Source organism: Streptomyces sp. NPDC013187, assembly GCF_042899705.1.
GTDB lineage: Bacteria > Actinomycetota > Actinomycetes > Streptomycetales > Streptomycetaceae > Streptomyces > Streptomyces hawaiiensis_A.
On record NZ_JBIBAF010000018.1, the window covers coordinates 57,572 to 113,415 of the forward strand.

The 55,844-nt window shown below is 72.6% G+C and carries 51 protein-coding genes and 2 pseudogenes (1 of these 53 cut by a window edge); 32 read left to right on the forward strand and 21 right to left on the reverse strand.

Going from position 1 to position 55,844, the window contains the following annotated elements; genetic code table 11:
- Positions 1-252: pseudogene (locus tag ACFY5B_RS32370) on the reverse strand (hypothetical protein); the annotation flags it as partial.
- A 213-nt stretch (positions 253-465) separates the two neighbouring features.
- The gene (locus ACFY5B_RS32375) at positions 466-1,047 is read right to left on the reverse strand and encodes a sigma-70 family RNA polymerase sigma factor (protein ID WP_389976415.1); all 582 of its coding nucleotides are present in this window, start codon (positions 1,045-1,047) and stop codon (positions 466-468) included.
- Between the two features lie 365 nt (positions 1,048-1,412).
- On the opposite strand from ACFY5B_RS32375, the gene ACFY5B_RS32380 reads away from it, so the two are divergent.
- Together ACFY5B_RS32380 and ACFY5B_RS32385 are read left to right on the forward strand one after the other, a co-directional pair.
- Positions 1,413-1,793, forward strand: coding sequence for an STAS domain-containing protein (locus ACFY5B_RS32380; RefSeq protein ID WP_344466681.1), 381 nt, complete (start codon positions 1,413-1,415; stop codon positions 1,791-1,793).
- 168 nt (positions 1,794-1,961) lie between these two features.
- Positions 1,962-2,474 carry an EF-hand domain-containing protein gene (locus ACFY5B_RS32385; RefSeq protein ID WP_389976418.1) on the forward strand — a complete coding sequence of 171 codons (513 nt, stop codon included), beginning with the start codon at positions 1,962-1,964 and terminating at the stop codon, positions 2,472-2,474.
- Between the two features lie 106 nt (positions 2,475-2,580).
- Here ACFY5B_RS32385 and ACFY5B_RS32390 read toward each other — a convergent pair whose 3' ends face one another.
- Positions 2,581-4,083, reverse strand: a complete 1,503-nt coding sequence (locus tag ACFY5B_RS32390) for a class I adenylate-forming enzyme family protein (RefSeq protein WP_389976421.1) — start codon at positions 4,081-4,083, stop codon at positions 2,581-2,583.
- Between the two features lie 89 nt (positions 4,084-4,172).
- Between ACFY5B_RS32390 and ACFY5B_RS32395 the strand changes: the two genes are divergently transcribed.
- The 4 genes from ACFY5B_RS32395 (at position 4,173) to ACFY5B_RS32410 (ending at position 8,520) form a co-directional block, all read left to right on the forward strand.
- Positions 4,173-5,369, forward strand: coding sequence for an amidohydrolase family protein (locus ACFY5B_RS32395; RefSeq protein ID WP_389976424.1), 1,197 nt, complete (start codon positions 4,173-4,175; stop codon positions 5,367-5,369).
- Positions 5,369-6,502, forward strand: a complete 1,134-nt coding sequence (locus ACFY5B_RS32400) for an acyl-CoA dehydrogenase family protein (protein ID WP_389976427.1) — start codon at positions 5,369-5,371, stop codon at positions 6,500-6,502. Before ACFY5B_RS32395 ends, ACFY5B_RS32400 begins: the two co-directional genes overlap by 1 nt.
- A 198-nt stretch (positions 6,503-6,700) precedes the next feature.
- On the forward strand, positions 6,701-7,597 hold the full coding sequence (locus ACFY5B_RS32405) for an acyl-CoA dehydrogenase family protein (protein WP_389976746.1): 897 nt from the start codon (positions 6,701-6,703) through the stop codon (positions 7,595-7,597).
- Between the two features lie 443 nt (positions 7,598-8,040).
- A complete protein-coding gene (locus ACFY5B_RS32410; protein WP_389976749.1) occupies positions 8,041-8,520 on the forward strand; it encodes an ATP-binding protein in 480 nt (159 codons plus the stop codon).
- 485 nt (positions 8,521-9,005) lie between these two features.
- Here ACFY5B_RS32410 and ACFY5B_RS32415 read toward each other — a convergent pair whose 3' ends face one another.
- Positions 9,006-9,932 carry a cyclase family protein gene (locus ACFY5B_RS32415; RefSeq protein WP_389976429.1) on the reverse strand — a complete coding sequence of 309 codons (927 nt, stop codon included), beginning with the start codon at positions 9,930-9,932 and terminating at the stop codon, positions 9,006-9,008.
- A 104-nt stretch (positions 9,933-10,036) separates the two neighbouring features.
- On the opposite strand from ACFY5B_RS32415, the gene ACFY5B_RS32420 reads away from it, so the two are divergent.
- The 3 genes from ACFY5B_RS32420 to ACFY5B_RS32430 all read left to right on the forward strand — a co-directional run bounded on the left by ACFY5B_RS32420 (position 10,037) and on the right by ACFY5B_RS32430 (position 13,351).
- Positions 10,037-10,951, forward strand: a complete 915-nt coding sequence (locus tag ACFY5B_RS32420; protein WP_389976432.1) for an SDR family oxidoreductase — start codon at positions 10,037-10,039, stop codon at positions 10,949-10,951.
- 202 nt (positions 10,952-11,153) lie between these two features.
- Positions 11,154-12,302, forward strand: coding sequence for an acyl-CoA dehydrogenase family protein (locus ACFY5B_RS32425; RefSeq protein WP_389976435.1), 1,149 nt, complete (start codon positions 11,154-11,156; stop codon positions 12,300-12,302).
- Positions 12,302-13,351, forward strand: a complete 1,050-nt coding sequence (locus tag ACFY5B_RS32430; RefSeq protein WP_389976438.1) for a Zn-dependent alcohol dehydrogenase — start codon at positions 12,302-12,304, stop codon at positions 13,349-13,351. Before ACFY5B_RS32425 ends, ACFY5B_RS32430 begins: the two co-directional genes overlap by 1 nt.
- A 111-nt stretch (positions 13,352-13,462) precedes the next feature.
- Here ACFY5B_RS32430 and ACFY5B_RS32435 read toward each other — a convergent pair whose 3' ends face one another.
- On the reverse strand, positions 13,463-14,476 hold the full coding sequence (locus tag ACFY5B_RS32435) for a GlxA family transcriptional regulator (protein WP_389976441.1): 1,014 nt from the start codon (positions 14,474-14,476) through the stop codon (positions 13,463-13,465).
- An 84-nt stretch (positions 14,477-14,560) separates the two neighbouring features.
- Between ACFY5B_RS32435 and ACFY5B_RS32440 the strand changes: the two genes are divergently transcribed.
- Positions 14,561-15,862 carry an MFS transporter gene (locus ACFY5B_RS32440; protein WP_389976444.1) on the forward strand — a complete coding sequence of 434 codons (1,302 nt, stop codon included), beginning with the start codon at positions 14,561-14,563 and terminating at the stop codon, positions 15,860-15,862.
- A gap of 27 nt (positions 15,863-15,889) precedes the next feature.
- On the opposite strand, the gene ACFY5B_RS32445 is transcribed toward ACFY5B_RS32440, so the two are convergent.
- Positions 15,890-16,861: a helix-turn-helix transcriptional regulator gene (locus tag ACFY5B_RS32445; protein ID WP_389976447.1), complete on the reverse strand. Its 972-nt coding sequence runs from the start codon at positions 16,859-16,861 to the stop codon at positions 15,890-15,892.
- 75 nt (positions 16,862-16,936) lie between these two features.
- Between ACFY5B_RS32445 and ACFY5B_RS32450 the strand changes: the two genes are divergently transcribed.
- Together ACFY5B_RS32450 and ACFY5B_RS32455 are read left to right on the forward strand one after the other, a co-directional pair.
- On the forward strand, positions 16,937-18,427 hold the full coding sequence (locus ACFY5B_RS32450; RefSeq protein ID WP_389976450.1) for an MFS transporter: 1,491 nt from the start codon (positions 16,937-16,939) through the stop codon (positions 18,425-18,427).
- 209 nt (positions 18,428-18,636) lie between these two features.
- Positions 18,637-19,758 (forward strand): methyltransferase, encoded by a 1,122-nt coding sequence (locus ACFY5B_RS32455; protein WP_389976452.1) that lies wholly within the window; start codon positions 18,637-18,639, stop codon positions 19,756-19,758.
- Positions 19,759-19,831: 73 nt separating this feature from the next.
- On the opposite strand, the gene ACFY5B_RS32460 is transcribed toward ACFY5B_RS32455, so the two are convergent.
- The 4 genes from ACFY5B_RS32460 to ACFY5B_RS32475 form a co-directional block, all read right to left on the reverse strand.
- Entirely contained in the window at positions 19,832-20,452 is a 621-nt protein-coding gene (locus ACFY5B_RS32460) for a flavin reductase family protein (protein WP_389976455.1), read from the reverse strand.
- A 42-nt stretch (positions 20,453-20,494) separates the two neighbouring features.
- Complete coding sequence (locus ACFY5B_RS32465) at positions 20,495-21,286, reverse strand: enoyl-CoA hydratase/isomerase family protein (RefSeq protein ID WP_389976458.1); 792 nt, start codon at positions 21,284-21,286, stop codon at positions 20,495-20,497.
- Positions 21,286-23,511, reverse strand: coding sequence for an acetate--CoA ligase family protein (locus tag ACFY5B_RS32470; RefSeq protein WP_389976461.1), 2,226 nt, complete (start codon positions 23,509-23,511; stop codon positions 21,286-21,288). The genes ACFY5B_RS32465 and ACFY5B_RS32470 overlap by 1 nt, the downstream gene beginning before the upstream one ends.
- A gap of 129 nt (positions 23,512-23,640) precedes the next feature.
- On the reverse strand, positions 23,641-24,846 hold the full coding sequence (locus tag ACFY5B_RS32475; RefSeq protein WP_389976464.1) for a flavin-containing monooxygenase: 1,206 nt from the start codon (positions 24,844-24,846) through the stop codon (positions 23,641-23,643).
- Between the two features lie 222 nt (positions 24,847-25,068).
- Between ACFY5B_RS32475 and ACFY5B_RS32480 the strand changes: the two genes are divergently transcribed.
- The 5 genes and pseudogenes from ACFY5B_RS32480 to ACFY5B_RS32500 all read left to right on the forward strand — a co-directional run bounded on the left by ACFY5B_RS32480 (position 25,069) and on the right by ACFY5B_RS32500 (position 27,726).
- Positions 25,069-25,521, forward strand: coding sequence for a DoxX family protein (locus ACFY5B_RS32480; RefSeq protein ID WP_389976467.1), 453 nt, complete (start codon positions 25,069-25,071; stop codon positions 25,519-25,521).
- Positions 25,518-25,952, forward strand: a complete 435-nt coding sequence (locus ACFY5B_RS32485; protein WP_389976469.1) for a Zn-ribbon domain-containing OB-fold protein — start codon at positions 25,518-25,520, stop codon at positions 25,950-25,952. The genes ACFY5B_RS32480 and ACFY5B_RS32485 overlap by 4 nt, the downstream gene beginning before the upstream one ends.
- Positions 25,953-26,079: 127 nt before the next feature.
- The gene (locus tag ACFY5B_RS32490; protein ID WP_389976472.1) at positions 26,080-26,703 is read left to right on the forward strand and encodes a GNAT family N-acetyltransferase; all 624 of its coding nucleotides are present in this window, start codon (positions 26,080-26,082) and stop codon (positions 26,701-26,703) included.
- Between the two features lie 12 nt (positions 26,704-26,715).
- A pseudogene (locus ACFY5B_RS32495) lies at positions 26,716-26,784 on the forward strand (DUF4287 domain-containing protein); the annotation flags it as partial.
- 60 nt (positions 26,785-26,844) lie between these two features.
- A complete protein-coding gene (locus tag ACFY5B_RS32500) occupies positions 26,845-27,726 on the forward strand; it encodes a GNAT family N-acetyltransferase (protein ID WP_389976475.1) in 882 nt (293 codons plus the stop codon).
- 6 nt (positions 27,727-27,732) lie between these two features.
- Here the strand turns inward: ACFY5B_RS32500 and ACFY5B_RS32505 are convergent, their stop codons facing one another.
- The 3 genes from ACFY5B_RS32505 to ACFY5B_RS32515 all read right to left on the reverse strand — a co-directional run bounded on the left by ACFY5B_RS32505 (position 27,733) and on the right by ACFY5B_RS32515 (position 30,427).
- Complete coding sequence (locus ACFY5B_RS32505) at positions 27,733-28,365, reverse strand: NADPH-dependent F420 reductase (RefSeq protein ID WP_389976478.1); 633 nt, start codon at positions 28,363-28,365, stop codon at positions 27,733-27,735.
- A gap of 114 nt (positions 28,366-28,479) precedes the next feature.
- Complete coding sequence (locus ACFY5B_RS32510; protein WP_389976481.1) at positions 28,480-29,157, reverse strand: pyridoxal 5'-phosphate synthase; 678 nt, start codon at positions 29,155-29,157, stop codon at positions 28,480-28,482.
- Between the two features lie 100 nt (positions 29,158-29,257).
- Positions 29,258-30,427: an acetyl-CoA acetyltransferase gene (locus ACFY5B_RS32515; protein WP_389976483.1), complete on the reverse strand. Its 1,170-nt coding sequence runs from the start codon at positions 30,425-30,427 to the stop codon at positions 29,258-29,260.
- Positions 30,428-30,546: 119 nt separating this feature from the next.
- Between ACFY5B_RS32515 and ACFY5B_RS32520 the strand changes: the two genes are divergently transcribed.
- Together ACFY5B_RS32520 and ACFY5B_RS32525 are read left to right on the forward strand one after the other, a co-directional pair.
- A complete protein-coding gene (locus ACFY5B_RS32520; RefSeq protein ID WP_389976486.1) occupies positions 30,547-31,815 on the forward strand; it encodes an acyl-CoA dehydrogenase in 1,269 nt (422 codons plus the stop codon).
- Positions 31,812-32,282, forward strand: coding sequence for a nitroreductase family deazaflavin-dependent oxidoreductase (locus ACFY5B_RS32525; protein ID WP_389976488.1), 471 nt, complete (start codon positions 31,812-31,814; stop codon positions 32,280-32,282). Before ACFY5B_RS32520 ends, ACFY5B_RS32525 begins: the two co-directional genes overlap by 4 nt.
- Before the next feature lie 94 nt (positions 32,283-32,376).
- Here ACFY5B_RS32525 and ACFY5B_RS32530 read toward each other — a convergent pair whose 3' ends face one another.
- Positions 32,377-33,024, reverse strand: a complete 648-nt coding sequence (locus ACFY5B_RS32530) for a TetR family transcriptional regulator (RefSeq protein ID WP_167345935.1) — start codon at positions 33,022-33,024, stop codon at positions 32,377-32,379.
- 122 nt (positions 33,025-33,146) lie between these two features.
- Between ACFY5B_RS32530 and ACFY5B_RS32535 the strand changes: the two genes are divergently transcribed.
- The 3 genes from ACFY5B_RS32535 (at position 33,147) to ACFY5B_RS32545 (ending at position 37,205) form a co-directional block, all read left to right on the forward strand.
- Positions 33,147-33,869 carry a VOC family protein gene (locus ACFY5B_RS32535; protein ID WP_389976491.1) on the forward strand — a complete coding sequence of 241 codons (723 nt, stop codon included), beginning with the start codon at positions 33,147-33,149 and terminating at the stop codon, positions 33,867-33,869.
- Between the two features lie 193 nt (positions 33,870-34,062).
- On the forward strand, positions 34,063-36,462 hold the full coding sequence (locus tag ACFY5B_RS32540) for a PQQ-binding-like beta-propeller repeat protein (RefSeq protein ID WP_389976494.1): 2,400 nt from the start codon (positions 34,063-34,065) through the stop codon (positions 36,460-36,462).
- Positions 36,463-36,710: 248 nt separating this feature from the next.
- Positions 36,711-37,205 (forward strand): hypothetical protein, encoded by a 495-nt coding sequence (locus ACFY5B_RS32545; RefSeq protein WP_389976496.1) that lies wholly within the window; start codon positions 36,711-36,713, stop codon positions 37,203-37,205.
- Between the two features lie 23 nt (positions 37,206-37,228).
- Here the strand turns inward: ACFY5B_RS32545 and ACFY5B_RS32550 are convergent, their stop codons facing one another.
- The 4 genes from ACFY5B_RS32550 to ACFY5B_RS32565 are packed head-to-tail and all read right to left on the reverse strand — an operon-like array spanning position 37,229 to position 40,584.
- Positions 37,229-38,179, reverse strand: coding sequence for an alpha/beta fold hydrolase (locus tag ACFY5B_RS32550; RefSeq protein ID WP_389976752.1), 951 nt, complete (start codon positions 38,177-38,179; stop codon positions 37,229-37,231).
- 50 nt (positions 38,180-38,229) lie between these two features.
- On the reverse strand, positions 38,230-39,003 hold the full coding sequence (locus tag ACFY5B_RS32555; RefSeq protein WP_389976499.1) for an enoyl-CoA hydratase/isomerase family protein: 774 nt from the start codon (positions 39,001-39,003) through the stop codon (positions 38,230-38,232).
- Positions 39,000-39,413, reverse strand: coding sequence for a Zn-ribbon domain-containing OB-fold protein (locus ACFY5B_RS32560; RefSeq protein WP_389976502.1), 414 nt, complete (start codon positions 39,411-39,413; stop codon positions 39,000-39,002). The genes ACFY5B_RS32555 and ACFY5B_RS32560 overlap by 4 nt, the downstream gene beginning before the upstream one ends.
- 10 nt (positions 39,414-39,423) lie before the next feature.
- The gene (locus tag ACFY5B_RS32565) at positions 39,424-40,584 is read right to left on the reverse strand and encodes a lipid-transfer protein (protein ID WP_389976505.1); all 1,161 of its coding nucleotides are present in this window, start codon (positions 40,582-40,584) and stop codon (positions 39,424-39,426) included.
- Between the two features lie 97 nt (positions 40,585-40,681).
- On the opposite strand from ACFY5B_RS32565, the gene ACFY5B_RS32570 reads away from it, so the two are divergent.
- From ACFY5B_RS32570 to ACFY5B_RS32580, 3 genes are read left to right on the forward strand one after another with little or no spacing between them, the layout of a single operon-like run.
- Positions 40,682-42,313: a FadD3 family acyl-CoA ligase gene (locus ACFY5B_RS32570; protein ID WP_389976508.1), complete on the forward strand. Its 1,632-nt coding sequence runs from the start codon at positions 40,682-40,684 to the stop codon at positions 42,311-42,313.
- 51 nt (positions 42,314-42,364) lie between these two features.
- A complete protein-coding gene (locus tag ACFY5B_RS32575; RefSeq protein WP_389976511.1) occupies positions 42,365-42,730 on the forward strand; it encodes a hypothetical protein in 366 nt (121 codons plus the stop codon).
- Positions 42,727-44,637 (forward strand): caspase family protein, encoded by a 1,911-nt coding sequence (locus ACFY5B_RS32580; protein WP_389976514.1) that lies wholly within the window; start codon positions 42,727-42,729, stop codon positions 44,635-44,637. The genes ACFY5B_RS32575 and ACFY5B_RS32580 overlap by 4 nt, the downstream gene beginning before the upstream one ends.
- A 30-nt stretch (positions 44,638-44,667) precedes the next feature.
- On the opposite strand, the gene ACFY5B_RS32585 is transcribed toward ACFY5B_RS32580, so the two are convergent.
- Positions 44,668-45,594 (reverse strand): SMP-30/gluconolactonase/LRE family protein, encoded by a 927-nt coding sequence (locus tag ACFY5B_RS32585; RefSeq protein ID WP_389976517.1) that lies wholly within the window; start codon positions 45,592-45,594, stop codon positions 44,668-44,670.
- Positions 45,595-45,712: 118 nt separating this feature from the next.
- On the opposite strand from ACFY5B_RS32585, the gene ACFY5B_RS32590 reads away from it, so the two are divergent.
- Positions 45,713-45,994: a hypothetical protein gene (locus ACFY5B_RS32590; protein WP_389976520.1), complete on the forward strand. Its 282-nt coding sequence runs from the start codon at positions 45,713-45,715 to the stop codon at positions 45,992-45,994.
- Between the two features lie 65 nt (positions 45,995-46,059).
- Complete coding sequence (locus ACFY5B_RS32595) at positions 46,060-46,389, forward strand: hypothetical protein (protein WP_389976755.1); 330 nt, start codon at positions 46,060-46,062, stop codon at positions 46,387-46,389.
- Between the two features lie 84 nt (positions 46,390-46,473).
- Here ACFY5B_RS32595 and ACFY5B_RS32600 read toward each other — a convergent pair whose 3' ends face one another.
- Positions 46,474-46,650 carry a hypothetical protein gene (locus ACFY5B_RS32600; RefSeq protein ID WP_389976523.1) on the reverse strand — a complete coding sequence of 59 codons (177 nt, stop codon included), beginning with the start codon at positions 46,648-46,650 and terminating at the stop codon, positions 46,474-46,476.
- Between the two features lie 228 nt (positions 46,651-46,878).
- Positions 46,879-49,959 carry a BTAD domain-containing putative transcriptional regulator gene (locus ACFY5B_RS32605; protein WP_389976526.1) on the reverse strand — a complete coding sequence of 1,027 codons (3,081 nt, stop codon included), beginning with the start codon at positions 49,957-49,959 and terminating at the stop codon, positions 46,879-46,881.
- A 226-nt stretch (positions 49,960-50,185) separates the two neighbouring features.
- Here ACFY5B_RS32605 and ACFY5B_RS32610 point away from each other — a divergent pair, with 226 nt between their 5' ends.
- From ACFY5B_RS32610 to ACFY5B_RS32630, 5 genes are all read left to right on the forward strand, one after another.
- Positions 50,186-51,430 (forward strand): amidohydrolase family protein, encoded by a 1,245-nt coding sequence (locus tag ACFY5B_RS32610; protein ID WP_389976529.1) that lies wholly within the window; start codon positions 50,186-50,188, stop codon positions 51,428-51,430.
- Between the two features lie 14 nt (positions 51,431-51,444).
- A complete protein-coding gene (locus ACFY5B_RS32615; RefSeq protein WP_389976532.1) occupies positions 51,445-52,347 on the forward strand; it encodes a TIGR03619 family F420-dependent LLM class oxidoreductase in 903 nt (300 codons plus the stop codon).
- Positions 52,348-52,356: 9 nt separating this feature from the next.
- On the forward strand, positions 52,357-53,127 hold the full coding sequence (locus tag ACFY5B_RS32620; RefSeq protein WP_389976535.1) for an SDR family NAD(P)-dependent oxidoreductase: 771 nt from the start codon (positions 52,357-52,359) through the stop codon (positions 53,125-53,127).
- A gap of 95 nt (positions 53,128-53,222) precedes the next feature.
- Positions 53,223-54,341 (forward strand): LLM class flavin-dependent oxidoreductase, encoded by a 1,119-nt coding sequence (locus ACFY5B_RS32625; RefSeq protein ID WP_389976538.1) that lies wholly within the window; start codon positions 53,223-53,225, stop codon positions 54,339-54,341.
- A 104-nt stretch (positions 54,342-54,445) separates the two neighbouring features.
- Positions 54,446-55,844 carry the 5' portion of an amidohydrolase family protein gene (locus ACFY5B_RS32630; protein WP_389976541.1) on the forward strand. 332 nt of this gene lie beyond the right edge of the window, so 1,399 of the gene's 1,731 nt are visible here — the first part of the coding sequence; the start codon lies at positions 54,446-54,448; the stop codon falls past the right edge of the window.

A 55,844-nucleotide genomic window follows, 5' to 3' on the forward strand; every position in this document is an offset into this window, starting at 1 on the left:
TCTGCTCGCCCGGTCCACCGCGTCCTGCCGGTCCGCTCGGCTCGCCCGGTCCACCGCGTCCTGCCGGTCCACCCTGTCCCGCCGGTCGGCTCTGCTCGCCCGGTCCACCGCGTCCTGCCGGTCCGCTCGGCTCGCCCGGTCCACCGCGTCCTGCCGGTCCACCCTGTCCCGCCGGTCGGCTCTGCTTGCCCGGTCCACCGCGTCCTGCCGGTCCGCTCGGCTCGCCCGGTCCACCCTGTCCTGCCGGTCCACCCTGTCCCGCCGGTCGGCTCTGCTTGCCCGGTCCCGCCGTTGCCCCCGGTCCGCGCGGCCCGTCGGGCGTGCCGGATCCCGAAGGGGAGGCGAGGCCGCGCCCGCTGTCGCCGCTTTCATGTCGAATGCCGCTCTCGTCCCGGGCGTTGCCCTCTTCCTCGTGGCCGTAGTCCCCTTCGCCGTCCTCGTACGCCTCGAACCGGTCCGGCCCGTTCACACCGCACCCCCGTATCCGGGCGGTGCGCCCGGTGCCTCGGTGTCGTGGGCGGTGGCGAGCAGTTGCAGGCCGAGCCGCAGGCGGCGACGGGCCTCGTCCTCGGTGATGCCGAGGTCGGCTGCCGTCTGGCGGTAGTCGCGGCGCTGGAAGTAGGCCCGCTCCAGGGCCGAGCGCAGCGGGGTCGGCATGGACTGCACGATGTAGTCGGCGCGGGCGGCGACCGAGGCGCGGCGCACCCTGTGCTCCAGTTCCTCCGTGGTGCCGGAGCCGTCGCGGGCCAGGGCGGCGGTTTCGGTGGCGCGCAGTCGCTGCACGGCGAGCCGGTGGGTCAGGGTGGCGACCCAGGTGCGCAGCGGGCCCTGCCTCGGGTCGTAGGAGTCGGGGTGCTCCCACACGTGGATGAAGACCTCGCGGGTGATGCCGTCGGCGGCGCGCTCGTCGCCGAGCACGCGGTGGGCGAGGCCGTGCACGAGGGATGCGAACCGGTCGTAGAGCTCACCGAGGGCTGCCGCTTCGCCGCGGGCGAGCCGCTGCTGCATCTTGCGGTCCCAGCGAGGCGGTACGTCCTTTTTCGCCATGCGGCCCCCTCACCCCCCTGCTCGTGTCCCGCGCCCGTGACTCTGTCCAGCGTGTGCCCGATGTCTCCTCGAATGTAGTCGGCACGTCCGGTGGCGCACGCCCCTTTGTGGCAATGTGCGCCCCCTGAGCGGCTGCAAGTGGTAGAGGACCATCGGCGCTCGCACCGAATGCCTTTGGGCTCGCGCCTACCCCGCCGTCCTCCGATCAGACATGACCGAAAAAGGATCGAACAGGATCGAAGTCGGCTAAATCAAGCCTCTTCCGCGGGGGATCCGTTTTCCGGGTTGCGTTTCAGGGAACCGCCGCTGGGCAGCCGCGCTGCAAGGAAGCGTAGGGTCTGCTTCCGGTTTGGCGATCGAAGGGCTTGGTGGTGACCTTCAAAGTGACCGGCGGCGAGCATGGCGAATGGGCCGTGCTCCAGGTGTCGGGCGAGCTGGATCTGGTGACGTCGCCGGTGCTGCGTCAGCGCGTGCACGACGTGGTGGCCGAGGGGCATCACTGTCTCGTCCTGGATCTGTCCGAGGTGTTCTTCTGCGACTCCAGCGGCGTCGGCGTGCTCATCGCGGCCCGCCGGCTGATCCGTTCCTGCCAGGGCCGGCTGCGCCTCGTGCTGCCCGCCCGGGGTGCGGCCGACGGGTCCCACGTCAACCGGGTCCTCGGCGCGCTGGGCGTACGCAGACTGTTCGACGTGTACGGCGATGTGGACGCCGCCCTCGGCGACGAGGGCGAACCCCTGTCCGCGTGACGGCCCGATGACGCACGGTACGGCGAATGTCGCCGTTCCGACACGCCGTTGTCCCGGAATTCCCCCGGTCTTGGCACAAGTGACGTTTTCGCGCGCCCGAACGGCTCCCTCCGTCGTACGCTCCGACGCAGACGTACCCCACCCGACGTAAGGCGGCCCGAAAGAGACATGGTCAGCAGCGAGTACGAGCGCAGGATCGCCGCCCGGTTCGCCACCTTCGACCAGGACGGCAACGGCTACATCGACCGCGAGGACTTCTACGGGGCGGCCAAGGCGCTGCTCGAGGAGTTCGGCGTGACGGCCCGCTCCGACAAGGGGCAGGCGCTGTACGGTGGCGCCGAGGCCTTCTGGCAGGGCATGGCCGGGATGGCGGACCGCGACGGTGACCAGCGCATCACGCGCCAGGAGTTCGTCAACGGCGCGGTCAAGCGCCTGCGCGACAACCCCGACCGGTTCGCCGAGATCGCCCGCCCCTTCCTGCACGCCGCCCTGGACGTCGCGGACACCGACGGTGACGGGGCGGCGACGATCGAGGAGGCCGGCCGCGTCCTGCAGTGCCTCGGCGTCCCCGAGGACGCCGCCGGACCGGCCGCAGCCACGCTCGACGCGGACGGTGACGGCAAGGTCGGCGAAGCCGAGGTCGTACCCGCCTTCGCCCGCTATTTCACCGTGCCCGAGTAGGGCCACGCGTCCGCGCCGCGGGGGTTGTTCTCGGGCGGGCGGCTGCGGGCCGCCCGTGGTTGTTCGCGCAGTTCCCCAGGCCTCTGGGGGGCCTGCCCGCTGTGGGTCACGTGCCCGAATAGCGCTCGCGAAGTCTGTACTTCAGCACCTTCCGCAGGGTCTCGCCCCGCGGAAGGGCGTCCACCACCTCCAGCCGCTCGGGCAGCTTGTGCACCGACAGCCCCTCGGCGCGCAGGAAGGCGGTCACGCCCGCGAGCGTCAAGGCCTCGGCCCCCGGCGGCTGTTCCACCACCGCGCACACCAGCTCGCCGCGCGCCGCGTCGGGCAACCCGATCACGGCCACGTCCCCGACCGCTGGATGCCGGTGCAGCAGGTCCTCGATCTCCTGGGCCGAGATGTTCTCGCCCTTGCGGATGATCACGTCCTTCAGCCGGCCGGTGAGCACCAGGTGCCCGGTGTCCGTGAGCCGCCCGAGATCGCCGGTGCGCAGGAAGCCCTCGTCGTCGAAGGCCTCAGCCGTCTGCTTCGGATCCAGGTACCCGCGGCACACGGCCTCCCCGCGCAGCCGCACCTCCCCGTCCACGATCCGGATCTCCATCCCCTCCGGCGGCCGTCCCTCGGTCGTCGCCAGCAGTTCGGGACCGTCGTCGGGCGCCCCCATGGTGATCATCGGCACCTCGGTCATGCCGTACCCGTGGGTGAGCTGCACGCCCATCTCGCGCACGACCGCGTGGTAGAGCTCCGGCGGTTTGGGCGCCCCGCCGCCCGCCAGCAGTCGCAGCGACGGCACCACCGGCTCTTCCGGCCGCTTGCGCTGCTCCGCCAGGAACATCGAGTAGAACGCCGTCGACCCGCCCGCCATCGTCACCCCGTGCGCGCGGTACGCCGCCAGCGCGTCCGGCAGCGCGAACTGCTCGAACAGCACCGCCGGGAAGCCGTACAGCAGCAGCATCACCGTGTAGTCGGGGCCGCCGATGTGGGCGTACGGGAAGGCGATCGAGCCGACGTCGTCCGCCGAGGGGCGCAGCGCGTGCGCGAGGCACGAGCCGCCCGCCAGCAGTGAACGGTCCGTGTGCAGCACGCCCTTGGGGTCGGAGGTAGTACCGGACGTCCAGTAGATCCAGCGCACCGCGGTGCCGTCCGGGGGCGGGGGAGGCAGCAGGGACGGATCGCCGTCGGGCAGGTCCTCGTAGGCCTCGAAGACACCCTTCGCGCCCAGCCGCCGGGCCATCTCCGCGTGGTCGAAGCCGCGCCAGGTGCCCGGCACCGCGAAGAACTCCGCCCTGGACTCGCGCAGCGCGAAGCCGACCTCGCGGTCCCGGTGGAAGGGGATCACCGGGGTCTGCACGGCGCCCAGGCGGGCCAGGGCGAAGGACAGGACGGCCGTCTCGATGCGGGTGGGCAGCTGCCAGGCGACCACCGTGCCCGGGCGTACGCCCATGCGGTACAGCCCGGCCGCGACCCGCTCGGCGCGGGCGTGCAGCGCCTCGAAGGTGAGCGTGCGGCCGTCCTGGTGGAACAGCGGCCGGTCGGGGGTGAGGGCCGCGCGGCGGGTGACCAGCTCCCACAGCGTGCCGGACGCACTCAGGGCGTGCGGGGTCTCGTTCACGGATGCCCCCTGCTCCTTGGCTGACGTGCCGTCAGATGCGATGCTATCTGACGCTGCATCAGATAAGTACCGTCCGGCGGAGGGGACCCATGGCGACCGAACTGCCCCGCATCATCAGCGTCGACGACCACGTGATCGAGCCCGCCCACCTCTTCGACACCTGGCTGCCGGCCAAGTACCGCGAGCGCGGCCCCCGGGCGCTGACCGCCGGCATCGGTGAACTCGCCTACATCGGCGGCAAGTACCGGATCACCATGGACCCGGACGGCCAGCCCACCGACTGGTGGATCTACGAGGACCTGAAGTTCCCGTACAAGCGCAACATCGCCGCCGTCGGTTTCGATCGGGACGAGATGACCCTGGAGGGCATCACCCGCGAGGAGATGCGGCCCGGCTGCTGGGACCCCAAGGAGCGCCTGAAGGACATGGATCTCAACCATGTCGAGGCGAGTCTCTGCTTCCCCAGCTTCCCGCGGTTCTGCGGCCAGACCTTCGCCGAGGCGCACGACAAGGAGGTCGCCCTCGCCTGCGTGCGCGCCTACAACGACTGGATGGTCGAGGAGTGGTGCGGCGACAGCGGCGGGCGGCTCATCCCGCTCTGCCTGATCCCGCTGTGGGACGTCGGGCTGGCGGTCGAGGAGATCCGACGCAACGCCGCACGCGGGGTGAAGGCGGTGACCTTCTCCGAGATCCCCACCCACCTCGGGCTGCCGTCCATCCACTCCGGCTACTGGGACCCGTTCTTCGCGGTCTGCCAGGAGACCGGGACGGTCGTCAACATGCACATCGGCTCGTCCTCGCAGATGCCCGCCGCCTCCCCCGACGCCCCGCCCGCCGTCCAGGCCTCCCTCAGCTTCAACAACGCCATGGCCTCGATGATGGACTTCCTCTTCAGCGGGGTCCTGGTGCGCTTTCCACGCCTGAAACTCGCCTACTCCGAGGGCCAGATGGGCTGGGTCCCGTACGCCCTGGAGCGTGCCGACGACGTCTGGGAGGAGCACCGGGCCTGGGGCGGCGTGCGCGACACGATCCCCGAGCCGCCGTCCACGTACTACTACCGGCAGATGTTCTGCTGCTTCTTCCGCGACAAGCACGGCGTGGCGTCCCTGGACGTGGTGGGCCGCGACAACGCCACCTTCGAGACCGACTACCCGCACGTCGACTCGACCTTCCCGCACACCAAGGAGGTCGCCCTCGACCACGTCGGGGGCCTCGACGACGAGACGGTGTACAAGCTGATGCGGGGCAACGCCATCCGGATGCTCGACCTGGACCTCGACCGCTGATGGACCTGTCGGACACGCCCGAGGAGCAGGCCTTCCGGGCCCGGCTGCGGGAGTGGCTCGCGGCGGTGCTCCCCGGTCTCCCGCCCCAGCCGTCCCCCGGCGACTGGCCGGGGCGGCGGGCCTACGACCTCGGCTGGCAGCGCCGGCTCCACGACGCCGGATACGCCGGCGTCCACTGGGACGCCGCCCCGGGCGTCCGCCTGATCTTCCTGGAGGAGACCGAGAAGGCGGGCGCGCCCTATGTGGGCGCCAACTTCGTGGGGCTGCTGCACGCCGGCCCGACCATCGCCGCCGAGGGCACGGCGGCCCAGCGGGAGCGCTGGCTGCCGCCGATCCTGCGCGGCGAGGAGGTCTGGTGCCAGGGCTTCAGCGAACCGGACGCCGGTTCCGACCTGGCGGCCCTGCGCACCCGCGCGAGGCGCGACGGCGACGCCTACGTGGTGACCGGCTCCAAGATCTGGACCTCCCACGCGGAAGTCGCCGACTGGTGCGAGCTGTTGGTCCGCACCGACCCCGACGCCCCCAGGCACCGGGGCATCACCTGGCTCGCCCTGCCCATGGACGCGCCGGGCGTCACCGTACGGCCGCTGCGCACGCTGGCCGGGTCGGCCGAGTTCGCCGAGGTGTTCCTGGACGAGGTGCGGGTTCCGGTGGCCAACCGGGTCGGGGACGAGAACGACGGCTGGCGCGTGACCATGGTGACCCTGTCCTTCGAACGCGGTACGGCGTTCGCGGGCGAGGTCGTGGCCTGCCGGCGCGTGCTGGGCGAACTGGCCGTCGAGGCCCGCAAGAACGGCCGCTGGGACGACCCCGGCCTCCGACGCCGACTGGGCGGGCTGCACGCGGAGTTCCGGGCGCTGTGGCGGCTCACCCAGTGGAACGTCAGCGCGGCGGAGGCGTCGGGCGGGGTGCCGGGCGCCGGCGGCTCGGTCTTCAAGCTCCGCTACTCCCAGGCCCGCCAGGAGCTCTACGACGCCGCCGCCGAGGTGCTCGGCCCCGACTGCCTCGACCTGGACCGGCCGTGGACCCTCGACCGGCTGTCCTCCCTGGCGTACACGATCGCGGCCGGCACGTCGCAGATCCAGCACAACATCATCGCCGAGCGCATCCTCGGCCTGCCGAAGGGACGGTGAGCCGCCGTGCGGTTCCGTCTGACCGACGACCAGCGGGCCCTGCGGGAGGGGGTGCGCGAGGCGCTGGCCCGGTGCTTCGACGGGGAGGCGTTGCGGGCGGCGGCGGAGGGTGCGGGCGGGGGCGGTGCGAGGGGCGCCGGGATCGGTGGTGAGGTGGCGTGGCGTTCCGGGGGTGGCGGTGCGGACGCGGGGCGGCCAGTGGTCGCAGCTGGCGAAACGGGGCGTGGTTCCGAGGGCGGCGGTGCTGCCCCGGGACGTTCAGCGGCGGACGACGGCGGTACGGGGAGTGACGGGTCGGGGTCCGGCGCGGGGCCTGGTGGGGTGGTGCGGCTCGATCGTGGGGTGTGGCGGGCCCTCGGTGACCTCGGGTTCTTCGCGTTGCGGCTGCCGGAGGCGGAGGGCGGGGTCGGACTCGGGCTGCCGGAGGCCGTGTTGGTGTTCGAGGAGGCGGGGCGGGTGCTGCTGCCCGGGCCGCTCGTCGCCACCCACCTCGCGGCCGGGGCCGTACCGGGCGCCGCCACCGGGGAGACGGTGGTCGCGGCGGTGGACGGCGGGCTCGTGGAGTGGCTGGCGGAGGCGGACGTCGTGCACGGGGACGCCACCGGGGCCGTGCCCCTGCGCTCGCTGGACCCGCTGACGCCCCTGCACCGGGTGGCCGCCGGGCGGCGCGCACCCGACCCCGTCGCGATCCTGCTCAGCGCCGCCGAGCAACTCGGCACGGCCGTCCGCGTCGGCGAACTCGCGGCGCAACACGCCCGGGCGCGCGAACAGTTCGGACGGCCCATCGGTGCCTTCCAGGCGGTGGCGCATCTCTGCGCGGGGATCCTGGTCCGGGCGGAGACGGCCCGTGCCGCGGTGTACGCGGCCGCCGTCACCGCCGACCCGGCCGACATCGCCGCGGCCCGGCTCCTCGCCGACGAGGCCGCCGTGCGCGGCGCCCGCGACTGTCTCCAGGTGCACGGCGGCATGGGCTTCACCTGGGAGTCCGAGGTTCATCTGCATCTGAAACGCGCATGGGTTCGAACCCAACGTGCGGGCGGTGTCACGGAGAGTGAGGAGGTGCTCGCGGCGGCTCTGGCGTCCGGGACGGTCTGACGGGCCGTCTGGCTGCGGCGCCGCCCCACAGGTTCCCGGAGATGTCGCGGATCGTGGCATACCGGAATCACGGAGCGTTGATACCGGCTTGTGTCCTCAGCGTGACTCGCTACGGCCTGGAGTCGATTGCCCGCTCCGGTACCTTGTGTCGAATGCGAGTGGCTCCGAGCGCAGTGCGACCCCGTGGCGCCGCCTGTTCGACTGCCCGCGGCGAGCGTCGCACAGTATGCCGCACGGGTACTCCTTCGCGCTGGAATATGCCCGAAGCGCTTGTTGGCGTGACTGTACGTCAACCATGCTGTCCCACAAGGGATTCACGTTGCGTGATCCTTGTCCCGGCCGTTGTTCTGGCCATGCAGAAAATGGCTACGATCGTGGCCCTCGTGAGGCGCGAGCCTAAGTGTCCGCCGGTTCGGATGGTGTGAGCGGTGCAGGTGCTTCAAGTGCAGCTGGAGATCCGGCCCGACCCCGCAGAAGTGGGGCGGGCCCGGCGGTGGGCCCGCTCCCGCCTGGCCGGGTCCGGCATACAGGCCGACGAACCCCTCGCCGAGACGCTGGTCCTGCTCGTCTCCGAACTCGTCACCAACGCCGTGGTGCACACCGGCCGTCCCGCCGTCCTGCGGCTGTCCCTGCCGCCCGTGGTGACGGACGAGGCCACGGTCCGGCTCGAGGTCGCGGACCGCAGCGGCCGGGCCCCCGTGCCCCGGTGCGCCGGCGACGACGCGACCGGCGGCCGGGGTCTGGCGCTCGTGGACGGCCTCGCCGACCGCTGGGGCTGGAGCGTCGAGGCCACCGGCAAGCGCATCTGGTGCGAACTGGACCGGTGTGCGAAGTCCGGCGACCTGACGGCCTCGTGCGGGGGCGCCGCCGTGGTGTACGACGGCGGGGCGCCGTTCGAGGGCCTGGCGTACGAAGCGGTGTAGTGCCGCCGCAGGCGGTCCGCGCCTGCCGGATGCGGCCCGCGCCTGCCGGATGTGGTGTACGGCGGCACATGCCGCGGGTGTGTGCGGCGGGGCCGGGGCATCGATGCACCGGGTCGGCGGGTTCGGCCGGGCCATGCGGCGATGCGCCGGGACGTGCTTCCGTGCGCGCCTACGGCAAAAGCCTCAACTGCGACATATCGCCGAACGGGTGTTGACGGGTCGTGACCGCTTGCTCACGCTTGTGGGCAGCGATTCGCCGAGAGGGGACGACGAGGGCTTCGGTGGACGGCAGCCCTCGACGAGTGTGAGTCGCGATTCGGCGTCGGCTTCCTTCAGGGCCAGGGAGCCGGGGCGGGAGCGCCGGAGTCGGGTGGCGGCGCGCGCTGCCGTGCTCGGGGCGAGCAGCGCGGCGCCGCCATCCAGCTGCAGCGGGTGGCGGCCCGGTGCGGCGACGGGGCCTGTGGCCCGCCGGACCGCAGGGCGGTTCACAGGACGGCGACGGGCGCCACCGGCGAGCCGGTCGCCCCGGTGAAGGGCTCGGGGGTGGCCGTCAGCAGGAACGCGTACCGCCCCGCTTCTCCACAGGCTGTGGACAACGTTTCGAGATTCCAGTTCTGGCCCTGCGGCATGCCCATCTCCACGAGGTGGAGCGCGTGCACCGGAAGCCAGAGGTCCGCCACCTCCGGCGGGAACACCTCGAAGGTCAGGGTGTCGTTGGCGACGGCCGCGACGTCGCGCGCGTGGAACCACTCCGGCGTACGGATCGACAGCCCCGGCGACGGATACGCGTAGCCGTGCCGGTCGCCGGCCAGGCAGGTCCGCATCTGCCCGGTCCGCACGAGCACGATGTCGCCGGCCCCGACCCGTGTGCCGGCCAGCTCCTCGGCGGCGTCCAGGTCCTCGGGCGTGACGGCGTACCCGCCGTCGAGCCGGTCCGTGCCGCGGGCCCGGGCGACGTCCAGCAGTACTCCGCGTGAGACCACGTGCCGGACCGTGCCGATGCCGCTGAACCCGGCGCCACCGTGCGGGGTGACGGTGCCGGCCGGGCGGCCGTTGTAGAGCCGGCCTGAGTGCGAGACGTGCGGCAGCGCGTCCCAGTGGGTGGCCGCCTGGAGTCCCATGGTCACGACGTCGTCGCTGCACGCGACCGTGCCCGGGCCGAAGACCTCCTGGTTGATCTGCACCATGGCGTGCAGGGGGTTGACGCGTCCGGGGATCACGCCGGTCTGCACGCCGTCCTGCTGGAGGGGCAGGGCGAGGGGAATGCGCAGGCCGCTGCGGACGGTCGCCGCGGCCTGCCTGACGACCTCGTCGGTGATCAGGTTCAGCGTGCCGATCTCGTCGTCGGCTCCCCAACGCCCCCAGTTGTTCACGCGTTCGGCGATGTCGTGGAACGCGTCCGGCAGCGACATGAGTCCTCCCCGGGGCTTGTCTTCCCGTATCTGACGGGCCGTAGAATTCGGGAACCGACAATCTAACGGTCCGTCAGAAACCGTGGGACGGGAAGGGGCCGGGCGTGGGGAACTTCTTGGCAGGCAAGGTCGTCGCCGTCACGGGTGCGGGGCGGGGCATCGGCCGGGCGGTCGCGCTCGCGGCGGCGGCCGAGGGTGCGAAGGTCGTGGTCAACGACTACGGCGTCGCGGTCGACGGGGGCTCGCCGACCAGTGAGGTCGCCCAGGCCGTGGTGAAGGAGATCGAGGCGGCGGGCGGGGAGGCGGTGGCCGTCGCCGACGACATCTCCACGATGGCGGGCGGGCAGCGGGTCGTCGACGTGGCGCTGACCTCGTACGGGCGGCTGGACGGTGTGGTCTGCGTGGCCGGGATCCTGCGCGAGCGGATGCTGTTCAACATGACCGAGGAGGAGTGGGACCCGGTCGTCGCGACGCACCTGAAGGGCACGTTCACGGTGTTCCGGGCGGCGTCCGCGATCATGCGGAAGCAGCGGACCGGGACGTTGATCGGCTTCACCAGCGGCAACCACCAGGGGTCCGTCTCCCAGGCCAACTACAGCGCCGCGAAGGGCGGGATCATCTCCCTGGTGCGCAGCGCCGCGCTGGGGCTGCACAAGTACGGGGTGACCGCGAACGCGGTGGCGCCGGTGGCGCGGACGCGGATGTCGGCGGGCGTGCCGATGGAGCTGGCCGAGATCGGCGAGCCGGAGGATGTCGCCGCGCTGGTGGTGTACCTGCTGTCCGACGCGGCCTCCCGGGAGGGGATCACCGGGCAGGTGTACACGGTGGCCGGGGCGAAGATCGCGGTGTGGGCGCAGCCGAGGGAGTTGCGTGCCGCGTATGCCTCCGGCGGATGGACGGTGGAACGGATCGCGGAGTTTCTGCCGGGGTCGGTGGGGGTGGATCCGATGCCGTTGCTGGAGCGGGTGGGGGAGATGGAGAGGGCGGCGGGTCGGGGGGAGCGGCCGAACGCCCAGTAGCTCGGGGGTGGGGGCGTGTGGCGGGTGCGGGTGGTTCGTGGTCGTTCGCGCAGTTCCCCGCGTCCTTGTGGGGGCGTCGAGCCGCGGGCAGTCGTGCCGCTTGGGGCGGCGCGGGTGGGCGCGGGCGGCACCCCGCGGCGCCGGGTTGCGCGCGCCCCGCCTCAGCGTCATCGGACAGTCACTTCGATCCAAGGCGGCGACCGTGGACTTCGGATTTGCCCGAGAGGACCAGGAGTTTCGTGACGAAGCCCGGGTCTGGCTTGCCGAGAACGTCAAAGGCGCGACGGACCGGCGCACTTGGGAGCGCACGCTCGGTGCAGCCGGTTGGATCGGGCTCGGTTGGGGCGCGGACGGCTACGGCAATCGCACGGCCACCCTCCCCCAGCAGGTCGTCTGGGCCGAGGAGTACGCGCGGTCGGGGGCGCCGCCGCGTTCCGGGCACATCGGGGAGAACCTGCTCGCGCCCACGCTCCTCGCCCACGGCAGTGACGAGCAGAAGTCGCGCTTCCTGCCTCCGATCGCCGCCGGAGTGGAACTGTGGTGCCAGGGATACAGCGAACCCGGCGCCGGATCGGACCTGGCCGGAATCCGGACCGCGGCCGTGCCCGAGCCGGACGGCCTCGGGTACCGGGTCAGCGGACAGAAGATCTGGACGTCGCTCGCCCACGAGGCGGACTGGTGCTTCGTACTGGCCAGGACCGAACGCGGCTCGGTGCGGCACCACGGCCTGTCCTTCCTGATCGTTCCCATGGACCAGCCCGGCCGGATCGAGGTCCGTCCCATCCGGCAGATGACCGGCACCAGCGACTTCAACGAGGTCTTCTTCGACGGCGCCCGCGCGGAGCACGTCGTCGGCGGCGCGGGCAACGGCTGGCGCGTCGCCATGAGCCTGCTCGGCTTCGAACGGGGTGTGTCCACGCTCGCCCAGCAGATCGGCTTCGCCGAGGAACTGGCCGCGGTGGTGCGGGCGGCCGTGTCGTCGGGCGCGGTGCGGGACCCCGTCGTACGGGAACGGCTCGTGCGGCAGTGGGCCGAGCTGCGCACGATGCGCTGGAACGCCCTGCGTACGCTGGGGGGTTCCGGTGACGCGGGCGCCCCGAGCGTGGCCAAGCTGCTGTGGGCCGGCTGGCACCAGCGGCTCGGGGAGCTGGCCGTGCTGGTGCGCGGCGCGGCGGCAGGGGTGGGCCCCGCCGACTGGTCGGCCCCGGCGCCGTACGAACTGGACGCCGCGCAGCACCTGTTCCTCTTCTCGCGGGCCGACACGATCTACGGCGGCTCTGACCAGATCCAGCGCACGATCATCGCCGAGCGGGTGCTCGGCCTGCCCAGGGAGCCCAAGGGGGCCGTGTGATGCGAGGCGTGATCTTCGACGGGAAGCAGGTCCGGGTCGTGACGGACCTGGAGGTGAGCGAGCCCGGGCCGGGCGAGGTGCGGGTCGCGATCTCGGCGGCCGGGCTGTGCCACAGCGATCTGTCGGTGGTGGACGGGACCATCCCCTTCCCCGTGCCCGTGGTGCTCGGCCATGAGGGGGCCGGGGTCGTGGAGGCGGTGGGTGTGGGCGTCACCCATGTCGCGCCCGGGGACCATGTGGCGCTGTCCACCCTGGCGAACTGCGGTACGTGCGCGGAGTGCGACCGGGGGCGGCCGACCATGTGCCGGCGGGCCATCGGGCGCCCGGGCCGGCCGTTCGGTCACGGCGGCTCACCGGTGCACCAGTTCGCGTCCAACTCGGCGTTCGCCGAGCGCACGGTCGTCAAGGCCGTACAGGCGGTCCGCATCCCCGACGACATCCCGCTGACCTCGGCCGCGCTCATCGGGTGCGGGGTGCTGACCGGGGTGGGCGCCGTACTGAACCGGGCGCGGGTGGACCGCGGTGACAGCGTCCTGGTCATCGGGACGGGCGGCATCGGCCTGAACGTGCTCCAGGGGGCCCGGCTGGCGGGCGCCGGGCGGATCGTGGCCGTCGACGCCAACCCGGCGAAGGAGGAGGCCGCACGCCGGTTCGGTGCCACCGACTTCCTGACGTCCGCCGAGGCGGTGCCGGAGCTGCTGCCCACGGGTGTGGACCACGCCTTCGAGTGCGTCGGCCGGGTGGAGCTGATCCGGCAGGCGATCGACGCGCTGGACCGGCACGGCCAGGCGATCCTCCTCGGGGTCCCGCCCGCCACGGCCGAGGCGTCCTTCCGCGTCTCCTCGATGTACCTGGACAAGTCCATCCTGGGCTGCCGCTACGGTTCCTCACGCCCGCAGCGCGACATCGCCCTGTACGCCGAGCTGTACCGCCAAGGGCGCCTCCTGCTCGACGAACTGGTCACCCGGACCTATCCGGTCGAGGACTTCGAGAAGGCGGCGGCGGACGCGGAGGCCGGACGGGTGGCGCGGGCGGTGCTCACCTTCTGAGGACGGCGGCAGTGCTCACCTTTGAGGACGGGATCACCTTGCGGACGGGATCACCTTGAGGACGGGATCACTTTGAGGACGGCGCTGGTCACCTTCTGAGGGCCGCGGTGCTCACTTCCTGAGAGCGGCGGCCCCGTCGTTCTCCGCCCGGAACGTCCGCCGGTAGGCCGTGGGCGTGACACCCAGGGCCGTCTGGAGGTGCTGGCGCATCGACTGGGCCGTGCCGAAGCCCGCGTCCCGGGCCACCTGGTCGACGGAGCGGTCGGTGGACTCCAGGAGGTGGCGGGCCCGCTCCACCCGCTGCTGGGTGAGCCACTGGCCGGGGCTGACGCCGGTCTCCTCGCGGAAGCGGCGGGTGAAGGTGCGCACCGACATGGACTCCCGGGCGGCCATGTCGCGCAGCTGGATCGGTTCGTGGAGACGGCCCAGGGCCCAGGCGCGGGCCGAGGTCGTCGTCGCCTGCTGCGGGTCCGGTACCGGCCGGTGGATGTACTGCGCCTGACCGCCGTCGCGGTGCGGCGGTACGACCGTGCGGCGGGCCACGTCGTTCGCGACCGCTGTGCCGTGGTCCCGGCGCACCATGTGCAGGCACAGGTCGATGCCGGCCGCGACACCGGCGGAGGTCAGGACGTCGCCGTCATCGATGAACAGGACGTCGGGGTCGACCTCGACACGCGGGAAGAGACGCTGCAAACGGTCGGCGTCGGCCCAGTGCGTGGTGGCGGGGCGGCCGTCCAGGAGACCGGCGGCGGCGAGGACGTAGACGCCGATGCAGATCGCCGCGAGCCGGGTGCCGGGGCGGATGTGGGCCAGGGCGGCGGCCAGTTCGCCGGTGAGCACGCCCTGCTCGAAGACCGGGCCGAGTTCGTACGACGCCGGGATGATCACGGTGTCGGCGGTGGCCAGGGTCTCGGGGCCGTGCTCGACCTGGATGGCGAAGTCGGCGTCGGTCTGCACCGGGCCCGGGGGACGGACCGAGCAGGTGACGACGTCGTACAGCAGGCGTCCCTCGGCGTCGCGGGGGCGGCCGAAGATGCGGTGCGGGATGCCCAGCTCGAAGGGGAGCAGGCCGTCCAGGGCGAGGACGACCACGCGGTGCGGGCGGAACTCCGGCTCACGGCTCATGCTCCGATCCTATGGCCCGATCCTGACGAATGCTGTCCTCCGGGCCACTCGATGGCGTGCACCGCAGGCCGGAAGCTCTATGTCGTGACCCAGACAACCGAAGCAGCGGCTGTGCGGCAGCCGCCGGAGCCGACCCGTGCGCGCGTGCACCGCGCATGGTTCGTCGCCGCCGTGACCTTTGTGACGATCATCGGCGCCGCCGCCTTCCGTTCCGTGCCGGGCCTGCTCATCGACCCGCTGCACGAGGAGTTCGACTGGTCGCGCGGCACGATCGGCGCCGCCGTCTCGGTGAACCTGGCGCTGTACGGTCTGACGGCCCCGTTCGCGGCGGCCCTGATGGACCGCTTCGGCATCCGCCGGGTCGTCGCGGTCGCCCTGACCGTGATCGCCGCCGGTTCCTGGCTCACCGTGTGGATGACCGCGGCCTGGCAGCTGATGCTGTGCTGGGGCCTGCTCGTCGGCCTCGGCTCCGGCTCCATGGCGCTGGCCTTCGCGGCGACCGTCACCAACCGCTGGTTCACCGCACGGCGCGGCCTGGTCAGCGGCATCCTCACCGCCGCCTCGGCCTCCGGCCAGCTGATCTTCCTGCCCCTGCTGTCCTGGATCATCGACCGGTACGACTGGCGCCCGGCGGCCGTGACGGTCGCGCTCGCCGCGCTCGCGGTCGTGCCGTTCGTGTGGCTCCTGCTGCACGACCACCCGGCCGACGTCGGCCAGAAGCCGTACGGGGCGGCCGAGTTCGTGCCGAAGCCGGCGCCCGTCCGCGGTGCGGCCCGCCGGGCCGTGACCGTCCTGCTCTCCGCCGTGCGCACCGGCCCGTTCTGGCTGCTCGCCGGCACCTTCGCGATCTGCGGCGCCTCCACCAACGGCCTGATCCAGACCCACTTCATCCCCGCGGCCCACGACGAGCACATGCCCGTCCAGGCCGCCGCGTCCCTGCTCGCGGTCATCGGCGTCTTCGACGTCGTCGGCACGATCGCCTCCGGCTGGTTCACGGACCGCTTCGAGCCGCGCCGCCTGCTGGCGGTGTACTACGCGCTGCGGGGCGTGTCGCTGATGTTCCTCCCGCTCCTGCTGGGCCCCGCGGTCCACCCTCCGATGATCTTCTTCATCGTCTTCTACGGCCTCGACTGGGTCGCCACGGTCCCGCCGACCCTCGCCCTGTGCCGCGAGCAATACGGCGAGGACAGCGCGATCGTCTTCGGCTGGGTCCTCGCCTCCCACCAGGTCGGGGCCGCCCTCGTCGCCTTCCTGGGCGGTGTCGCCCGCGACACGTTCGGCACGTACGACGTGGTCTGGTACGCGTCGGGGGCGCTGTGCGCGGCGGCGGCGTTGATGGCGCTGGTGATCCGGCGGCGCGGGGCGGGGACGGCGGTGGGGAGCTGAGGGGCCCGAGGCGGAGCGCTCGGGCGCTCATGTGGCGCCTTTGAGCCCTTCGTCGATGCGGGTCCTCAGCGAGCGCAGCGCCTGCCTGAGCTCCGCCGGTTCGATGTCCGTGACATCGGCGTCGAACGTCAGGAGCAGCCCGGCCAGCCCTGCCCAGGACCACGCACCGAGCGTGAGCCGGCAGCTGGAGTCGGTGTCGTGCTCGACCGTCGACCCGCCCGGGGCGAACCGGGCGACGACGGGCGCGGGCAGTGCGACGAGTGCCGATCCGCGGCAGGGCCACTGCGCCAGGGTGTCGCCGCGGTCGTGTGTGCTCATGACGAATGCGGCCGGATCGCCGTGCGGGACGTCGCGGCGGTCGAAGGTTCTCCCCGTGGGCATGCGGGGTTCGAGGCGGTCGACGCGCATCGCGCGCCAGCGGTCCGCCTCCGGTTCGAACGCGACGAGGTACCACCGTGCCGCCCACACCACGAGGTCGTGCGGCTCCAGCGTGAGCGTCGTCCGGTCGTCCTCGCCGGTGTAGTCCACGCGCACGATGTGCCGGCGGTTGATGGCGCCACCGATGACGCGGACGAGCTCGGCGTCGAGGGGAGCAGCGGGGAATTCCCAGTAGTTGCGCGCCGCGGAGACGGTGAACGGCTCGGTGCGGATGCGGCTGCGGGCGGGCATCACCTGCTGGAGCGTGGCGAGGGCGCGGGCCGAGTTCTCGCGGATGCCGGACAGGACCGCGGGGACGGTCTGGAGTGCCACGGCCGCCGCGATCGCCTGGTCCTCGTCGAAGACGACGGGCGGCAAGCGGGTGGCGCGGCCGAGCCGGTAGCCGCCGCCCGCCCCGCGCACGGCCTCGATCTCGTACCCGAGCTCCCTGAGCGTGTCGATGTCGCGTCGCACGGTCCGGACGGAGACACCGAGCCTCTCCGCGAGCTCTCCGGCGGTCAGGGTGGCGCCGATGCCGAAGATCGACAGCAGCCTGAGCGCTCGCGCGGAGGTCACAGCCATGCCCCGTCCCCCCCGTCCCCTCCCGCCCCGGAAAGCGGCCATTGGGTGGCAACTATATGTGTGACCTTGGCCGGCATGACTGCTTCTGAGGCCCACCGAGAGGGCACACACGCCCCCGACGCTCCCCCCGCACTCGTCTCCGGCGCAGGCGCGAGCCTGGCGCTCCTGGTCGTGCTGTTCGGCTCCTTCATGGATCTCGTCGACGCGACGATCGTCACCGTCGCGGCCCCGGCGATCGCCCGCGACACGGGGGCGGGCGACGCGCAGATCCAGTGGACGATCGCCGCCTACACCCTCGCGCTGGGCGCGGGACTGATCACCGGCGGACGGCTCGGTGACCAGTTCGGCCGCAAGCGCCTTTTCATGATCGGACTGGCCGGATTCATGGTCACGTCCGCCCTCTGCGCGCTCGCCGTCGGTCCGGGGATGCTCATCGGCATGCGCGCCGCCCAGGGACTGGCCGCGGGGATCATGGTCCCGCAGGTGTTCGGCGTGATCCGCGCATCCTTCGCCCCGGCAGAGCGCGCCAAGGCATTCGGTGCCTACGGGGCCGTCCAGGGGCTCGCCGCGGTCGCGGGCCCCCTGCTGGGCGGCCTCCTCGTCGAAGCCGACCTGTTCGGCCTGGGATGGCGCACCATCTTCTGGATCAACGTCCCCCTCTCGGTCCTCGCCCTCGTCGTCGGGGCGAAGGTCCTGCCGGAGTCCCGTGCCGCCTCCACCGGGCGACTGGACCTCGTGGGGGCACTCCTGGCGGCCTCGGGCATCCTGCTCCTCCTGCTCCCGATCATCCAGACCGAGACATGGGGATGGACCCCGGTCAGTTACGCCCTCCTGGCGGCGGGGGTCGTCCTGCTCACGATGTTCCTCGCGTACGAGCGCAAGCTCGCCGCGAGCGGGGGTGAACCCGCCTTCGACCCCGCCCTGCTCAAGATCCGCGCTTTCACCATCGGCCTGGGCGCGTCCGTGCTCTTCTTCGGCGGTATCGGATCGTTCTTCCTCACCCTGTCGGTCTACCTCCAGGCCGGCACCGGCCGGACCGCATGGGAGACCGGCTTGGTGATCCTGCCCTATGCCCTCGGCTCGATCATCACCTCAGGACTCGGTGTGGCCCTGGCCGCCAGGGCGGGCAGAGCGCTGCTGGTCACCGGCTCGCTCACCATCGCGGCGTCTCAGCTCGTGCTCCTGGCCGTCATCACGGACGACAGCGACCCCGGATACCGGCTCCTCGCACTCGCCCTGTTCATCGGCGGCCTCGGACTGGGCCTCGCCGCACCCGTCCTCGTCAACGTCGTGCTCGCCGGTGTCCCCGGACGCGATGCGGGCGCGGCGGGCGGAGTCCTCTCCACCGTCAACCAGATCGGCGCCGCCATCGGCATCGCCGTTCTCGGCACGGTCTTCTTCGCCGCCGTCACCGGATCGACGACCGACGCACCGGGAGCGGCCGGCCACGGTCACGCGCTCGGCGTCGTCCTCGTCGTCTCGGCGGTGCTCTACCTCGTGGCGGCGCTCGTGATGCTCGCGCTTCCGAAGACCGCGGCAGAGCACGGCGCACAGGCCAGGCCGTGAGGGCGTACCCGTCCGGGTCCGACAGCCCGAAGACGTGCCTTAGCCGCACGTGCGGCGGGCACTCCCGGAACTGCCGCTCCGCATATCCTCTGGAGTCGGCAACTCCCCTTCTCCGAAAGGTCGATCGATGACACTCGGCATGGTCCTCGGTGACGTGGTCGTCGTGACTGCGCGCGTTCGCTCACGTTCGACCTTCCGAGGAGTCCGCCGTGTCCACGATCCACTGGATCGAGGCTCAACCCCGTTCCGCCCGCTGGCACTCTGAGTCCGGGCTGCCCCTGCCCCGCCGGGTCGTCGTCGCCGACGACGGCATGCGGGCCGCCGTCGCCCATCGGCTGGCCTGTGAGGGCACCGCGTTGCTGTGGCGCGGGGATTTCCACAACGCCCGCCGGTTGCTGCGCGCCATGGATCGCCGCGTCGGCCGCGGCGTGCCCGGTACGCCGGGCTCTCCGGCCGAGGCGTTCCATGCCCACCGCCGCGCCCGCGCCCATCGCGCCCGTGTGCTGGGCAAGTTGCTCGTCCTGCTGGAGGAGGACCACGCCCTGGCCCTGCGTCGCGCGCCGGATGTGCGCCGGGCGTGCGACGAGGCCTACGGGCCGCCGTCCGGCGGGCCGGTCGCCGTCGCCCTCACGGAACTGCTGGGTGTGATCGGCGCCCGGGAGTGGCGGGAGAAGGGCGTGCACGTACCGGCGCTGGGCGCGCGGATCCACCCGCACTACGGGGTGTTCGCGCCGACCAGGAGCGAGTACGTCGATCTCGTCGCGCGGGCGCCGCTGCCGCGCGGGGGTGCCGTGCGTACGGCGTTCGACCTGGGCACCGGCACCGGGATCCTCGCCGCCGTCCTCGCCCGGCGTGGGGCCGGGCACGTGGTGGCCACGGACCTCAGCTCCCGGGCCCGGGCGTGCGCACGCGAGAACGTACGGCGGTTGGGCCTTGAGGCGACGGTCCGCGTCACCGGACCCGGCCTGTACCCCGGCGGACGTGCCGACCTCGTCGTCTGCAACCCGCCCTGGCTGCCCGCCCGGCCCGCCTCCGACCTCGACCTCGGCGTCTACGACCCGGGGGGTGCCATGCTCCGAGGCTTCCTGAGCGGACTCGCCGGCCGGCTGGAACCCGGCGGCGAGGGCTGGCTCGTACTGTCCGACCTCGCCGAACGGCTCGGGCTGCGCGACCGCGGTGAGGTGCCCGCCTCCGTCGAAGCGGCGGGGTTGCGCGTCGTCGGCCGGCTGGACACCCGCCCGCGCCACCCCCGCGCACGGGACACGGGCGATCCGCTGCACGCCGCGCGGGCCGGCGAGATCACGTCGCTGTGGCGGCTGGCGGCGGCCTGAGTCGCGGCTCGTGCCCGCGACGTCCCGTCGTACGCCCGCCGTCGCGGGACAGGCGAGACTTCGCGGACACGGTCTAGGGGGCCGACAGCCGGGCGAAGCGTCCTCGGTGGAAGAGCAGCGGTCCGTCCGGATCGTCCTCGCCCGTGCCGAGGGCGTTCACCCGGCCGACCACGATGAGGTGGTCGCCGCCCGGGTGGACGGCGTGGATCGTGCAGTCGATCCACGCCACGGTGCCCGCCAGCCGGGGCGAGCCGGACGCCGGGGCCGCGTCGTACGCCACCCCCGCGAACTTGTCCGCTCCGCTCACCGCGAAAGAGCGGCACAGCTCGGCCTGACCGGCGCCCAGGACGTTCACGCAGAACACCCCGGCGCGGGCGATCCGCGGCCAGGTCGTCGACGTCCGGCCGACCATGAAGGCGACGAGGGGCGGGTCGAGGGAGAGGGAGGTGAAGGACTGGCAGGCGAAGCCGGCGGGAGGGTCGCCGGCCAGGGCAGGGGGTGCCGTGACGACGGCCACGCCCGACGCGAAGTTCCCCAGGACTCTGCGGAACTCACGTTCGTCGAGCGGCGCCCGCTCGTCGGCACCGACACAGCGCAGTTCGGGCCGCGGCAGCGCCTCGACCGGCTCCGGGGCGGCCGCGCCGGCCGACCTGAGGAAGCGGACGGCGGCTTCCGCCATCCCTGCTTGTCCCATCACACCCGTCATTAAACCTGACGCATCGTCAGATCGGAAGGGTCAGCGTCCTCCGAACTCCGCGCCCCGCCGCTCCACGAAGCTCCGCACGCCCTCCCGCGCGTCCGCAGTCGTCATGTTGATCTCCTGTGCGGCGGCCTCGGCGGCGAACGCGGTGGCGCGGTCGGTGTCCAGGGAGGCGTTGACGAGCTGCTTGGTCAGGGCGAGGGCGCGGGTCGGCCCGGCGGCGAGGCGCTCGGCCCAGGCCCGCGCCGTCTTCCGCAGCTCCTCGTCCGGTACCACCCGGTTGACCAGCCCGAAGCGTTCGGCGTCCGGCGCGGTGAGCGCGTCGCCGAAGAACATCAGCTCCTTCGCCCGCTGCGGACCGACGAGCCGCGGCAGGAGGTAGGCGCCGCCGCCGTCGGGGACCAGACCGCGGCGCACGAACACCTCCACGAAGCGGGCGGATTCGGCCGCGAGGACCAGATCGCAGGCGAACGCGAGGTGCGCGCCGAGGCCGGCCGCCGTGCCGTTCACCGCCGCGATCACCGGCTTCTCACAGTCGAGCACGGCGGCGATCAGACGCTGGGCACCGGTGCGCAGTGTGCGTGCGACATCGCCCGCGAGGCGTTCGCCGGGCACGCCGGCCCCCCGGAGGTCCGCACCGGAGCAGAAGCCGCGGCCCGCCCCCGTGATCACGACAGCCCGCACCTCCGCCGTGGCCGAGGCATCCGCCAGCAGCCGGATGACCTCCTCGCGCTGCCCGGGGGTCAGGGCGTTGAGGCTCTCGGGCCGGTTGAGGGTCACGGACAGGACGTGGTCCGAGGTCGTGTGCAGCACCGCGGGCTCCGTCATCAGCGGCACACCGCCAGCGCGTCCAGCGCCACGGCACCCTGCCCCTGCGGCAGCACCATCAGCGGGTTGACGTCGAGCTCCGCGAGCTGATCGCCGAGTTCCAGGGCCATGCGCTGCACCCGCAGAACCACCTCGACCAGCGCGTCCAGATCCGCCGGCGGCCGCCCCCGGACGCCGTCCAGCAGGGCCCGTCCGCGCAGCCCGGCGAGCATGTCCCGCGCCTGCTCCTCCCCGAAGGGCGGCACCCCCACGGCGGTGTCGCGCAGCACCTCGACGAGCACACCGCCGAGTCCGACGGTCACGGTCGGGCCGAACAGGTCGTCGTGGGCGACACCGACGACCATCTCCACGCCCTGCTCCACCATCTGGCAGACCAGGACGCCGTCCAGGGCGACGTCCTCGTAGCGGGCGATGTCGGTCAGCTCGCGGTAGGCGTCGCGGACCTGGCTGGCCGAGGTCAGCCCGATCTTCACCAGGCCCAGCTCCGTCTTGTGGGCGATGCGGGCACCGGAGGCCTTCATCACCACCGGGTAGCCCACGAGCCCGGCCGCGCGGACGGCCGCCGCCGCACTGGTCACCAGCTGTTCGCGCGGTACGCGGATGCCGTACGCCCGCAGCAGCTGCTTAGCCGCGTGCTCGCTCAGCTGCCGGCCGGGCTGCATCAGGGCCTGCGCCTTGCGGTAGGACGGCGAGGGGGTGCGCGGGGCCTCGTCGAAGGGGGAGCGGTAGGCGGTCGTGAAGCGGTGGTGGGCCAAGTGGGCGCGGACGGCGGTGAGGCAGTTGCCGACCGTGCGGAAGGTGGCCACGCGGGAGGAGCCGAGCAGGACCTCGCGGTAGGCGGGCTCCGTGCCGACCGGCGACCCCCACACCACGCACACCAGCTTGTCCGTGCGCTCGGCCGCGTCCACCAGGTCCCGGACGAGCCGGTCGCTGAGCGGCGGGAACGGCCCGGTGACCGGGCAGATCAGCACGCCGACGGCGGGATCGTCGAGGATGGCGTCGATGATCTTCCGGCCGCGTTCGTCCCCGACCGGATGGCCGCCGTTGTCGACCGGGTTGGCGACGGACAGGTACTCGGGGATCCACCGGTGCAGCTCGGCCTGCTTGGCCTCGGACAGGACCGGCAGGCTCAGGCCCGCCCCGGTCGCCAGGTCGGCGACGTGCGCGCCCGTGCCGCCCGAGATGGAGTAGACGACGACGCCGTCCGCGCGCGGCGGCCGGGCTCGAGCCAACAGGGCTGCGGTGTCCTGGAGTTCGTCGAGTCCGTCGACGCGGATCACGCCGTACTGCCGCAGCGCCGCGTCCACCACCGCGTCCGCGCCGGTCAGTCTGCCGGTGTGCGAGGCGGCCGTGCGGGCGCCGGTCTCGGTGCGGCCCACCTTGACGGCGACGACCGGGACCCCGCGCCGGGCGGCCCGGTCGGCGGCGAGCAGGAAGGAGCGGCCGTCCTTCAGCCCTTCGAGGTAGCAGGCGATGGCGCCGACCTCGGGCTGCTCGGCGAAGTAGGAGAGGAAGTCGGCGCTGTCCAGGTCGGCCTCGTTGCCGGTGGGGGCCCAGTGGGAGAGGCGGATGCCGAGTTCCTGCAGGGCGAAGACGGGTCGGCCCTGGTGGCCGGACTGGGTGATCAGCGCGATCGCAGGGCCCTGCAGGTCGTCGCGGAACCGCTCGAAGGCGTTGAGGTTGGTGTTGGGGCCCAGCAGCCGCAGCCCGGACTGTGCGACGGCTGCGGCCAGTCGCCGCTGGGCGGCCTCGCCCTCGGACCCGGTCTCCGCGAACCCGGACGCGAACACGACAGCGAACCGGGCCTTGGCCTCGGCCAGTTCCTCGATCACCGGCAGGGGGTCGCCGACCAGCACCACGGCGAGATCGACCTGCTCGGGCAGATCGGCGACGGAAGGGGAGCAGGGGATGCCGAAGACGGACGGCCTGCTGGGATGCACCGGGTACAGCCGGGCACCGACCCGCTCCGCCCAGTCGGCCAGCTGCCGCGTGATGCCGGTGTTGGGGCGGCCCTCGGCGTCCGAGGCGCCGATCACGGCGGCGGACCGGGGGCGGAAGAAACGGTCCAGGTCGGGTACGTCGGCGTGCAGTGGCCGTCCGCTGACGTCGAGGTCGCCCGCCTGGGCCGGCCTGCCGTGCACGACGGGCCCGGACCGCTCGCCACAGGCGATGGCCCGGGTCCGGCGGGAGTCGGTGGTGAGGGTGCCGTGAGTCGATCCAAGCATCGTTTCCGCCCGCTCCTGTGAGACAGCCGCTAACTGACGCCTTGTCAGATTACTGAACTGATGCGACGTCAGGAACGGTGTGAGCGGGCAAAGTTGCCGAAGTCGTCGACCGGGTGGCGCCCTGGTGTTTCAGCCCGGCAGGCGGGACACGCTCCCCGTGCCGCTCCTCGCGACGGCCTTCGCGATCTTCACCGCGTCCAGCGCCAGCTCGCGGAGGTTGCCGCTGATCGGGTTGGTGAAGCCGGTGAAGTACAGGCCGGGGGCGGTCTTCGGGGTGCGGGCGCCGTGGACGACGGGTTTGCCGTGGTCGTCGAGGACGTCCAGGTGGCCGACCAGGCCCTCCAGGGCGCGGACATAACCGGTGGCGGCGATCACCACGTCCGGGGAGATCCTGCTGCCGTCGGCCAGGGCGATCTTGTCGCCGTTCTCGAAGCCCTCCACGGCGGCCACGATCTCCACCCTGCCCTTGCGCACCGCGTCGATCAGACCGACGTCCTGCACCGGGATCGCCCCCTGCTTCACCCGGGTGTACAGCCCGGTGTCGGGGCGCGGCAGTCCGTGGGCCGACAGGTCGGGCACCGCCACCCTGGCCTGCGCCCGGGAGATCCCGTCGACCAGGCCGACCGGCAGCCGGCGGACGAGGATGCCGCTGTACTGGGCGGCCCAGCCGGCGGTCGAACGGCGCACGATGTGGGGGACCGTGCGCACCGCGAGCCGGACCCGGGAGGCACCGCTCTCCACCAGGTCGACGGCGATCTCGGCGCCGGTGTTGCCGACCCCGACGACGAGGACGTCCCGGCCCGCGTAGGGCTTGCCGCTGCGGTACTCGCCGGCGTGCAGGAACTCGCCGGTGAAGGCGGTGCGGCCGGGCCAGTCCGGCAGGCGCGGGGTGTGGTTGTAACCGGTGGCGACGACCACCGCCGCGCCGGTCAGTTCCCGGCCGCCGGTGGCGTGCAGCAGCCAGCCCGTGCCGTCGGGGGTGCGCTCGACGCGGGACACCTCGACGCCGGTGACGATCTCCAGACGGTGGTGCTCGGCGTACTTCTCCAGGTACCGCACCACGTTGTCCCGGGACACCCACCGTCCGAACCGGCGCGGCATCGGAAGTCCGGGCAGGGCCGAGAGGCGGCGGGTGGTGTGCAGGTGCAGCCGGTCGTAGTGGCGGCGCCAGGACGCCCCGACATGGTCGGACTTCTCCAGAACGACGGCCCGTACGCCCCGGGCGCGCAGCGCGTAGGCCACGGAGAGCCCGCCGGGGCCGCCGCCGATGACGTAGACGGGGCGGTCGGGTGGGGGCTGTGCGGAGGCGTGTGTGGGGGATGTGGAGTCGGCCATGAGCGCGAGCGTAATCACGGGACTGCTTGATGGGTCTCGGTCAAGACCGGAATTGGTTTCGGATTGATCACGGCTGTAGGGAGAGGGGGTGGGGCCCGTGGCGCCGGGGGTTTGGTTGCGGCGGGGTGGTGATCGTTTCTGGCGGGCGCCGGGGGGTGCCGGCCGGGAGTGGGGCGCTACGGGGGCTTGCGCATCCACTGATCTGACGTACCGTCAGATTGCATGGACGCGATCTGGCTCACCGGAGCGGAATGGCTGGCCGTGCTGCGGATCGGGCTCGGGCTGTGGTGGCTGGAGAGCTGGCGGCACAAGGACCGCAAGGCCTGGTTCGAGCGGGGCACGGGCATCGCGTGGGCCGCCGGCATAGCCGCCGAGCACCGCTGGAGCGCCGTCCGTTCGGGCTTCGAGGCGGCCGTCGCGCCGCGCCCGCGCGTGATGGCGTACGTCGTCGTCTACGCGGAACTCGCGCTCGGACTGGGCCTGATCACCGGCTTCCTCACCCCCGTCGCCCTGGTCGGCGGGTTCGTCCTCAACGCCCTGTACTTCACGCTCATGGTCCACGACGTGGCCGAGCAGGGGCAGAACTCGATGATGGCGCTGATGTCGGTGGTCGGACTGTTCGGGATGTCCTGGCAGACGTGGTCGCTGGACAGCGCGCTGGGGCTGTTCCGGTGACCGGCCGCTTCGACCTGCCCGAGCCCGACGCCTTCACGCGGACGTACTGGGAGGCTGCCGCCGAGGGCAGGCTGCTGATCCGGCGCTGCGGGGCCTGCGGCCGAGCCCACCACTACCCGCGCGAGTTCTGCCCCCACTGCTGGAGCGAGGACGTGACGTGGGAGACCGCGAGCGGCCGTGCCACGCTCTACACCTGGTCCGTCGTCCACCGCACCGACCTGCCGCCGTTCTCGGACCGCGTCCCGTATGTCGCCGCCGTCGTCGAACTCACCGAGGGGCCGCGGATGATGACGGAGATCGTGGGGGCCGGGGACCCACTCCACCCCCGCACGTGCGAGGACACGGGCCGGCCGGACCTGTCGGCCGGGACGGAGCTGGAGGTGGCGTTCCGGGAGGGGGTCCCGGTGTTCCGGGCGGTGCCGGGCGGCTGAGCGGTGCCGCAGGGAGGGCAGGCGAGCGACAGCCGCCGGTCGCCCTGGCCGGTCGACGCGACCCGAATCTTGGCCGTCTTCGAACATGACGGGTCGATCACCGGAACCACAGGATTCAATAAGTCCCATGGCCCCCATACGCGACCAGTCCCCGACCGGCCCCCACCCGCATCTGCACGGCCACGGCCTTGCCCTGCGTCCCTGGGACGCGGGGTCGGGGGCCGATGTCGATACCTGGCTGCGAGGGCTGCGTGATCCGGAGTTCCGGCGCTGGAACACCCCGCTGCGGCCGGTCACCGACCGGGCGAGTGCGCGGGATTCGCTGCTCGCGCGGGCGCAGAGTGCCCTGGAGGGGACGTCGGTGTCGTTCCGCGTCGCGGACGCGCGCAGCGACGCCCCGCTGGGGCACATCGGAGTCAACGAGATCAAGTACCACCTGAAGGTCGCCCGGGTCGGCTACTGGGTGCTCCCCGAGGCCCGCGACCAGGGCGTCGCCACCCGTGCCCTCCTGGTCGCCGCACGCTGGGCGCTCAAGGAACTCGGCCTGCACCGGTTGGAGTTGGACCATGCCGTCGGCCATGAGGCCTCGTGCCGGATCGCCGAGAGATGCGGGTTCCCGTACGAGGGCACCCTGCGCGGCGCGATCTTCCAGGAGGAGCGGCACGACGCCTTCCGGGACGCCCATCTGCACGCACGCCTGGCCACGGACCCGGAGCCCACGGACCCTGAGAGGGCGGGACAGTCGGTGTGACGGCTGACCGCACACGGCCTGGGGCACGGCCACGCGAACGCGCTGGTGGCGCACACGCTCGCCGAGGACAGCGTCACGTGAGCCCATGGGGCCCGCCGAAAATCAGGGGTGCGTGCCAGGTGGCGGACGGCACCATGAACCATGGACACCGATACGAACACCCCATCAGATACGGTCGGTTGGCACCTCACCTCCGACCTCGACGACTTCCTCGGCCGTGCGGGCGCCTTCCTCCACTCCCGGCCGGCGCTGCACACCGTGCCGTTGACGGTCACGGAGACACTGCGGGCCCGCGGCCGGAGCGTGTACGGAGTCGGGGCACCGGAGTTCGGCGTACTGGAGCGGGACGGGGCGGTCCGGGCGACCTTCTTCCGCACACCGCCGTACTGGCTGAACCTCACGGCCCTCACCCCCGAGGACGCCGACGCCCTCGCCGCCCGTCTGGCCGCCCTCGGCCGACGCCTGCCCGGCGTGAACGCGGACTCCGACACCGCGGCCGCCTTCGCCGCGGCCTGGCAGCGGCACACGGGCGCCCCGGCCGCCCTGCGCCAGCGCCAGCGGCTCTACCGGCTCGGCACCCTGACCGCACCCGGGCCCGTACCGCCCGGCCGCCCCAGGGTCGCCGTCGAGTCCGACCGCGAGCGACTCCGGCGCTGGCACGACGAGTTCAGTGAATCCGTCGGCCCGGGCACCGTCCGCGACTCCGCGGAGTGGGCGGACGCCCGCATCGACAGCGGCAGCGTCACCTTCTGGGAGACCCCCGACGGCACACCCGTCGCCATGGCCGGCACAAGCCCACGGGTCGCCGGTCAGGTCCGCGTCACCACGGTCTACACTCCGCCCCACCTCCGCGGCCGCGGCTACGCGGGCGCGGCGACGGCCGAGGTCAGCCGCACCGCCCTGGCCGCCGGAGCGGACGAGGTCCTCCTCTTCACGGACCTGTCCAACCCGACCAGCAACGGCCTCTACCGGCGCATCGGCTACCGCCCGGTGGCGGACTTCGCGGTGTACGACTTCACGTAGGCCGGATCACGCCTGGGCCGCGGCCCGGGGCACCACCTGGATGTTGAACGTGTGGGATCCCAGGCCGGTCGCGATGCCCATGAACAGCAGGGCGAAGTGTTCCTGGCCGCGGGCCGTGGTGATGCCGCCGATGTCCAGCTGCGACGAGGGGGGCCAGCCCAGGTCGGTGAGCAGCCGGCCGGTGGTCCGTTTGGCCTGGGCGTCGTCCCCGGAGAGGAAGACGGTGGTCGGGCCCGCCAGGCCGCCCGGCGCGGTCATCGCGGTCGAGTCCATGGTGCACAGCGTCTTGACGACGGGAGTCCGTGGGAAGGCCTCCTGGATCTGCTCGGCCAGGCTGCTGTTGGGATGCGAGAGCTCGGTGAAGTCGTCGGAGAGGCCCACCCCGACGTCGATCAGCAGCGTCCCGGCCAGGGCGGGTGCCCCGATGGAGTGGAGCAGGTCCAGGGAGACGTTCCCCGGGGTGGCGTTGACCAGGGCCTCCGCATGGGCCGCTGCCTCGTCCAGGCCCGCCACGGGCAGGCCCAGGTCCGTTCGGTCCCCGGGCTTGCGGGAACCGAGGAGTACGTCGTGTCCGGCCGCGCTCCAGCCGTGGGCCAGGGCGCGGGCGACGTTACCGGTGCCGAGAAGTCCTATTCGCATGGTGCGACGCTAACCGGCGCCGCAGCCCCGCGAATCGGACCGCGGGACCAATCGGCCGGAACCCAGGTCCTAGTCCTCAAGTCCCCCTCGGCCGGGGCTCGTTGACGGCTGTCCTCACGGCCACAGCAGCTCCCGTGACCACCCTTCCCCGTCCGGCTCCCCCTCCCGTCGGTAGCGGAGCCGGACGTGTCGCCGTCGCTCGTCGCCCTGGAAGAACTCCACCTCCTCGGCCCGCAGCCGGTACAGCGTCCAGGACGGGACCGGTGCCTCCGGCTCCCGCGACGCCCGTTCCCACGCCGACTCCGAGGCCCGGGCCAGGTCGTCCAGGGAGTGCAGGACCTCGCTCTGCCGGCCGGTCAGCGCCGCCGCCAGCGCGCCCGTCGACCGGGCGTGCAGGTCGCCCTGGGCTTCCTCGGACGGGGCCGCCGTCACCGGGCCGCGCACCCGGACCTGCCGGCCCAGCACGGGCCAGTAGAAGCCGAGCGCGGCGTAGGGGCGGCCGGCGAGGTGCCGGCCCTTGCGGCTGCCGGTGTGGGACGCGAAGGACCAGCCGTCGGCGTCCGCGCCGTGCAGCATCACGATCCGCACGTCGGGCAGGCCCGACTCGTCCGACGTCGCCAGCGACATGGTGTGCGGCTCGGTCTGGCCGGCCGCCACCACCGCCGCGAACCACTCGGTGAACAGGGGCAGGGGAGTGGCCGGTGCGTCGGCCGGCTCGAAGGAGGGCAGGTCCGTGACCTGCGGGTCCCAGACCCGCAGCGACCTCAGCAGCTCGTGAAGATCGGTTGCCATGCCTCGATTGTCACCGGTTCCCGGCGGGGCGGTGAGGGAGGACGGCAGTGAGGGGACCGGGCCCTCCCGGACCGTGCAGTCAAGGGTGGTGGGCCCCCCCTCACCCCGCCCCCAGCACCACCGTCCCCGACGAGCAGAACCAGCCCCCCGTCCCCGACGCCACCGCCAGCCGCGGCAGTGAACCGTCGCCCCGCCGCACCTGCCGCTCCCCGCACTCCCCGCGCAGCTGCCGCACCGCCTCCACCAGCAGGAACAGTCCCCGCATGCCGGGATGCTGGGCCGACAGTCCGCCGCCGTCGGTGTTCACCGGCAATTCGCCGTCCTCGACCCGCAGCCGCCCCTTCTCCACGAACGCCCCGCCCTCGCCCTTGCCGCAGAAACCGAGGTCCTCCAGCGTCACCAGGGTCATGTAGGTGAACGCGTCGTAGAGCTCGGCGAAGTCGATCTCCGAGGGCCGCACCCCCGCCCGCTCGAACGCCAGCCTCCCGCTCACCGCCGCCGGTGACACCGTGAAGTCCGGCCACTCGGACATCGCCGCGTGCGAGACGGACTCCCCGCTCCCCAGCACCCACACCGGCGACGTACGGCAGTCCCGTACGTACTCCTGCGCCACCAGCAGCACCGCCGCCCCGCCGTCGGAACGGACGCAGCAGTGCAGCTTGGTGAAGGGGTCCGCGATCATCGGCCCGGACAGCACCTCGTCGACCGTGATCGGGGTGCGGAACATCGCCTCCGGGTTGAGGGCCGCGTTGGCCCGGGCCTGCACCGCCACCTCCGCCAGCTGCTCGATCGTCGTGCCATATTCGATCATGTGGCGGCGGGCCGCCATGGCGTACTTGGCGATCAGGGTGTGGCCGTACGGGACCTCGAACTGCATGGGGCCCCGTGTGCCGAAGGGCAGTGTTCCGGTGCGGCGGCCGGCCCGCACGTCCGCGCGGGCCGTCGAGCCGTAGACGAGCAGCACCGCGCGGGCGTGCCCGGCCGCGATCGCGTCCGCCGCGTGGGCCGCCATGAACTCCCAGGTGGAGCCGCCCACAGAGGTGGAGTCGACCCAGGTGGGGCGCAGACCCAGATACTCGGCGACCTCCACGGGCGCCAGTGTGCCGAGGCCCGCCGAGGCGAAACCGTCGACCAGCGACCGGTCCAGGCCCGCGTCGGCCAGGGCGCGCCGGGCCGCTTGGGCGTGCAGGGCGTACGGGGTCGCGTCGTCCACACGGCCGCAGTCCGAGAGAGCCACGCCGACGACGGCCGCTTTCCTCCGGGCCACCATGAATCTGACGGTACATCAGATACAGGCGGCTGCGGCAGGCCTCTGGGCTTCCCTGTTCCGGCGCCCTAATATGACGCACCGTCAGATATGGAGTGAGGTGCTTGCGGAGAGAGGTGCCCATGGACGCCCGCTTCACCGACGAACAGGACGAGATCCGCCGCACCCTGCGCGAACTGCTCGGCAAGCGGTGCGGTCCGGAAGAGCTGCGGGCCGCCGTCGACACCCCGGCCGGGCACGACCCCGCCCTGTGGGCCCTCCTCGCCGGGCAACTCGGCCTGCCCGCGCTGGCCCTCCCCGAGACCTACGGCGGTGCCGGGTGCACCGTGACCGAACTGGCCCTGGCCTGCGAGGAGACGGGCCGGGCCCTGGCCCCCACCCCGCTGCTGGCCACCGCCGTCCTCGCCGCCCCGCTGCTGCTCGCCCTCGGCACCGGCGCCCAGCGCGCCGCGCTCCTGCCACGCGTCGCCTCCGGCGAACTCACCGCCGCCCTCGCCGTACCGGGGCCCGCCCTCGCCACCGCCCTCGCGCTCACCGGCCACGACCGGCGCGGGCAGTGGGCCGGCGGGGGACGGGCCGGGGGCGTCCAGGCCCGGCGGGCCGAGGGTGGCTGGCAGCTGTACGGGCAGGTCGACCAGGTCCTCGACGGGCACAGTGCCGAACTGCTCGTGGTCGCCGCGCACACCGGGGGGTTCGCCCGTTCCCGGGTCCTGCTCTTCTCGGTGCGCGGGGACGCCGCGGGCCTCACCCGCGTACGGCAGACCGCGCTGGACGCGACCCGTCCACAGGGGCGGATCCAACTGCGGGACGTCTCGGCCGAGTTGCTGGGCGGTGAGGACTCCGACGCCCTCCCCGCTCTCGCCGGGCTCGGTGACAGCGTCGCCGCCTGTCTCGCCGCCGAGGCGGTGGGGGCCGCCGGCCGGGTGCTGGAGCGGACCGTCGAGTACGTGGGGCAACGTGAGCAGTTCGGGCGGCCGGTCGGCTCCTTCCAGGCGGTCAAGCACCGCTTGGCCGACGCCTACGTCCAGGTTCAGGCGGCCCGCTCGGCGGCGTACTACGCGGCCTGGGCGACCGCCACCCAAGCCGCCACCGCACCTTCGAGTACGGCCGCCACCGAAGCCACCGCCACCGTACCCCCGAGCGCGACCGCCACCGCACCCGCCCGCGAGGAGACGGCCGGCGCTCTCGCCCTCGCCCAGGCGCTCGAAGCGCTGCGCCGGGCCGCCGCCGAGGGGATCCAGCTGCACGGCGGCATCGGATTCACCTGGGAGCACGAGGCTCACCTGTACTTCAAGCGCGCCGCGGGCGACGAGTTGCTGTTCGGGCCGGTGCACCGGCTGCGGGCACACGCGGCCGACGCGGCACACGTCTTCGAGGAGGCCGGCACATGAGGGGCGCGCGCGTGGTGCAGAAGGTGTCGTCGACCAGGGGCTTCGCGAGGGTGGCACCGCACGTGGTGCCCGCCCTCGACCGGGCCGTCCACCGGCTCACCAGGGGAAAGGTGCTGCTCAGCGCGCACATGCTCCCCGGTGTGGTGCTGACCTCGACCGGGGCGAGGAGCGGGCTGCCCCGTCGTACCCCCCTGGCCTGCATGCCGGAGGACAACGGGCGCCACTGGATCCTCGTCGGGTCCAATTTCGGACGGCAGGGGCACCCCGCCTGGAGCCACAACCTCCTCGCGCATCCCGAGGCGGAGATCAGCTGGAAGGGCCGGGACGTCCCGGTCACGGCCCGGCTGCTGGCGGGGGAGGAGCGGGCGGCGGCGTGGCAGGCGCTGCTGGCGTTCTGGCCGCCGTACGCGGCGTACCAGGCGCGGGTGGAGCGGGAGATCCGGGTGTTCCGGATCGTACGGAGGTAGGGGCGCGGCGCGAAAACGCGACAGGCGGTGGTCCACCCGGGTGGACCACCGCCTGCCAGACAGGACTTGATGGGTAAGAGGCCGTCGCGCCGCGCTACTTGGTCGGCTTCCGGCCGGTGACGCCGAGATGCACCAACAGGGCGAGGTTCGGTTTCAGTTCGGCCTGCTTCACGCCCCAGGAGGAGAAGCCCTTCTGGTGGGAGGCGACGGCCGCGAGCATCGCGACCAGTGAACCGGCGACGGCCGCCGGGTTCACGTCCTTGTCGACCCTGCCCTTGGCCTGGAGCTCGGCGACGGCGTCCGCGAGGGAGTTGTTGACCGAGTTGAGGATCTTCATGCGGAGCTTGTAGAAGCGCTTGTCGCCCTCGGCGGCGCCGAGATCGACGACCCGGAGGATGGCGTCGTTCTTGCGCCAGAACTCCAGGAAACCGTCGACGAGTTCCTGCGCCGTCTGCCAGCCGGCCTTGCCGGCCCAGGAGCGGCCCTCCAGGAGCTCGGTCAACGCGGCGCCCTCGGTCGCCATTTGCTCGGCGATCTCCAAAACGGCGCCCTCGACGTCCGGGAAGTACTGATAGAAGGTCGCGGGCGAAGTGCCCGCCTTCCGGGCGACATCGATGACCTTGACGTCCCGGTACGGGGAGGAGCTGAGCATCTCGCTGAGGCAGTCGAGCAGCTTCTGCCGGGTCGCCTGCCCACGTCGGCCGGCCACGCGGCCGTCGACGGTACGCACTTGTCCTGTCATGACGTCAGCTTACCGAGGCGTGATCGGGGCGCGATTCGGCCGACTGCAAATGGGGTGTAAGGGAGGGCGGGGGCTGGTGTGCCTGGTCTGCGGGGTGCGGCAGTCGCGGTTACGTTGTCGGCATGGCCGAAAACAGGGCATCGGTGTACGGAGAGGGCGTCCCCTGCTGGGTGGACGCGCAGCTCCCGGACGTCGAGGCGGGCAAGCGGTTCTACGGTGAACTTTTCGGGTGGACCTTCGAGGACTGGTTCGGCTCCTTCGCGCAGGCGCTGAAGGACGACGCACCCGTGGCCGCTCTGGTCCGCAAGGTGGACGGACGGCTGCCCAGCGTCTGGACGGTGTACTTCGCGACCCCGGACGCACCGGCCCTGGCCCGGCGCATCCGGGACGCGGGCGGTCAGGTCGTCTCGGCGCCGGTGCCGGCCGGCGAGCTGGGCGTCACCGCGCTCGTCACCGACCCCGAGGGTGCCGTCTTCGCCCTGTGGCAGCCGGAGGACCACCCCGGCTTCGGCAAGCGGCACGAGCCGGGCACCTTCGCGTGGGTCGAGCTGTACGCCCGGGACACCGAGGCGGCCAACGCGTTCTACGGCGATCTCTTCCGCGAGGCCCTGTTCGGGCCGGGGGCGGCGCCCGACTTCGGCCGGGCCCCCGTCACGGACGTGTTCTCCGACCGGATGCCGCCCCACTTCCTCGTGCACTTCGCCGTCGAGGACGTACCGGCCGCTCTGGAGGACGTACGGCGGCTCGGCGGCCGGGTCCAGGCCCCGCCCTTCGAGACCTCGTACGGAGAGGTCGCCGTCGTCACGGACAATCAGGGGGCGTCGTTCGCGCTGCTGCACCGCTGAGCAGGCATTGTTTGGTCATCATTCGATCACTTCCATGCCGAGACATCCCAATTGTCACCGGGTTCGCCACCAGGGCTCCGGCCAGGAAGAATCAGGGTGCGTGCCGCCATGGCGGTGCGGTGGTGAGACGCTGCACGAAGGTCGCGTGGAACATGTGGCTTGGCGCGGCTCGTACGGGGAGGTGGCAGGCAGAGTGGTGGATCAGCTGACGCAGCACGATCCGCGGCGGATCGGGCCGTTCGAGGTGCTGGGACGGCTGGGTGCCGGCGGCATGGGGCTGGTCTATCTCGCGCGTTCGGCGTCCGGCCGGCGCGTGGCGATCAAGACCGTCCGGACGGAGCTCGCCGAGGACCAGCTGTTCCGGGTCCGCTTCACGCGTGAGGTGGAGGCGGCCCGCGCCGTCTCCGGCTTCTACACGGCCGCGGTCGTGGACGCCGACCCGCGCGCCGCCGTGCCGTGGCTGGCCACCGCGTACGTTCCCGCGCCCTCCCTCGAGGAGATAGTGAACGACTGCGGCCCGATGCCGGCCCAGGCGGTGCGCTGGCTGGCGGCGGGTGTGGCCGAGGCGCTCCAGTCCATCCACGGCGCGGGCCTGGTGCACCGCGACCTCAAGCCGTCGAACGTCCTCGTCGTGGAGGACGGCCCCCGGGTGATCGACTTCGGTATCGCGTCGGGCGTGTCGAACACGCGTTTGACGATGACGAACGTAGCCGTCGGCACCCCCGCCTACATGTCCCCCGAGCAGGCCAAGGACTCCCGCAGCGTCACCGGCGCCAGCGACGTCTTCTCCCTCGGCTCGATGCTGGTCTTCGCCGCCACCGGACACCCGCCCTTCCACGGTGCCAACCCGGTCGAGACGGTCTTCATGCTGCTGCGCGAGGGCCCGGACCTGGAGGGGCTCCCGGACGAACTGCGTCCGCTCATCGAGTCCTGTATGCAGATGGACCCCACGGCCCGCCCCAACCCGGCCGACCTCCAGGCCCAGCTCGCCCCGCACCTCTTCGGCTCCGGCTCCGACGACAGCGGCACGGCCTCCGCGTGGCTGCCCGAGCGGGCCGTGGGCCTGATCGAGTCCCGCCGCAACGGCCGCCCGGCCGGCAAGCCCGCCCCGGGCACCGGCCGCAGCGGCGGCGGACGCCCCGGCCCCGCTCCGGGCCCCGCGCCCATCCCGCCCCCGCCCGCGCACGACCCCGTCGTCCCGGCGCAGGCGCCCGCCGCCTCCGTGGCCGCCCCGGCCGGTGGCCCCGACACCGGCCCCGTCCGGCTGGCCGGCGCGCAGGTGCCCATCGGCCCGGGCCCGCGCGTCGCCGACGTGCGTGCCACCGCCGTCAAGGCGCCCCCTCCCGAGGCGGCCCTCGCCGCCTCCTGGGCCAAGCCCCGCCCGGGCGTCAACGGCACCGGCCCCGCCGTGGGCCCGGCCGTCGCCGCACCCCCGGCCCCGGTCGCGCCGCCGGAGCAGGCCGGCGGCTGGCGGCCCTGGCGCTTCCGCATGTCCAACGACGTCTGGGGCACCCCCGCGGTCGCCGACGACCTGGTCTACGTCACCTCCTTCGAGGTGCACGCCCTGGACGTCGCCACCGGCCGCCGCCGCTTCAAGACCCGGGACGTCGCCTGGTCCATGGCGGTCGCGGACGGCCGGATCCACGCCTCCGACGGGCCCACCCTGTTCGCCCTCGACGCGCGCGAGGGCGCCGACCTGTGGCGCCTGCAGACCGACGCGTGGGTGTACACGCTCCAGGCCGGCCGCGGCACGGTCGTCACCGGCACCCGCGGCGGCGGTGTCCAGGGCTGGGAGGCCTCCGGCGGCCAGAAGCTCTGGGAGATCACCGGCTGCCAGACCGACTTCGAGTCCCCCGAGGCCGGCCCGGTCCTGCACGACGGCACCGTCTACGTGTGGCAGGACGCCCGGCTGCGCGCCCTGGACGCCCGCACCGGCGAGGAGCGCTGGTCGTACCCGATCGGCGACGCGGCCTCCTGCGGCGGCGTCCCGATCCGGCTCACCCAGGCCACCGACGGCTACGTCTACGTCTGCGCCGGCACCCGCGTCCTCGCCCTCGACGTGGCCGCCGGGCACGTGAAGTGGCACTTCGAGGCCCCGGCCGTGTTCCTCTGCCCGCCCACCTTCGTCCCCGGCCCGGCCGTCACCGGCGGCGGCATCTACCTCGCCGACTACCTCGGCACGGTCTACGCCCTCGACGCCACCGACGGCCGCGACCGCTGGCGCATCGCCACCGAGTCCCGCTCCTGCGTCGACCCCGTCCTGGTCGCCGCCGGCCATGTCCACGTGGGCAGCGGCAAGGGCCTCTACACCCTCGACGCGGTCACCGGCACGCCCAAGTGGCGCTTCCAGGCGGGCGGCGACATCGTGGGCGCCCCCTCGGTCGCCGAGGGCCGGATCCACTTCGGCTCCACCGACCACCTGCTCTACACCCTGAAGGCCGACGACGGCCGGCTGCGCTGGAAACTCGCCACCGGCGGCGAGATCACCGGCTCCCCGGTCGTCCGGGACGGGGTGGTGTACGCGTGCAGCAAGGACCGCTGCGTGTACGCACTGGACGCGGAGAAGGGCACGGGCACGGCGCGCACCGCCTGACGGGTCCGGGACGGCCGTCGCCCCGGCGTAGACCGCCTGACGGGTCCGGGACGGCCGTCGCACCGGCGTAGACCGCCTGACCGGCCCGGGACGGCCGTCGCACCGGCGTACGGAAGGGGCTCCGGACGGCGGCCGTCGCTTGCTGGGGAGCGGTCCGTCCACCGCTTCCACCCACGACGCTACGCCGGGCACGCTCCGGTCGCCACGCGGTGGCATGACCGTGACAGACGATCACTGGGCTCTCCGGCATGCAGACACGGAAGCGCAGGCTCAGGTTCGCGGCGGTGCCGGTCCTGGTGGTGCTGGCACTGACCGGTTTCTCCTCCGGCCGGGGCCGCGGTGGCGGCCACGGCCACAGCGGCGGTGGAGGCGGCGGTTGCGGCAGCTCCAGCCAGGACCACGACAGTTCGAGGTCGTCCACCTCCGGCGGCGGCGCCTACGGCTCCGGCGGCTCCAGCGGCAAGGCGCTGAAGGACGGCACCGCGGGGCTGGTGAGGTGCGCGACCCCGGCGGCGCCCTACGCGACCGTCGAGGTCCGCATCCCCAACGGCCGCACGGCGGACTTCTCCGTCTCGGTGACGTTCGAGGACGACCGGGGCATCACCGTCGTCCGCCGGTACGGCGACGTCACGGTCCCCGCGAACGGCACGGCCACCCTCGATGTCCGAGTGGGCGGCGGCTCGGCCCTGGTGGACTCGGTCGACCACTGCGAGGTCGACCGCCAGGCCCTCGTCGACGACTGAGGCGACCCGCGGGCGACGGGACGTCAGCCCCGCAACTCCGTCAGGAAGTCGATCAGCGCCTCGTTCACCTCGGCGGGCCGCTCCTGCTGCGTCCAGTGGCCGCAGCCCGGCAGCACGAGCGGCTTGCGGCGCAGGTTCGGCATCAGATCCGGCAGCCGCTCGATCAGTTCGGGCGTGCCCGGGAAGGCCGGTACCAGATCCCGGTCGCCGTACATGTACAACGCGGGCGGGGACACGACCGCGCCCTGCCAGGGGGCGGTCAGCTCCCAGTTGCGGTCCAGGTTGCGGTACCAGTTGAGGGCGCCGGTGAAGCCCGGCTCGAAGCTCTCGGTGAGCACGTCGAGGTCCTCCTCGGTGAGCCAGGCGGGCAGCACCTCGGGGTCCGGCGCGTCCGCGAGCCAGCCGCGCTCCGGGTCGACCAGGGCCTGCTCGGGGCGCCCGGCGTCCGGTGCGTCACCGGAGGCGGAGTACAGCAGCTTGCGCAGGGTCGTACGGGTGTCGGCGGCGAACTCGGCCTCCGCCGCCCCGGGCCGGTTGAAGTAGTTCCAGTAGAAGCGGCCCTCGAACCGCTCCCGCATGGTCTCCAGCGGGGGCCTGCCGCCGCGGAACGGCGGCGGCACGCTCAGCCCGGCCACCCCGCGCACCACGTCCGGCCGCAGCAGCGCGGTGTGCCAGGCCACCGGCGCCCCCCAGTCGTGCCCGACGACGAACGCCCGCTCCTCGCCCAGCGCGTGGATCAGCCCGACCACGTCCCCCACCAGGTGGAGGATGCTGTACGCGGCCACCTCCTCGGGGCGGTCGCTGCCGCCGTACCCGCGCTGGTCCGGCGCGACCACCCGGAAGCCGGCCTCGGCCAGCGGGCCGAACTGGTGCCGCCAGGAGTGCCAGGACTCCGGGAAACCGTGCAGCAGCACCACGAGCGGACCCTCGCCCTGCTCCGCGATGTGCAGTTGTATGCCATTGACGTCGATCATCCGATGCTCAACCACGCCCCGAGCATACGCGTGTAGGAGGAAACGATTCCCTACCGCAACCGGTACTCCCGCGACCGCCCCGCGAACAGCCGGGCCTGCCGCTCGCCCGCCGCGTTCCCGAGTGCGATGAGGTGCGGTGCCTGTGCGAGCCCCTGCGCCCGGCCCGCCTCGCTCGCTGCCCACAGGGCCCGCACGGTCCCCTGCACGGCCTCGGTCGGATACCCCGCGAGGACGGCGGCGCAGGCGGTCGCCGCCCCCAGCGCCTCTCCCTCCGCGACGAGTTCCGACACCAGCCCGGTCTCGTACGCCCGCCGGGCCGAGATCCGCTCCGCCGTCCCCATCAGCGCCATCCGTGCGACCTCCCCGTACGGCATGCGCTGCGCCATGAGCACCGACTCGTAGGCGCTGACCATGCCGTAGGTGGTGTGCGGGTCGAAGAAGGAGGCGGTGGTGTCGGCGACGATGAACTCCGCCTCGCCGAGCAGGTAGAAGGCCCCTCCGCAGGCCATGCCGTGCACGGCGGCGACGACCGGCTTCCACAGGTCGTTCGCCTTCGGCCCGATCCCGAGCAGCGGATCGTCCTGCGCGTAGGGCGAGTTCGGCTGCGGCACGACGGCGTCCCGGTCGATTCCGGTGCAGAAGGCTCGCTCTCCGGCTCCGGTGAGGACGATCGCGCGCACGGCGTCGTCGAACCGCAACTCGTCCCAGACGGCGGCCAGTTCGTCGGCCATGGCGAGGTCGACGGCGTTGAGCCGCCCGGGCCGGTTCAGCGTCACGACGGCGACCCCGCTGTCCCGGTCGGCCCGCACGAGCACACTGCTCATGACCGCTCCGGGACCCACTGGGGGAGCCCGTCGTGGAAGACGGCCCGCACCCGCGCGCCGATGCGCAGATTCTCCTTCGGGAAGGCGCCCAGGGGTTGTCCGGCTCCGGGGACCAGGTTGCCCACCAGCCGGATGCGGGGCGCCTCGTCCAGCTCGACGACGACCACGTTGTACGGCGCCTGCGCGGCGTAGTCGGGCAGCAGCGGCGGATGGGCGACGACGTACGACCAGACCCGGCCCCGGCCGGAGACCGGCCGCCACTCGCTCTCGAAGGACTGGCAGTGCGGGCAGCAGGGCCTGGGCGGGAAACGCAGCTCGCCGCAGGCGGCGCAGGCCTGGACGCGGAGTTCGCCCCGGGCGGCGTACTCCCAGAAGGGGGCGCCGTCGGTGTCGGGCACGGGACGCAGCATCGGTAGCTCCTCAACTCCTCAGCAGCAGGGCGGAGGTCGGGACCCCCTCACCCGCCGTGACCAGACAGACGGAGGCGCCCGGGACCTGCGCGGTACTGGTGCCGCGCAGCTGCCTGACCCCCTCGTTGATGAGGTTGAAGCCGTGGACGTAGGCCTCGGACAGCCCGCCCCCGCCGGTGTTCAGCGGCAGCACCCCGCCGGTCTCCAGCGCCCCGCCCTCGGTGAACGCCCCGCCCTCGCCGCGCCCGCAGAAGCCGTAGCCCTCCAGCGAGAGCAGGACCAGGGGCGTGAAGGCGTCGTAGATCTGCGCGACGTCGACGTCCTCGGGGGTCAGGTCGGAGTGTTTCCACAGGTGCCGGGCGGCGCTCCAGGCGGGGCCGGTGAGGGGGTCGTCGTTCCAGTAGTTGACCATGCCGTGGTGCTGGACGGGCAGCGACTGGGCGGCGGAATGGACGTAGACGGGCCTGCGCCGGCAGTCGCGGGCGCGTTCGGCGGAGACCACGACACACGCCAGCGCCCCGTCGGTCTCCAGGCAGTTGTCGAAGAGGCAGAGCGGCTCGCTGATCCAGCGGGAGGTCATGTACATCTCGCGGGTCAGGGGCCGTTCGTACATGATCGCGGCCGGGTTCTGGTTGGCCCGGTTGCGGCAGGCCAGGGCGACGTTGAACAGGTGGTCGCGGGTCGCGCCGTACTCGTGCAGGTAGCGGCGGGTGAGCATCGCGATCTCGTCGGCCGGCCTCAGCAGCCCGAACGGCCGGGTCCACTGGGCCGGGGTCGGGAGCTGGACGGTGGTGTTGGTCCAGGGCCGGGGCCCGCTGCCCCGCTTGCGGGAGCGCCAGGCCACCCCGACGCTCGCCTGCCCGGCGGCGATGGCGGCGGCGAGATGGGCGACGGTGGCGCACGAACCCCCGCCCCCGAAGCCGACCTTGCTGAAGAAGGTGAGGTCGCCGAAGCCGCAGGCCTTCGCCAGCTCCACCTCGTCGGTCTCCTCCATGGTGTAGGAGGCGAGGGCGTCGACCTCGCCGGGCGCGATCCCCGCGTCGTCGAGGGCGGCCAGGACGGCACGGCAGGCGAGGGTGCGTTCGTCCTCCGGGAGTCGCTTGGCGAAGGGCGTCTGGCCTATGCCGACGAGAGCGGTGGCGTCCTTGAGGCCTCCCGATCCTGCTGCCATGCTGCGCGCACCTCCGGGGCCGAACGGTCGCTGACAGGTCGTCAGATTACAGATAATCTGACGGATAGTCAGCTCCTAAGGCGTGGGGAGGCGTGCTGTGCGAGCGGATACGGCATGGGGAAGCGTTCCGGCCCTGGTCCAGGCGGCGGCCGAGCGCTACGCGGACGTCGAGGCCGTCGTCGAGGGACGTACCCGCGTCACCTACGCGGAACTGGGCGCACGCGTGGAGCGCGCGGCGGCGGCCTGCCTGGCGACCGGCGTGGAACCGGGTGACCGGGTCGCCATCTGGGCCCCGAACTCGCTCGACTGGATCGTCGGCGCCCTGGGTGCGGTCTCGGCGGGTGCGGTGCTCGTCCCGCTGAACACCCGCTTCAAGGGCACCGAGGCGGCGGACGTCCTGCGCCGCAGCGGTGCCCGGCTGCTGTTCGTGACGGGCACGTTCCTCGGTACCTCGTACGTGGCGTCCCTGCGCAGGGCGGCGGGAGACGGGCCGGGCAGCGGCCCCCTGCCCGCTCTGCCCACCCTGAAGCACGCGGTCGTCCTCTCGGAGGACGCCCCGGCCGGCTTCCTGACCTGGAAGGACTTCCTGGCCGGCGGGGAAGGGGTGGGAACGGCGGACGTACGCGACAGGTCCGCGGCCGTACAGGGGTCCTGGCCCTCGGACATCATCTTCACCTCGGGCACGACGGGCCGCCCCAAGGGCGCGGTCGTCACCCACGGCCAGACGCTGCGCGCCTACGACATCTGGGGCGACCTGGCGGGCCTCACCCGGGGCGACCGCTACCTGATCGTCAACCCCTTCTTCCACACCTTCGGCTACAAGGCCGGGGTGATCGCCTGCCTGATGCGGGGCGCGACGATGATCCCCCAGCCGGTGTTCGACGTGACCACGGTCCTCGCCAACATCGCCGCCGAGCGGGTCTCCGTGCTCCCCGGCCCCCCGACCCTCCTCCAGTCCCTCCTGGACCACCCCGCCCGGGACGCCCACGACCTGACGGCCCTGCGCCTGGTCGTGACGGGAGCGGCGGTCGTGCCGCTGCGCCTGGTGGAGCGGCTGCGCACCGAACTCGGCGTCGGCACGGTCCTCACCGCCTACGGCCTCTCCGAGGCGACCGGCGTCGTCACGATGTGCCGGCGAGGCGACGACCCGACGGTGATCGCCTCCACGTCGGGCCGGGCCATCCCCGGCACACAGGTGCGGGTCGTCGACCCCGAGGGCCGACCCCTGGCACCCGGCGTGCCCGGCGAGGTCCTGGTACGCGGCTTCCACGTCATGAGCGGCTACTACGAGGACGAGCGGGCCACCGCCGAGGTGCTGTCGGAGGACGGCTGGCTGCGCACCGGCGACATCGGCGTCCTGGACGCCGCGGGCAACCTGCGCATCACCGACCGCCTCAAGGACATGTTCATCGTCGGCGGCTTCAACGCCTACCCCGCCGAGATCGAGCAGCTCCTGGGCCTCCACCCGGACGTGGCCGACGTGGCGGTGATCGGCGTACCGGACGCCCGGCTCGGCGAGGTCGGCCGGGCCTACGTCGTACGGCGCCCCGGCGCCCTGCTGACCGCCGACGACCTGATCGCCTGGTCCCGCAGGGAGATGGCGAACTACAAGGTCCCCAGAACCGTCCGGTTCGTCGCGGAACTGCCGCGCAACGCGAGCGGGAAGGTCGTGAAGGGCGCCCTGCGGGACGTTGCCGGAATCGTCCGGTCGACGAGCATGCCGCACTAATGTGGAGGCTGCTTGTGTGATGCGTGGGGCGGGCCCGATGGGGGAGATGCTGTGCCGGAGAACGTCTTGTCGGTCCGGATCGCCGGTGGTGACAGCGACGACGAGGTGTTGCGGTCGTTCGCGCGGTGGCTCGAGGAGGAGCCGGAGATCCGCCGTCACGCGGTGACCACCTGGTCCGCCGCCGTACCCGGTGCGGGTGAGATGGGCGGCGCACTCGATGTCGTGAAACTGGTGCTCGACTCCGGCTTCCAGATGGCGAACTTCGCTCTGGCCTATACGGCTTGGCGCTCCACGCGGTCGGATGCTCCAGCGGTCACCGTGTCCCGGGGCGACCTGCGCATCACCCTGGACAGCAGCGATGCCGAGGTTGTCGCCCGCTTGCTGCGGGAGCTGGAGGAAGCCAGACCGGAGCGGTGAGCGTCCTTCCCGACCCGCATGCCTCTCGCGCCCTGCTGATCGGCACCTCGCGATACACCGATCCCGGCCTGGCGGGCCTGCCGGCCGTCGCGGAGAACCTCACGGCCCTGGCCCGCACACTGCGCGACCCCGGCGTCTGGGGGCTTCCGAGGACGCACTGCACGACGGTCTCGAACCCCGCCACCGCCGCAGAGGTGATCGACCCGATCACCGAAGCCGCCCAGCAGGCCACCGACACCCTGCTCGTCTACTACGCCGGACACGGACTCATCGCCCGTCGCGACGCCGAACTCCACCTCGCCCTCACCGGTTCCCGGCCCAACGCCGCGCACACCGCCCTCCCTTACGGGGCGATCCGTGACGAACTGCTCAACACCCGTGCACGGCGTCAGGTCGTCATTCTCGACTGCTGCTACAGCGGTCGCGCCCTGGGCCGCATGGCTTCGGCCGATGCCGCCACCGTCCTGGCCGACGAAGCCGCCATCGAAGGCACGTACCTGATCGCCGCCGCCGCCGAGACCAGGACCGCTCTCTCCGTTCCCGGCGAGCCCCACACCGCCTTCACCGCCGAACTCCTGACCACTCTCCGCCGGGGAATTCCCGGTACCGGACCTCACCTCGACCTCGACACGCTCTACCGCCACGTCGAAGCCACCCTGCGCGCCAAACAGCGCCCTCTGCCCCAGCGCCGCATCCGCAACACCGCTGACCGACTCGCCTTCCGCAACCGCGCCCACGTCCCGGGACCACCGGATCCCACCACGACGGCTGCGGAGCCGGCGCCACCGGCCGATCCGTCCGGTCCGCGTCCGGCAGGCGTCGCGCGCGACACCGGCAGGGTGATCCGCCGCCGAGCGTTCATCGCAGGTGCCGTCGCGTTCGTCGGCGCGGGCACGGCCACCGGGGCTGCGCTGTGGCCGTGGGGAGGAGGCGAGGGATCGGTCGGCACCCGAAGACTCACCGACAGCGACATCGGGGGCGTGGCATTCAGCCCGGACGGCCGGACGCTCGTCACCATCGGATCACTGGGATCGCGGGTCTGGGACGCGGCCACCGGCAAGATGCTCGCAGAGACCTCCGCAGCGCAGAGTGGCACCCTGTCGTTCCTGGCGGTCAGCCCGGACGGCGAGACTTTCGTGACCAGCGGCGGGGACGTCCTGCTGCACGACGCGACCACCGCGGTCCCCGTCTCCACCCTCCTCGCAGTCCCGGACCACGACATCGTGCCGCTGGCGTTCAGTCCTGACGGCACGATGCTGGCATGCGGCGGAGCGGACACGAGAGGCGTCGACGACAGCGGTGACGCCGAGGACAGGAAGAACAGTTTCCGGGTGGTGGACGCGGCCACCGGCAGCGTACGCGCGTCCTCCTCCGAACACGACGTACGGGCCGTGGCCTTCAGCCCCGACGGCGAGACGATCGCGTGCACTGGCGCCGGGTGCTGGCTGTGGGACGTCGCCGGTCGTCGTTTCGGCCGCGAGATCGGTCTGAACAACGGCTCCTACGCGGTGCTGTTCACCCCGGACGGACGGCTCGTCACCGCAGGCGAGTACGGCGTACGGCTGTGGGACACCGCCTCGCTGCGCGTCAAGGCGTCCCTCCTCGCAGGCCCCACGTACGCCATGGGGCTCCACAGGGACGGCAGGACGATCGCCACCGCCGGTCCGGACGGCGTGCAGCTGTGGGACCTGAACACCCGCCGCCGCACCGCCACCCTGACCGACAACACCACGCAGTCCCTGGCGTGGAGCCCCGACGGCAGGACCCTCGCCGGCGCCACCTCCCAGTACAGCGTCAAGAACGCACGGTGGGGCACGCCGTACGACAGCGGATGCCTGCTGTGGCGCATCCCCGCACGGCTCCTGCCCACCTCCTCCGGAAAACCCCCGGCTCATCCGGAGGAATGACGCCCGCGCAAGATCACCGACCCGGACGCGTCACCGGCCGGACGGCAGGGCCGGGGTTCCGGTGACCGACATCATCAGGGAGTACAGGGTGGTGTCGGCGGCGATGAACAGCCGGTTGCGCCGGGCCCCGCCGAACCGCACGTTGGCGACGGTGCCGGGCACCAGGATGCGGCCGATCAGCGTGCCGTCGGGGTCGTAGCAGTGCACGCCCCCGTCCAGGGCGGCGGCCCAGAGCCGTCCCTCGTCGTCGAATCGGATGTTGTCGAAGTTGCCCTGCGCGCACACGGCGAAGACCTCGCCGCCGGAGAGCGAGATCCCGTCCTCCTGGACGTCGAAGACGCGGATGTGGTTGGCCACGCTGTCCGACACGTACAGCCGCCGCTCGTCCGGCGAGAAGACCAGCCCGTTGGGCCCCTGGAACCCGTCGGCGACCAGCCGCACCTCGCCGCTCACGGGGTCGACGCGGTAGACGTTCCGGGCGCCGATCTCGCTCTCGGCGCGATGCCCCTCGTAGTCGGTGGCGATCCCGAACTCGGGGTCGGAGAACCACACCGACCCGTCCGACCGCACGACGGCGTCGTTCGGGCTGTTGAGCCGCTTGCCCCGGAACCGCTCGGCGATCACGGTGACCGAGCCGTCGTGCTCGGTCCGGGTCACCCGACGGTTGCCCTGCTCGCAGGTGATGAGGCGGCCCTGGACGTCCAGGGTGCTGCCGTTCGGGTAGCCGGCGGGGGAGCGGAACACCCCGACGGCCCCCGTGGTCTCGTCCCAGCGCAGCAGCCGGTCGTTCGGGATGTCGCTCCACACGAGATACCGCCCGGCGGGCACGTACACCGGCCCCTCGGCCCACCGGCACCCCTCGTACAACGTCTCCAGCCGCGAGTCCCCCGCCTGGCACCGGCCCGTCCGGAACCGCTCGTCGAGGGTCTCGTAGAGATGGGGCTGCTCGCCGGGCATGGGGGCCGCCTTCGGGATGTGGGCCGACTGGTGATCTGCGCCGACCCACTATCGCGCGCTCCGGTCTGCGGCGCACTTCGCCGGGCCGACGGCATTCCCGGTCGGTATGGTAAACGGTATGGCAACGAAGAAGTACACCGTGACGCTGCCGGAGGAGCTCGCCGAAGAGATCCGGCATGAGGTCGGATCCGGCGGCTTCAGCGCCTATGTCACCCGGGCCATAGAGCGCCAGCGCGAGCAGGACCGGCTGGGAGAGCTGGTGACCTGGCTGGAAGAGGAGCACGGCCCCGTCACCGAGGACGAGCTCGCCTCGGCTCTGGCCGAGCGCAGGGAGTTCGAGCGCCACTTCACCGAGCAGGGCCCGGGGGCGACCGGCGAGCGGCACCGGAGGGCGGGCTAGTGGTGCCGTCCTGCTACGTGCTGGACTGCGAGGCGTTGTCGCGGGTCGTCCTGGGCGACCGGGTGATGCTCGCGCGGCTCAAGGACGCGCACCGATCCGGTATCCGGGTCGTGACCGGCTCGATGACGCTGATCGAGGCGTATCACGGCCGGGTCAAGCGTGCGGCCTGGGCGTGGGCGATGTCGCGTGTCGTCGTGGAACCCGTGACCCGGGAGGTCGCCGACGCAGCGGTCGCCCTGCTCCAGGACACCGGCCTGCACGGCCACAAGTACGCGATCGACGCGGCCCTGGCCGTGATCGCGAGCCGGCAGCCCGCAGGCGTGGTGCTCTTCACGTCCGTCGAGGACGACATGGGGAAACTGTGCGGGCCGGGGGTAAGGGTCGTTTCGCTCTGAGGCGACGCCCTTGCCCGCGGACACACCTCGGCCGCGACGGCTCCCCCTCCGCGCCGCCGCGGCCGATCCCCGTGTACCGGTGGCTTACTTCGTCGGCTTGAACGGCTCCGACGTGGCGTGCAGGTCCTTCGTCTCCAGCGGCTCGTCCGTGGCGTGCAGGTCCTGCGTCTTGACGGCGCTCTCGTCCGTGGCGTGCAGGTCCTCGGTCTTGAGCGGCTCGTCGGTGGCGTGCAGGTCCTGCGGCTTGAGCTCGTCGCCCATGATCGTCAACTCCCCTTGGCATGGATCAAGCAGTGAGGTCGGCGGGCCCGCCCGGCCACTCCCCCGAGGACGGCCGGACGGGCCCACCCGGGCCGCCCACCCCGGAACATCAGGGCGAGGCCCGTGCGGCGACCCGTCTGCCCCCCGACGCGACGGATCGACTGCGTCCATCATGGCGGGAGGCGATAAACGAATGATGAACGCCCCGGCCGACGCCCCGACGGCCCCTCAGGCCGCCTGCACCGGGGACAGCAGCGCCCGCACCTCGGCCGCCTCGGGCGAGCCCAACTCCTCGTAGATCGCGGCCGCTTCCTGCCAGCAGACGTGGGCCCGGCCGGTCTGGCCGATGCCGCTGAGCGCCCGCCCGAGGACCGTGAGGACGTTGCCCCGCCGCCACTCCCCGCCGATCCCGCGCAGCACCGTGAGGGCCATCTCGGCGTTGGCCGCCGCCCGCGCCGCGCGCCGGGCGGCGAGATCCACCTCGGCCAGCCGGAACAGACTCATGCCCTCCCAGAGGCGCTGCCTGCTGTCGCGGAACACCTCCAGCGCCTCCTGGAGCCGGTCGGCGGCGTTGCGCAGCTCCCCGCTCTGGGTGAGGGCCAGCCCGAGGGCGTAACGGGCGTTCGCGCCGCGCATGGAGTTGCCCATGGCGTCGTAGATGTCGATGCCCTCCTGGGCCAGTGCGACAGCGCTCTGGGTGCGTCCGGTCGCGAGATGGATCCGGGAGAGGTTGCAGAGCGCGGCGGCCTCGCCGGGGCGGTCGCCCAGGGCCCGGAAGTGCTCGATGGCCCGGGAGAGGTGCTCCTCGCCGTCCGTGTGGCGGTTCTGGTACAGCGCGATGATGCCGCGGGCGTTGCGGGCCCAGCAGACGGGGAGCAGGTCGTCGGACTCCTGGGCGAGCAGGATGGCCCGCTCCGCCTCCTCCTCGGCCCGTTCGAAACGGCCGCTCACGTGGTGGACGTTGACGAGCGTCATCAGCGCCCGTGCCTCCGCCCGTCCGAGGCGGTGCGAGCGGGCCGCGGCGACGAGTGCCTCGGCCGTCGCCTCGTACTCCCGGGAGTTGGCCCCCGACTCGGAGAGGTCGTGCGCGGCCCACAGCATGTCGATGGCCCGGGGGAGGCTCTCCGGCCGCCCCGCGGACTGCCGTGCGCACGCGAGGAGGCACATGGCCTCCGCGTACAGCCAGTCCTGCGCCGCGTGCCGGTCGTCGAACCGCAGCCCCGGGTACGACGTCGGCTCCAGGTGATCGACCAGCCGGTCGCCCGGCCGCTCGATCGCGTACACCCCGGCCGCGGACGCCAGATAGAAGTCGAGCAGCCGGGACAGCGCCGACCCCCGTTCGCTCGGGGGCAGTTCGTCCCGTTCGGCGCAGGCACGCGCGTAGAGCCGGACCAGGTCGTGGAAGCGGTAGCGGCCGGGGGCGGCCGATTCGAGGAGGGAGGTGTCCACGAGGGACTCCAGCAGATCCTCCGTGTCCTCCGCCGGCAGGTCCAGGACCGCCGCCGCGGCGGCGAGGGAGATGTCCGGGCCGTCCGCGAGGCCCAGCAGGCGGAACGCGCGGGCCTGGGCGGGCTCCAGCTGGCCGTAGCCGAGTTCGAAGGTGGCCTTGACGGCCAGGTCGCCGGCCTGGAGTTCGTCCAGGCGGCGGCGCTCGTCGGCGAGCTTCGCCGCGAGGACGGACACCGTCCAGGTGCGGCGGGCCGCCAGCCGGGACGCCGCGATCCGGATCGCCAGCGGCAGGAAACCGCAGGCGGCCACCACGTCCAGGGCGGCCTCGCGCTCGGACGCCACCCGCTCCTCGCCCACGATCTTCGTGAACAGCGCCAGCGCCTCGTCCGGGGACATCACGTCCAGGTCGATCAGGTGGGCGCCCGCCAGGTCCACCATCCGCACCCGGGAGGTGACCAGCGCGGCGCAGCCGTCCGTGCCGGGCAGCAGGGGACGCACCTGGGCGGCGTCGCGGGCGTTGTCCAGCAGGACCAGCACCCGGCGCCCGGCCAGGACCGAGCGGTACAGGGCCGCGCGCTCCTCCAGGGAGTCGGGGATCGCCGAGTCGGCCGTGCCGAGGGCGCGCAGGAAGGCGCCCAGGACCGTCTCCGGCTCCGCCGCCCGGGCGCCCGCGCCCTGGAGGTCGACGTACAGCTGCCCGTCCGGGAACGCCGTGCGGGCCTGGTGTGCCACGTGCACCGCGAGGGTCGTCTTGCCGACGCCGCCGATGCCCGCGAGGGCCGAGACGGCCATGACCCGGCCCTCGGCCGAGGCCAGGATGTCGCCGAGTTCGCGTACGAAGCCGGCGCGGCCGGTGAAGTCCGGCACGGTCGCGGGCAGTTGGGCCGGACGGACCGGGACGGAAGCCGGCTCGGGCGCCGGGGAGGAGGGCTCCGCCAGTGAGGGGTCGGCCTGGAGGATCCGCTGCTGCAGCTCGCTCAGGCCGGGGCGCGGGTCCACGCCGAGCTCCTCGGCGAGCAGGCGCCGGGTGTCGGCGTAGACGGCCAGGGCCTCGGCCTGGCGGCCGCTGCGGTAGAGCGCCAGCATCAGCAGCTCGCGGAGCCGCTCCCGGAGCGGATGGGCCGCGGTGAGGGCGGTGAGCTCGGAGACGGCCTCGGCGTGGCAGCCCTGCTCCAGGTCCATGTCCAGGCGGGATTCGAGGAGCTGGAGCCGCCACTCCTCCAGACGGACACGCTGGGCCTCCGCGTAGGGGCCGGGCACCCCGGCCAGGGTCTCCCCGTCCCACAGGGCGAGGGCGCGGCGCAGGGTGGAGCGGGCGTGGCAGAGGTCGCCGGCGGAGCGGGCCTTCTCCGCCTCGGTCGCCAGGTCCTGGGCGACGGTGAGGTCCAGGGCGCCTTCGGTGAGGTCGCGGACCGCGTAGCCGCCGGACTCGCTGACCAGGACGGCGGTGGTGGCCCCGGTGCCGCCCGGCCGGCCTGCCTCGCCGCCGGGGCCGAGCACCTTGCGCAGGCGGGACGCGTACGTCCGTACCGCCGCCAGTGCCTGCGAGGGCGGTTCCTCGCCCCACAGGGCGTCGATCAGCTCCGCCGCCGTGGCGGTACGGCCCTCACGCAGCAACAGGGCGGCGAGCAGGGCACGTTGCTGGGGGGAGCCGGTGCTGACGGCCTCGTCGCCGCGCCAGGCACGCACGGGGCCGAGCACGCCGAAGCGCAGGGCCGGGGACTCGGCCGGTTCGGCGGGTCCAGCCGTCCTCGAGGGGTCCGCGGGCCCAGCCGCCCCAGCCGTCGTCGCCGACTCCCCCGTGGAGTCTGGACGCCGCTGCTCCGGTACGCGCGGCACACCCTTCGGTACACCGTCCATGCAGTCCCCCTAGACATCCTGAGCAACCAGGCCAGTTTGCCTTGTTGACGGCGGATACGTCAGCCGTGGGAGACACCGATCACAGGGCGGCGCGAGGGAGTCCACCAGGTCTGCACACTCTCTTCGCTCACGCCCGGCCGTATCGCGTGCATCAGGCCACCGCGGCCGGAATCGACCCCTGTACTCATAGCTGACGCCCCGTCAGATCAGCGCTACGGTGAGCGCCATGGACACCCACGACGACACCTTTCCGCTGATCATCTCGGTGGACGACCACACCGTGGAGCCCGCGAGCGTCTGGCAGGACCGGCTTCCGGAGAAGTACAAGGGCGTCGGACCGCGCATCGTCCGGGCCCCCGTGAAGGAAATGACGTTCCTCGGGGGCCGCTTCAAGCCCGTCATGGGGCAGCCCGGGGACGACGGTCCCGTCGGGGACTGGTGGGTCTACGAGGATCTGCGGCGGCCCCTGACCCGGCTCGACACCGCCGTCGGGTACGACAGGGACGAGATCCGCCTGGAGGTCATCACCTACGAGCAGATGCGGCCCGGCTCCTACGACGTCACCGCGCGGCTCGCCGACATGGACGTCAACCACGTCCAGTCCGCCCTGTGCTTCCCCACCTTCCCGCGCTTCTGCGGCCAGACCTTCACCGAGGCCGAGGACCACGAGCTGGGCCTGCTCTGCGTCCGGGCCTACAACGACTGGATGGTGGAGGAGTGGTGCGGCCCGGACGCGCACGGGCGGCTCATACCCCTGCCCCTCATCCCGCTCTGGGACGCCGGGCTGGCTGCGGCGGAGGTCCGGCGCAACGCCGCCCGCGGGGTGCGTGCCGTCGCCTTCTCCGAGATACCGCCCTTCCTCGGACTGCCCTCCATCCACACCGACGGCTGGGACCCCTTCCTCGAAGCCTGCGACGAGACCGGCACGGTCATCGCCATGCACATCGGCTCCAGCAGCCGCATGCCCTCCACCTCCGCGGACGCCCCGCCCGCCGTGGGCTCCACCATCACCTACGCCAACTGCTGCTTCTCCATGGTCGACTGGCTGATGAGCGGCAAGTTCGAGCAGTTCCCGAACCTCAAGGTCATGTACGCCGAGGGCCAGATCGGCTGGATCCCCTACATCCTGGAGCGGGCCGACGTGGTGTGGGAGGAGAACCGCGGCTGGGGCGGCGTCGCCGACAAGGTGCACCGGCCGCCGTCCGAACTGTTCGCCGAGCACGTCTACGGCTGCTTCTTCGACGACGCCTTCGGGCTGCGCAACCTCGACTCCATCGGCGTCGGCAACGTCCTCTACGAGACCGACTACCCCCACTCCGACTCCACCTGGCCCAAGTCCCGCGAGGTCGGCGAGGCGCAGATGGGGCACCTGGAGCCCGATGTGGTCGAGCGGATCGTACGCGGGAACGCCATCGAACTGCTCGGGCTGACAGCCGAGGGGCTGTGGCCGGGCGGCGGCGGTGCGAGGTGAGCCTGCGGTACGGGATGCAGCTCCCCGTCCAGTCGCAGAGCACCCTCTACGCGGAGGGCTGGGAGGCGGAGGCCGGGCCGGAGGATCTGCTGGAGATCGCCCGCGCCGCCGACCGGGCCGGGTTCGACTACCTGGCGGGCTGCGACCACGTCGGCATCCCCCGCCGGCTCGCCGCCGCCATGAGCACCGTCTGGTACGACCCCGTCGCCACCCTCGCCTTCCTGGCCGCCGCCACCGAACGCGTCCGGCTGCTCAGTCACGTCGCCGTCGTCGGACTGCGGCACCCCCTGCTCACCGCCAAGCAGTACGCCACCCTCGACCACCTTTCGGGCGGTCGCCTGATCCTCGGGGTCGGCGCCGGGCACGTCCAGGAGGAGTTCGAGGCCCTGGGCGTCGACTTCCACCGGCGCGGGGCCGTGCTGGACGAGGCGGTCGACGCCCTGCGCGCCGCCCTCGGCCCCGATGAGTTCCCCGAGCACCACGGCAAGCTGTACGACTTCGAGGGGCTCGGGCAGCGGCCCCGTCCGGTGCAGGACCCGGTGCCCCTGTGGGTCGGCGGCTCCTCGCCCGCCGCCGTACGCCGGGCCGCGCTCAAGGGCGACGGCTGGCTGCCGCAGGGGGATCCGAGGGACCGGCTGTCCGCGCAGATCGGCCGTATCCGGCAGCTGCGCGAGCAGGCCGGAGCGCAGGGCCCGTTCACCGTGGGTGCCATCGCCGAGCCGCTGTACGTCGGCACGCCCCGCTGGGAGGTGGGGCGCCGGACCCTCACCGGCGGGCCGCAGGAGCTCGCCGAGTCGCTGCGGGCGTACCGGGCGATGGGCGTGCACCAGATCCAGGTGCGGTTCCGCAGCCGCAGCCGGATCGAACTCACCGACCAGATCGCGGCGTTCGGCGCCGAGGTCGCCCCCGAGCTGTGAGGAGACCCCATGGGCAAGCTCGACGGACGCGTCGTCATCATCACCGGCGCCGCACGCGGCCAGGGCGAACAGGAGGCACGGCTGTTCGCGGCCGAGGGCGCCCGGGTGGTCGTCGCGGACGTGCTCGACGACCAGGGTGAGGCCCTCGCGAAGGAGATCGGCGCGCGCTACGTCCATCTCGACGTCGGGCAGTCGGACCACTGGCAGGCCGCCGTCACGGCCGCCAAGGACGCGTACGGCCATGTCGACGGGCTCGTCAACAACGCCGGCATCCTGCGCTTCAACTCCCTCCTCGACACACCCCTCGACGAGTTCATGCAGGTCGTGCAGGTCAACCAGGTGGGCTGCCTGCTCGGCATCAAGGCGGTCGCGCCGGAGATGGCCGACGGGGGCACGATCGTGAACACCGCCTCCTGCACGGGCCTGACCGGGATGGCCGCGGTGGGTTCCTACGCGGCGACCAAGCACGCCGTGGTCGGTCTGACCCGGGTCGCCGCGCTGGAGCTGGCGGGGCGCGGGATACGGGTCAACGCGGTCTGCCCCGGGGCGATCGACACCGCGATGGCCAACCCGGCCCGGCTCGACCCGGACGCCGACCCGGAGGAGGCGGCGAAGGGCCTCGACCGGCTGTACCGCAAGCTCGTGCCGCTGGGCAGGGTCGGGCGGCCCGAGGAGGTGGCGAGGCTCGCACTGTTCCTGACCTCGGAGGACTCCTCGTACATCACGGGGCAGCCGTTCGTGATCGACGGCGGGTGGCTGGCCGGGGTCAGCGTCATCTGACGATTCATCAGGTATTGACGCTCCCGGAGGCCGGTGGAACAGTCTGACTCACAGATCTGACGATGCGTCAGAAAAACACAGGGCGGTGAACCTCCTTGGAATTCGGCATCTTCGTTCAGGGATACGTCGGCAAACGGGCCGAGACCGACCCGCTCGCCGAGCACAAGGCGCTGATGGAGGAGACCGAGTACGTCATCCAGGCGGACAAGTCCGGCTTCAAGTACGCCTGGGCCTCCGAGCACCACTTCCTGGACGAGTACTCGCACCTCTCCGCCAACGACGTCTTCCTCGGATACCTGGCGCACGCGACCGAGCGGATCCACCTCGGCTCGGGGATCTTCAACCCGCTCGCCCCGGTCAACCACCCGGTGAAGGTCGCCGAGAAGGTCGCCATGCTCGACCACCTCAGCGGCAACCGCTTCGAGTTCGGCAGCGGGCGGGGCGCCGGGTCGCACGAGATCCTCGGGTTCATGCCGGGGGTGACCGACATGAACCACACCAAGGAACTCTGGGAGGAGACCATCGCCGAGTTCCCCAAGATGTGGCTCCAGGACGAGTACCAGGGCTTCCAGGGCAAGCACTGGTCGCTGCCGCCGCGCAAGGTCCTGCCCAAGCCGTACGGCGGATCGCACCCGGCCATGTGGTACGCGGCCGGGTCGCCGCCGTCGTACGCCATGGCCGCCAGGAAGGGGCTCGGCGTGCTCGGCTTCAGCGTGCAGAAGGTCTCCGACATGGAGTGGGTGCTGGATCAGTACAAGACGGCGATCGTCGATGCCGAGCCCGTCGGGGACTTCGTGAACGACAACGTGATGGTGACGACCACGGCGATCTGCGCGCCGACCCATGCGGAGGCCGTGCGGATCGCGGCGAGCGGGGGGCTGCACTACCTGCCGTCGCTGGTGTTCCGGTACCACGACACGTTCCCGCGGCCCGAGGGGTTCCCGGTGTGGCCGGAGACGCTGCCGGAGTACACCGAGGAGTTCGTGGAGGTGCTGATCGAGGAGGAGTTGCTGATCTGCGGGGATCCTGACGAGGTGCTGCGGCAGTGCGAGCGGTGGGAGCGGGCCGGGGCGGATCAGCTGAGTTTCGGGTTGCCGGTGGGGGTGCCGAAGGAGGAGACGCTGCAGACGATTCGGCTGGTCGGGGAGTACGTGATTCCCAAGATCGATACGGATCCCGTGCACCGAACGTCCCGTTTCCGGCAGGGCGCGTAATCGCCGTGGAGCCGCGGGCCGTCCGGCGAATGCGGGCGGCGCGTGGCTTGTCGCGCAGTTCCCCGCGCCCCTTGGGGGCATCCGGCTCTAGGAGTTGAGTGGGCATGCTCGATCACGTCATCAAAGGTGCGACGGTCGTCGATGGGACCGGCGGGCCCGGCCGTACCGCTGACGTCGGCATACGGGAGGGCCGTATCGCCGCCGTCGGGACGATCGACGAACCGGCGCGCACCAGTGAGGACGCTCACGGTCTCGTCCTCACCCCCGGCTTCGTCGACCCCCACACCCACTACGACGCCCAGCTCTTCTGGGATCCGTACGCCACGCCCTCGCTCAACCACGGGGTGACCACCGTCGCCGGGGGGAACTGCGGGTTCACGCTCGCGCCGCTGCATCCCGACCGGCCCGAGGACGCCGACTACACGCGGCGGATGATGTCCCGGGTCGAGGGCATGGCGCTGGTGGCGCTGGAGGAGGGGGCGCCCTGGAGCTGGCATTCCTTCGGGGAGTATCTGGACGCCCTGGAGGGGCGGATCGCCGTCAACGCCGGGTTCATGGTGGGGCACTGTGCGCTGCGGCGGTATGTGATGGGGCCGGACGCCGTGGGCGGACAACCGAGTCAGGAGCAGCTCGCCGCGATGGTGCGGCTGCTGCGGGAGGCCATGGACGCCGGGGCCTGGGGGCTGTCCACGACCCAGTCGAGCAGCCACTCCGACGGGGACGGGCAGCCGGTCGCCTCGCGGCACGCCCAGCCGGCCGAACTGCTGGCGCTGTCGCGGGCCGTCGGCGAGTGCGAGGGCACGCAGATCGAGGCGATCGTCGCGGGCTGTCTGGACCAGTTCAGCGACGCGGAGATCGATCTGTTCGTGGAGATGAGCGCGGTGGCGGGACGGCCGCTGAACTGGAACGTGCTGACGATCGACGCGTCCGTTCCCGAGCGCGTGCCCCGGCAGCTGCTCGCGAGCGAGCAGGCCAGGAAGGCGGGCGGGAGGGTCGTGGCCCTCACCATGCCGATCCTCACGCCCATGAACATGTCCCTGGGGACGTTCTGCGCGCTGAACCTCATCCCCGGTTGGGGGCCGGTGCTCGGGCTGCCCGTGCCGGCGCGGATCGAGCGGCTGCGGGATCCGGAGGTGCGGGCCGAGCTGCTGCGGCGCGCGAATTCCAAGGAGGCGGGGGTCTTCCGGCGGCTCGCGAACTTCGGGCGGTACGTCATCGGCGACACCTACAGCGACGCGAACGCCGGGCTCACCGGGCGCGTGGTGAAGGACATCGCCGAGGAGCGCGGGCAGGAGCCCTTCGCGTGCCTGGTGGAGATCTGCGCCAACGACGAATTGCGCACGGTGCTGTGGCCGATGCCGACCGACAACGACCCGGCGTCCTGGGCGCTGCGGGCCGAGACCTGGCAGCACGAGGACGTGCTGCTCGGCGGGTCCGACGCGGGCGCCCACCTGGACCGGATGTGCGGGGCGCCGTACACGACCCGGTTCCTCGGGGACTGTC

Bases quoted from the DNA above. Each gene is read 5' to 3' on its own strand.
- ACFY5B_RS32375 (WP_389976415.1), bottom strand. From the start codon at position 1,047: ATGGCGAAAAAGGACGTACCGCCTCGCTGGGACCGCAAGATGCAGCAG.
- ACFY5B_RS32385 (WP_389976418.1), top strand. From the start codon at position 1,962: ATGGTCAGCAGCGAGTACGAGCGCAGGATCGCCGCCCGGTTCGCCACC.
- ACFY5B_RS32395 (WP_389976424.1), top strand. From the start codon at position 4,173: ATGGCGACCGAACTGCCCCGCATCATCAGCGTCGACGACCACGTGATC.
- ACFY5B_RS32400 (WP_389976427.1), top strand. From the start codon at position 5,369: ATGGACCTGTCGGACACGCCCGAGGAGCAGGCCTTCCGGGCCCGGCTG.
- ACFY5B_RS32415 (WP_389976429.1), bottom strand. From the start codon at position 9,932: ATGTCGCTGCCGGACGCGTTCCACGACATCGCCGAACGCGTGAACAAC.
- ACFY5B_RS32430 (WP_389976438.1), top strand. From the start codon at position 12,302: ATGCGAGGCGTGATCTTCGACGGGAAGCAGGTCCGGGTCGTGACGGAC.
- ACFY5B_RS32435 (WP_389976441.1), bottom strand. From the start codon at position 14,476: ATGAGCCGTGAGCCGGAGTTCCGCCCGCACCGCGTGGTCGTCCTCGCC.
- ACFY5B_RS32445 (WP_389976447.1), bottom strand. From the start codon at position 16,861: ATGGCTGTGACCTCCGCGCGAGCGCTCAGGCTGCTGTCGATCTTCGGC.
- ACFY5B_RS32450 (WP_389976450.1), top strand. From the start codon at position 16,937: ATGACTGCTTCTGAGGCCCACCGAGAGGGCACACACGCCCCCGACGCT.
- ACFY5B_RS32460 (WP_389976455.1), bottom strand. From the start codon at position 20,452: ATGGGACAAGCAGGGATGGCGGAAGCCGCCGTCCGCTTCCTCAGGTCG.
- ACFY5B_RS32465 (WP_389976458.1), bottom strand. From the start codon at position 21,286: ATGACGGAGCCCGCGGTGCTGCACACGACCTCGGACCACGTCCTGTCC.
- ACFY5B_RS32470 (WP_389976461.1), bottom strand. From the start codon at position 23,511: ATGCTTGGATCGACTCACGGCACCCTCACCACCGACTCCCGCCGGACC.
- ACFY5B_RS32475 (WP_389976464.1), bottom strand. From the start codon at position 24,846: ATGGCCGACTCCACATCCCCCACACACGCCTCCGCACAGCCCCCACCC.
- ACFY5B_RS32480 (WP_389976467.1), top strand. From the start codon at position 25,069: ATGGACGCGATCTGGCTCACCGGAGCGGAATGGCTGGCCGTGCTGCGG.
- ACFY5B_RS32490 (WP_389976472.1), top strand. From the start codon at position 26,080: ATGGCCCCCATACGCGACCAGTCCCCGACCGGCCCCCACCCGCATCTG.
- ACFY5B_RS32500 (WP_389976475.1), top strand. From the start codon at position 26,845: ATGGACACCGATACGAACACCCCATCAGATACGGTCGGTTGGCACCTC.
- ACFY5B_RS32505 (WP_389976478.1), bottom strand. From the start codon at position 28,365: ATGCGAATAGGACTTCTCGGCACCGGTAACGTCGCCCGCGCCCTGGCC.
- ACFY5B_RS32510 (WP_389976481.1), bottom strand. From the start codon at position 29,157: ATGGCAACCGATCTTCACGAGCTGCTGAGGTCGCTGCGGGTCTGGGAC.
- ACFY5B_RS32515 (WP_389976483.1), bottom strand. From the start codon at position 30,427: ATGGTGGCCCGGAGGAAAGCGGCCGTCGTCGGCGTGGCTCTCTCGGAC.
- ACFY5B_RS32520 (WP_389976486.1), top strand. From the start codon at position 30,547: ATGGACGCCCGCTTCACCGACGAACAGGACGAGATCCGCCGCACCCTG.
- ACFY5B_RS32525 (WP_389976488.1), top strand. From the start codon at position 31,812: ATGAGGGGCGCGCGCGTGGTGCAGAAGGTGTCGTCGACCAGGGGCTTC.
- ACFY5B_RS32530 (WP_167345935.1), bottom strand. From the start codon at position 33,024: ATGACAGGACAAGTGCGTACCGTCGACGGCCGCGTGGCCGGCCGACGT.
- ACFY5B_RS32535 (WP_389976491.1), top strand. From the start codon at position 33,147: ATGGCCGAAAACAGGGCATCGGTGTACGGAGAGGGCGTCCCCTGCTGG.
- ACFY5B_RS32545 (WP_389976496.1), top strand. From the start codon at position 36,711: ATGCAGACACGGAAGCGCAGGCTCAGGTTCGCGGCGGTGCCGGTCCTG.
- ACFY5B_RS32550 (WP_389976752.1), bottom strand. From the start codon at position 38,179: ATGATCGACGTCAATGGCATACAACTGCACATCGCGGAGCAGGGCGAG.
- ACFY5B_RS32555 (WP_389976499.1), bottom strand. From the start codon at position 39,003: ATGAGCAGTGTGCTCGTGCGGGCCGACCGGGACAGCGGGGTCGCCGTC.
- ACFY5B_RS32560 (WP_389976502.1), bottom strand. From the start codon at position 39,413: ATGCTGCGTCCCGTGCCCGACACCGACGGCGCCCCCTTCTGGGAGTAC.
- ACFY5B_RS32565 (WP_389976505.1), bottom strand. From the start codon at position 40,584: ATGGCAGCAGGATCGGGAGGCCTCAAGGACGCCACCGCTCTCGTCGGC.
- ACFY5B_RS32585 (WP_389976517.1), bottom strand. From the start codon at position 45,594: ATGCCCGGCGAGCAGCCCCATCTCTACGAGACCCTCGACGAGCGGTTC.
- ACFY5B_RS32590 (WP_389976520.1), top strand. From the start codon at position 45,713: ATGGCAACGAAGAAGTACACCGTGACGCTGCCGGAGGAGCTCGCCGAA.
- ACFY5B_RS32595 (WP_389976755.1), top strand. From the start codon at position 46,060: ATGCTCGCGCGGCTCAAGGACGCGCACCGATCCGGTATCCGGGTCGTG.
- ACFY5B_RS32600 (WP_389976523.1), bottom strand. From the start codon at position 46,650: ATGGGCGACGAGCTCAAGCCGCAGGACCTGCACGCCACCGACGAGCCG.
- ACFY5B_RS32605 (WP_389976526.1), bottom strand. From the start codon at position 49,959: ATGGACGGTGTACCGAAGGGTGTGCCGCGCGTACCGGAGCAGCGGCGT.
- ACFY5B_RS32610 (WP_389976529.1), top strand. From the start codon at position 50,186: ATGGACACCCACGACGACACCTTTCCGCTGATCATCTCGGTGGACGAC.
- ACFY5B_RS32615 (WP_389976532.1), top strand. From the start codon at position 51,445: ATGCAGCTCCCCGTCCAGTCGCAGAGCACCCTCTACGCGGAGGGCTGG.
- ACFY5B_RS32620 (WP_389976535.1), top strand. From the start codon at position 52,357: ATGGGCAAGCTCGACGGACGCGTCGTCATCATCACCGGCGCCGCACGC.